54 protein-coding genes and 1 pseudogene (2 of these 55 only partly in view) are annotated in these 55,822 nt (G+C 63.7%); 27 read left to right on the forward strand and 28 right to left on the reverse strand.

Going from position 1 to position 55,822, the window contains the following annotated elements:
* From scpA to BRA1417_RS0117630, 9 genes are all read right to left on the reverse strand, one after another.
* Positions 1-1,944 carry the 5' portion of a methylmalonyl-CoA mutase gene (gene scpA, locus BRA1417_RS0117585; RefSeq protein WP_027516897.1) on the reverse strand. The gene continues 213 nt to the left of window position 1, outside the view, so 1,944 of the gene's 2,157 nt are visible here — the first part of the coding sequence; it begins with the start codon at positions 1,942-1,944; its stop codon lies beyond the left edge, outside the window.
* A gap of 23 nt (positions 1,945-1,967) precedes the next feature.
* Positions 1,968-2,432: a GFA family protein gene (locus tag BRA1417_RS0117590; RefSeq protein ID WP_027516898.1), complete on the reverse strand. Its 465-nt coding sequence runs from the start codon at positions 2,430-2,432 to the stop codon at positions 1,968-1,970.
* On the reverse strand, positions 2,429-4,300 hold the full coding sequence (locus BRA1417_RS0117595) for a methylmalonyl-CoA mutase family protein (RefSeq protein WP_027516899.1): 1,872 nt from the start codon (positions 4,298-4,300) through the stop codon (positions 2,429-2,431). The genes BRA1417_RS0117590 and BRA1417_RS0117595 overlap by 4 nt, the downstream gene beginning before the upstream one ends.
* Positions 4,301-4,381: 81 nt before the next feature.
* The gene (gene folK / locus BRA1417_RS0117600; RefSeq protein ID WP_027516900.1) at positions 4,382-4,873 is read right to left on the reverse strand and encodes a 2-amino-4-hydroxy-6-hydroxymethyldihydropteridine diphosphokinase; all 492 of its coding nucleotides are present in this window, start codon (positions 4,871-4,873) and stop codon (positions 4,382-4,384) included.
* A gap of 1 nt (position 4,874) precedes the next feature.
* Positions 4,875-5,243: a dihydroneopterin aldolase gene (gene folB, locus BRA1417_RS0117605; protein ID WP_027516901.1), complete on the reverse strand. Its 369-nt coding sequence runs from the start codon at positions 5,241-5,243 to the stop codon at positions 4,875-4,877.
* Positions 5,240-6,100: a dihydropteroate synthase gene (gene folP / locus BRA1417_RS0117610; RefSeq protein WP_027516902.1), complete on the reverse strand. Its 861-nt coding sequence runs from the start codon at positions 6,098-6,100 to the stop codon at positions 5,240-5,242. Before folP ends, folB begins: the two co-directional genes overlap by 4 nt.
* Before the next feature lie 191 nt (positions 6,101-6,291).
* A protein-coding gene (locus BRA1417_RS0117615; RefSeq protein ID WP_156948563.1) for an IS3 family transposase occupies positions 6,292-7,466 on the reverse strand; the annotation gives its coding sequence in 2 pieces (ribosomal slippage) (positions 6,292-7,157 and positions 7,157-7,466; 1,176 coding nt in all).
* A gap of 131 nt (positions 7,467-7,597) precedes the next feature.
* Positions 7,598-8,005: a DUF4332 domain-containing protein gene (locus tag BRA1417_RS0117625; protein WP_007608193.1), complete on the reverse strand. Its 408-nt coding sequence runs from the start codon at positions 8,003-8,005 to the stop codon at positions 7,598-7,600.
* A gap of 26 nt (positions 8,006-8,031) precedes the next feature.
* A complete protein-coding gene (locus tag BRA1417_RS0117630) occupies positions 8,032-8,397 on the reverse strand; it encodes a hypothetical protein (protein ID WP_027516903.1) in 366 nt (121 codons plus the stop codon).
* 346 nt (positions 8,398-8,743) lie between these two features.
* Here BRA1417_RS0117630 and BRA1417_RS0117635 point away from each other — a divergent pair, with 346 nt between their 5' ends.
* The 3 genes from BRA1417_RS0117635 (at position 8,744) to BRA1417_RS0117645 (ending at position 13,281) form a co-directional block, all read left to right on the forward strand.
* Entirely contained in the window at positions 8,744-10,372 is a 1,629-nt protein-coding gene (locus tag BRA1417_RS0117635; RefSeq protein ID WP_027516904.1) for a helicase HerA-like domain-containing protein, read from the forward strand.
* A 133-nt stretch (positions 10,373-10,505) separates the two neighbouring features.
* Entirely contained in the window at positions 10,506-11,834 is a 1,329-nt protein-coding gene (locus BRA1417_RS0117640; RefSeq protein ID WP_027516905.1) for a glycosyltransferase family 87 protein, read from the forward strand.
* Positions 11,835-11,886: 52 nt separating this feature from the next.
* The gene (locus BRA1417_RS0117645) at positions 11,887-13,281 is read left to right on the forward strand and encodes a M20/M25/M40 family metallo-hydrolase (RefSeq protein ID WP_027516906.1); all 1,395 of its coding nucleotides are present in this window, start codon (positions 11,887-11,889) and stop codon (positions 13,279-13,281) included.
* 198 nt (positions 13,282-13,479) lie between these two features.
* On the opposite strand, the gene BRA1417_RS0117650 is transcribed toward BRA1417_RS0117645, so the two are convergent.
* A complete protein-coding gene (locus tag BRA1417_RS0117650) occupies positions 13,480-14,259 on the reverse strand; it encodes a class II aldolase/adducin family protein (RefSeq protein WP_027516907.1) in 780 nt (259 codons plus the stop codon).
* 178 nt (positions 14,260-14,437) lie between these two features.
* A complete protein-coding gene (locus tag BRA1417_RS0117655) occupies positions 14,438-16,087 on the reverse strand; it encodes a glycosyltransferase family 39 protein (RefSeq protein ID WP_027516908.1) in 1,650 nt (549 codons plus the stop codon).
* Between the two features lie 311 nt (positions 16,088-16,398).
* Between BRA1417_RS0117655 and BRA1417_RS0117660 the strand changes: the two genes are divergently transcribed.
* Positions 16,399-17,271: a hypothetical protein gene (locus tag BRA1417_RS0117660; protein WP_027516909.1), complete on the forward strand. Its 873-nt coding sequence runs from the start codon at positions 16,399-16,401 to the stop codon at positions 17,269-17,271.
* A 175-nt stretch (positions 17,272-17,446) separates the two neighbouring features.
* Positions 17,447-17,863, forward strand: coding sequence for a MucR family transcriptional regulator (locus tag BRA1417_RS0117665; protein ID WP_027516910.1), 417 nt, complete (start codon positions 17,447-17,449; stop codon positions 17,861-17,863).
* A 5-nt stretch (positions 17,864-17,868) separates the two neighbouring features.
* Here the strand turns inward: BRA1417_RS0117665 and BRA1417_RS0117670 are convergent, their stop codons facing one another.
* Positions 17,869-18,300: a SufE family protein gene (locus BRA1417_RS0117670; RefSeq protein ID WP_007608201.1), complete on the reverse strand. Its 432-nt coding sequence runs from the start codon at positions 18,298-18,300 to the stop codon at positions 17,869-17,871.
* 68 nt (positions 18,301-18,368) lie between these two features.
* Positions 18,369-18,794, reverse strand: coding sequence for a DUF5330 domain-containing protein (locus tag BRA1417_RS0117675; RefSeq protein WP_027516911.1), 426 nt, complete (start codon positions 18,792-18,794; stop codon positions 18,369-18,371).
* Between the two features lie 384 nt (positions 18,795-19,178).
* Between BRA1417_RS0117675 and BRA1417_RS0117680 the strand changes: the two genes are divergently transcribed.
* From BRA1417_RS0117680 to BRA1417_RS0117690, 3 genes are all read left to right on the forward strand, one after another.
* Positions 19,179-21,110: a PAS domain-containing sensor histidine kinase gene (locus BRA1417_RS0117680; protein ID WP_156948799.1), complete on the forward strand. Its 1,932-nt coding sequence runs from the start codon at positions 19,179-19,181 to the stop codon at positions 21,108-21,110.
* A complete protein-coding gene (locus BRA1417_RS0117685; RefSeq protein WP_027516913.1) occupies positions 21,103-21,810 on the forward strand; it encodes a peptidoglycan-binding domain-containing protein in 708 nt (235 codons plus the stop codon). The genes BRA1417_RS0117680 and BRA1417_RS0117685 overlap by 8 nt, the downstream gene beginning before the upstream one ends.
* A gap of 66 nt (positions 21,811-21,876) precedes the next feature.
* Positions 21,877-22,221 (forward strand): DUF1491 family protein, encoded by a 345-nt coding sequence (locus BRA1417_RS0117690; RefSeq protein WP_027516914.1) that lies wholly within the window; start codon positions 21,877-21,879, stop codon positions 22,219-22,221.
* On the opposite strand, the gene BRA1417_RS0117695 is transcribed toward BRA1417_RS0117690, so the two are convergent.
* Positions 22,218-23,204 (reverse strand): DUF2336 domain-containing protein, encoded by a 987-nt coding sequence (locus BRA1417_RS0117695; RefSeq protein WP_027516915.1) that lies wholly within the window; start codon positions 23,202-23,204, stop codon positions 22,218-22,220. The two genes, BRA1417_RS0117690 and BRA1417_RS0117695, sit on opposite strands and share 4 nt — an antisense overlap.
* 253 nt (positions 23,205-23,457) lie before the next feature.
* On the opposite strand from BRA1417_RS0117695, the gene BRA1417_RS0117700 reads away from it, so the two are divergent.
* Together BRA1417_RS0117700 and BRA1417_RS0117705 are read left to right on the forward strand one after the other, a co-directional pair.
* Complete coding sequence (locus BRA1417_RS0117700; RefSeq protein ID WP_027516916.1) at positions 23,458-23,646, forward strand: hypothetical protein; 189 nt, start codon at positions 23,458-23,460, stop codon at positions 23,644-23,646.
* 14 nt (positions 23,647-23,660) lie between these two features.
* Positions 23,661-24,422: a hypothetical protein gene (locus BRA1417_RS0117705; RefSeq protein ID WP_027516917.1), complete on the forward strand. Its 762-nt coding sequence runs from the start codon at positions 23,661-23,663 to the stop codon at positions 24,420-24,422.
* 107 nt (positions 24,423-24,529) lie between these two features.
* On the opposite strand, the gene BRA1417_RS0117710 is transcribed toward BRA1417_RS0117705, so the two are convergent.
* The 3 genes from BRA1417_RS0117710 to BRA1417_RS0117720 all read right to left on the reverse strand — a co-directional run bounded on the left by BRA1417_RS0117710 (position 24,530) and on the right by BRA1417_RS0117720 (position 26,804).
* Positions 24,530-25,135, reverse strand: coding sequence for an amino acid synthesis family protein (locus tag BRA1417_RS0117710; RefSeq protein ID WP_198034838.1), 606 nt, complete (start codon positions 25,133-25,135; stop codon positions 24,530-24,532).
* Between the two features lie 9 nt (positions 25,136-25,144).
* Entirely contained in the window at positions 25,145-26,008 is an 864-nt protein-coding gene (locus tag BRA1417_RS0117715; RefSeq protein ID WP_027516919.1) for a fumarylacetoacetate hydrolase family protein, read from the reverse strand.
* Positions 26,009-26,102: 94 nt separating this feature from the next.
* Positions 26,103-26,804, reverse strand: coding sequence for a GntR family transcriptional regulator (locus BRA1417_RS0117720; RefSeq protein WP_027516920.1), 702 nt, complete (start codon positions 26,802-26,804; stop codon positions 26,103-26,105).
* A gap of 111 nt (positions 26,805-26,915) precedes the next feature.
* On the opposite strand from BRA1417_RS0117720, the gene BRA1417_RS0117725 reads away from it, so the two are divergent.
* The 3 genes from BRA1417_RS0117725 (at position 26,916) to BRA1417_RS0117735 (ending at position 29,883) form a co-directional block, all read left to right on the forward strand.
* Positions 26,916-27,908 carry a zinc-dependent alcohol dehydrogenase family protein gene (locus BRA1417_RS0117725; RefSeq protein ID WP_027516921.1) on the forward strand — a complete coding sequence of 331 codons (993 nt, stop codon included), beginning with the start codon at positions 26,916-26,918 and terminating at the stop codon, positions 27,906-27,908.
* A 16-nt stretch (positions 27,909-27,924) separates the two neighbouring features.
* Entirely contained in the window at positions 27,925-28,830 is a 906-nt protein-coding gene (locus BRA1417_RS0117730) for a VOC family protein (RefSeq protein WP_027516922.1), read from the forward strand.
* A 75-nt stretch (positions 28,831-28,905) separates the two neighbouring features.
* Complete coding sequence (locus BRA1417_RS0117735) at positions 28,906-29,883, forward strand: tripartite tricarboxylate transporter substrate binding protein (RefSeq protein ID WP_027516923.1); 978 nt, start codon at positions 28,906-28,908, stop codon at positions 29,881-29,883.
* Positions 29,884-29,896: 13 nt separating this feature from the next.
* Here the strand turns inward: BRA1417_RS0117735 and arsC are convergent, their stop codons facing one another.
* From arsC to BRA1417_RS0117760, 6 genes and pseudogenes are all read right to left on the reverse strand, one after another.
* Positions 29,897-30,298, reverse strand: coding sequence for an arsenate reductase (glutaredoxin) (gene arsC / locus BRA1417_RS0117740; RefSeq protein WP_027516924.1), 402 nt, complete (start codon positions 30,296-30,298; stop codon positions 29,897-29,899).
* Positions 30,295-31,350, reverse strand: a complete 1,056-nt coding sequence (gene arsB, locus BRA1417_RS0117745; protein WP_027516925.1) for an ACR3 family arsenite efflux transporter — start codon at positions 31,348-31,350, stop codon at positions 30,295-30,297. The genes arsC and arsB overlap by 4 nt, the downstream gene beginning before the upstream one ends.
* Before the next feature lie 3 nt (positions 31,351-31,353).
* Positions 31,354-31,481: pseudogene (locus tag BRA1417_RS45660) on the reverse strand (arsenate reductase ArsC); the annotation flags it as partial.
* On the reverse strand, positions 31,478-31,840 hold the full coding sequence (locus tag BRA1417_RS0117750; RefSeq protein ID WP_027516926.1) for a helix-turn-helix transcriptional regulator: 363 nt from the start codon (positions 31,838-31,840) through the stop codon (positions 31,478-31,480). The gene BRA1417_RS0117750 and the pseudogene BRA1417_RS45660, both read right to left, overlap by 4 nt.
* A gap of 89 nt (positions 31,841-31,929) precedes the next feature.
* Entirely contained in the window at positions 31,930-33,138 is a 1,209-nt protein-coding gene (locus tag BRA1417_RS0117755; protein WP_027516927.1) for an MFS transporter, read from the reverse strand.
* Positions 33,139-33,193: 55 nt separating this feature from the next.
* Positions 33,194-33,514 carry a helix-turn-helix transcriptional regulator gene (locus BRA1417_RS0117760; protein WP_027516928.1) on the reverse strand — a complete coding sequence of 107 codons (321 nt, stop codon included), beginning with the start codon at positions 33,512-33,514 and terminating at the stop codon, positions 33,194-33,196.
* A gap of 152 nt (positions 33,515-33,666) precedes the next feature.
* Between BRA1417_RS0117760 and BRA1417_RS0117765 the strand changes: the two genes are divergently transcribed.
* From BRA1417_RS0117765 to BRA1417_RS0117775, 3 genes are all read left to right on the forward strand, one after another.
* Complete coding sequence (locus BRA1417_RS0117765; protein ID WP_007593490.1) at positions 33,667-33,984, forward strand: helix-turn-helix transcriptional regulator; 318 nt, start codon at positions 33,667-33,669, stop codon at positions 33,982-33,984.
* Positions 33,985-34,035: 51 nt separating this feature from the next.
* Positions 34,036-35,403: an NAD(P)-binding domain-containing protein gene (locus BRA1417_RS0117770; protein WP_027516929.1), complete on the forward strand. Its 1,368-nt coding sequence runs from the start codon at positions 34,036-34,038 to the stop codon at positions 35,401-35,403.
* Positions 35,404-35,515: 112 nt separating this feature from the next.
* Complete coding sequence (locus BRA1417_RS0117775; protein WP_035968614.1) at positions 35,516-36,697, forward strand: MFS transporter; 1,182 nt, start codon at positions 35,516-35,518, stop codon at positions 36,695-36,697.
* Between the two features lie 12 nt (positions 36,698-36,709).
* On the opposite strand, the gene fetB is transcribed toward BRA1417_RS0117775, so the two are convergent.
* The 3 genes from fetB to BRA1417_RS0117790 are packed head-to-tail and all read right to left on the reverse strand — an operon-like array spanning position 36,710 to position 39,141.
* Positions 36,710-37,510: an iron export ABC transporter permease subunit FetB gene (gene fetB / locus BRA1417_RS0117780; RefSeq protein WP_027516931.1), complete on the reverse strand. Its 801-nt coding sequence runs from the start codon at positions 37,508-37,510 to the stop codon at positions 36,710-36,712.
* Positions 37,507-38,103, reverse strand: coding sequence for an ATP-binding cassette domain-containing protein (locus BRA1417_RS0117785; RefSeq protein WP_027516932.1), 597 nt, complete (start codon positions 38,101-38,103; stop codon positions 37,507-37,509). Before BRA1417_RS0117785 ends, fetB begins: the two co-directional genes overlap by 4 nt.
* Positions 38,104-38,106: 3 nt before the next feature.
* On the reverse strand, positions 38,107-39,141 hold the full coding sequence (locus BRA1417_RS0117790; protein WP_027516933.1) for a Cj0069 family protein: 1,035 nt from the start codon (positions 39,139-39,141) through the stop codon (positions 38,107-38,109).
* Positions 39,142-39,617: 476 nt separating this feature from the next.
* Between BRA1417_RS0117790 and BRA1417_RS0117800 the strand changes: the two genes are divergently transcribed.
* The 9 genes from BRA1417_RS0117800 (at position 39,618) to BRA1417_RS0117840 (ending at position 50,864) form a co-directional block, all read left to right on the forward strand.
* A complete protein-coding gene (locus tag BRA1417_RS0117800; RefSeq protein WP_007593473.1) occupies positions 39,618-39,851 on the forward strand; it encodes a hypothetical protein in 234 nt (77 codons plus the stop codon).
* A 17-nt stretch (positions 39,852-39,868) separates the two neighbouring features.
* Entirely contained in the window at positions 39,869-40,768 is a 900-nt protein-coding gene (locus BRA1417_RS0117805; protein WP_027516935.1) for a DUF1259 domain-containing protein, read from the forward strand.
* Positions 40,769-40,783: 15 nt separating this feature from the next.
* Entirely contained in the window at positions 40,784-41,467 is a 684-nt protein-coding gene (locus BRA1417_RS0117810) for a hypothetical protein (protein WP_245286244.1), read from the forward strand.
* A 29-nt stretch (positions 41,468-41,496) separates the two neighbouring features.
* On the forward strand, positions 41,497-41,997 hold the full coding sequence (locus tag BRA1417_RS0117815; RefSeq protein ID WP_027516937.1) for a heme-binding protein: 501 nt from the start codon (positions 41,497-41,499) through the stop codon (positions 41,995-41,997).
* Positions 41,998-42,682: 685 nt separating this feature from the next.
* Positions 42,683-45,037: a family 16 glycoside hydrolase gene (locus BRA1417_RS40555; RefSeq protein ID WP_051448351.1), complete on the forward strand. Its 2,355-nt coding sequence runs from the start codon at positions 42,683-42,685 to the stop codon at positions 45,035-45,037.
* 292 nt (positions 45,038-45,329) lie between these two features.
* Positions 45,330-45,695 carry a hypothetical protein gene (locus tag BRA1417_RS0117825; protein WP_027516938.1) on the forward strand — a complete coding sequence of 122 codons (366 nt, stop codon included), beginning with the start codon at positions 45,330-45,332 and terminating at the stop codon, positions 45,693-45,695.
* A 100-nt stretch (positions 45,696-45,795) separates the two neighbouring features.
* A complete protein-coding gene (locus tag BRA1417_RS0117830) occupies positions 45,796-46,188 on the forward strand; it encodes a FixH family protein (protein WP_027516939.1) in 393 nt (130 codons plus the stop codon).
* 84 nt (positions 46,189-46,272) lie between these two features.
* Entirely contained in the window at positions 46,273-47,697 is a 1,425-nt protein-coding gene (locus tag BRA1417_RS0117835) for an efflux RND transporter periplasmic adaptor subunit (RefSeq protein ID WP_027516940.1), read from the forward strand.
* Positions 47,694-50,864 (forward strand): efflux RND transporter permease subunit, encoded by a 3,171-nt coding sequence (locus BRA1417_RS0117840; protein ID WP_027516941.1) that lies wholly within the window; start codon positions 47,694-47,696, stop codon positions 50,862-50,864. The genes BRA1417_RS0117835 and BRA1417_RS0117840 overlap by 4 nt, the downstream gene beginning before the upstream one ends.
* A gap of 407 nt (positions 50,865-51,271) precedes the next feature.
* On the opposite strand, the gene rnk is transcribed toward BRA1417_RS0117840, so the two are convergent.
* Positions 51,272-51,685 carry a nucleoside diphosphate kinase regulator gene (rnk, locus tag BRA1417_RS0117845; RefSeq protein WP_035968618.1) on the reverse strand — a complete coding sequence of 138 codons (414 nt, stop codon included), beginning with the start codon at positions 51,683-51,685 and terminating at the stop codon, positions 51,272-51,274.
* Positions 51,686-51,694: 9 nt separating this feature from the next.
* A complete protein-coding gene (locus BRA1417_RS0117850) occupies positions 51,695-52,186 on the reverse strand; it encodes a GreA/GreB family elongation factor (protein WP_027516943.1) in 492 nt (163 codons plus the stop codon).
* 646 nt (positions 52,187-52,832) lie between these two features.
* Here BRA1417_RS0117850 and BRA1417_RS0117855 point away from each other — a divergent pair.
* Positions 52,833-55,754, forward strand: coding sequence for a monovalent cation/H+ antiporter subunit A (locus tag BRA1417_RS0117855; protein WP_027516944.1), 2,922 nt, complete (start codon positions 52,833-52,835; stop codon positions 55,752-55,754).
* Position 55,755: 1 nt separating this feature from the next.
* A protein-coding gene (locus BRA1417_RS0117860) for a Na+/H+ antiporter subunit C (RefSeq protein ID WP_027516945.1) crosses the window boundary here: on the forward strand, positions 55,756-55,822 show its start. It continues 275 nt past the right edge of the window; the window shows 67 of its 342 coding nt (coding positions 1-67); the start codon lies at positions 55,756-55,758; its stop codon lies beyond the right edge, outside the window.

The following is a 55,822-nucleotide window of genomic DNA, read 5'->3' on the forward strand; positions in this document are numbered from 1 at the left end:
AGTGAGATGGGCGGCCGCAAGCGAGGAAACGCCGAGGATGTGGACATCGTTCTCGACCGCCTGGCGCGCGGCTTCGTCGGCGGTTGCGAACAGCGGCCCGATGTCGACGTCGAAGCCGATATCGGCGAAGGCCGACGCGATCACCTTCTGGCCGCGGTCGTGACCGTCCTGACCGATTTTTGCGACCAGGATGCGCGGGCGGCGGCCCTCGGCTTCCTCGAAGGCGTCGATGAGCGCCTGAACCTTCTCGACCCGGTTACCCATGCTGGACGCCTCCCGCTTGTAGACGCCGGTGATGGATTTGATCTCGGCGCGGTGCCGGCCGAACACTTTTTCCATCGCGTTCGAGATCTCGCCGACGGTTGCCTTCGCGCGCGCGGCATCAATGGCGAGCGCGAGCAGATTGCCGTTGCCTTCGCCGGCCGAGCGCGTCAGCGCGGCGAGCGCGGCCTCGACGTCCTTCTGGTTGCGTTCGGATTTCAGCCGCGTCAGCTTGTCGATCTGGAGGCGGCGGACATTGCTATTGTCGACCTTGAGGATATCGATCGGAGCTTCGTCGGTCGGCTTGTATTTGTTGACGCCGATCACCGCCTGCTTGCCGGCGTCGATGCGGGCCTGGGTCTTGGCCGAGGCTTCCTCGATGCGCAGCTTCGGTACGCCGGCCTCGATCGCCTTGGCCATGCCGCCGAGCTCCTCGACCTCCTGGATGTGGCCCCAGGCCTTGGCGGCGAGGTCGCGGGTGAGACGCTCGACATAATACGAGCCGCCCCAGGGATCGATGATGCGGGTGGTGCCGCTCTCTTGCTGCAGGAAGAGCTGCGTGTTGCGGGCAATGCGCGCCGAAAAGTCGGTCGGCAAAGCGAGCGCCTCGTCGAGCGCGTTGGTGTGCAGCGACTGGGTATGGCCCTGCGTCGCCGCCATCGCTTCCACCGTCGTGCGCATCACGTTGTTGAAGACGTCCTGCGCGGTCAGCGACCAGCCGGATGTCTGGCAATGCGTGCGCAGTGACAGCGAGCGTGGATCCCTGGGATTGAAAGGCTTGAGCAGCTTCGCCCAGAGCAGCCGCGCGGCGCGCATCTTGGCCACTTCCATGAAGAAGTTCATCCCGGTCGCCCAGAAGAACGACAACCGCGGCGCGAAGCGGTCGACATCGAGGCCCGCCGCAAGGCCGGCGCGAAGATATTCGACGCCGTCGGCCAGCGTATAGGCGAGTTCGAGGTCCTGCGTCGCCCCGGCCTCCTGCATGTGATAGCCGGAGATCGAGATCGAATTGTATTTCGGCATTTTTTGCGAGGTATACGCAAAAATCTCCGAGATGATCCGCATCGAGGGCGCAGGCGGATAGATATAGGTGTTGCGCACCATGAACTCTTTCAGAATGTCGTTCTGAATGGTGCCTGAGAGCTTCTCCGGCGGCACACCCTGTTCCTCGGCGGCAGCAACGTAGAGCGCGAGGATCGGCAGCACTGCGCCGTTCATGGTCATGGACACGCTCATCTGGTCGAGCGGAATGCCCGCGAACAGCGTGCGCATGTCGTAGATGGAATCGATGGCAACGCCAGCCATGCCGACGTCGCCGCCGACGCGCGGATGGTCGCTGTCATAGCCGCGATGGGTGGCGAGATCGAACGCGACCGAGAGGCCCTTCTGTCCGGCCGCGAGATTACGGCGGTAGAACGCGTTGGAGTCCTCCGCCGTGGAGAAGCCGGCATATTGCCGCACAGTCCAGGGCTGGTTGACATACATGGTCGGGTAGGGGCCGCGCAGATAAGGCGCGATGCCCGGATAGGTCTCGAGGAAGTCGAGCCCGGCCAGGTCGGCTTCACCATAGGCGGGCTTCACCAGAATACCCTCGGGCGTCAGCCACGGCTCGGCGCTGCCTGATGGCGCGGCGCTCGTGGTGCGCTCGAAGGCGATGTCTGCGAAATCAGGAATGCGGCTCATGGTTTCAACCATATCATGGACGCTCAATCATGGTCCGGATGCTGATGGCTGACGATGGTCGCCATCTTCTCCGGTCCGTAATTCTGCTGCGTGGTCTGGCTTGGTAGATTGGCGATCCCGACCACCCAGCCGAGACGGGACTCGGTGCCGAACTGCCGTGTCGGCACCACGTGGTCAGGACGGTCGAACGCGCCGGTCATGATCTCGATCCGGTCGCCGTCGATGCGGCCAAAGCTCAGCGGCGTGCCGCAAGCGGCGCAATAGCCGCGCTCGGCGATGGACGAGGAGCGGAAGAACGACGGCTTGCCCTTGGTCCAGGCAAAGTCCGTCTTGTTGATGTCGGCAAAAGAGGCGAACGGCGCGCCGCTGGCCTTCTGGCACATCCGGCAGTGGCAGATCGAAACCCTGTTCGGCGCCGTCATGACTCCAAAGCGCACTGCCCCGCATTGGCAGCCGCCGGTGAGAACGGGTTTGCCTGCTTCCGTCATGGCTGCTCCATCCGTCGATAGGTGTCTTGCAGCGTGGCAAGCGCATCGGCACCGGCAAAGACGAAGCCGGTGACGCCGGCTGCACGCAGCGCCGCCTCGGCATCGGTCGGGCGGCCTGCCAGATAGATAAGTCGGGCGCCGGCGGTTTGCAGGGCCTGCGCCGCGGCTTCGGCGTGTTCCGCATAGACCTTGTCGCTGGAACAAAGACAGGCGAGCCCGGCGCCGGAGGCCTTGAAGGCTGCGGCTAACTGGGCCGGATCGGCGAAGCCCGCGCTGTCGACGGCCTGGATGCCGCCGGTCTCGAACAGGCTTTTGGCAAAGGTCGCGCGCGCCGTGAAATCGGCGGGCGTGCCGAGATTGGCCAAAAACACTTTCGGTCGCGCCCCGTGTGCCTTCAACGCCGCATCGGATTTGTCGCGCAGCGCCTCGAACGGTTCTGCAAGCCGGATCGGCGGCAGCGCGTGGAACTTGTATTTTTGCTCGCCATAAGGCGGCAGCGCGATCGGCGTCGCCTTCAGCACCGCAGTCTCGTTCTCGTGGAGGTTCGGAAACTCGGTGGCGCCGGTCAGCACGTCGCGGCGTTTTGCGATATTGGCGTCGCGGGCTTTTCGCGCGGCCACGACCTTGCTCTGGAACAGGCCCTGCTGAAGCGCAGCGAAGGCGCCGCCGGCTTTCTCGCTCTCCTGGAACAGCGCCCAGGCCGCCTCGCAGAGCTGGCCCGTCAACGTCTCGATGCCCCCTGCGCCTGCCGCGGGATCGCTGACCTTGGCGAGATTGCTCTCTTCCAGCAGCACGAGCTGCGTATTGCGCGCCACGCGCCGCGCGAACGGATCGGGCAGGCCGAGCGCCAGCGTATGCGGCAGCACGGTGATCGCGTTGGCGCCGGCGAGTCCGGCCGCAAACGTCGCCATGGTCGCGCGCAGCATGTTCACATAGGGATCGCGCTGCGTCAGCATGCGCCAGGCGGTATCGGCGGCGATGAACAGCGGTTTTGGCGTGAGCCCGCACGCCGTCTCGATACGCGCCCACAGCAGCCGCAAGGCGCGGAATTTTGCCATGGTGAGGAACTGATCTGCGTCCGCGGCAAGCCGCGCATAGACCATGCCCCGCGTCTGCTCCAGCGGAACGCCCGCGCCCTCGATCGCGCGCAAATAGGCGATGCCGCAGGCGAGCGCGAAGGCGAGCTCCTGCACCTCCGAGCCACCGGCATCGTGGATCACGCGTCCGTCGGCTGATGCGAACGGTCCCTTGAAGCCGAGCGCGGCGAGGCCCTTGATGCCGCCGGTGACGGCCGGAACGATCTCGTCCCAGGTATAAGGGCTATGGCCCCACACCGCGCCGGCCGCGAGCGGATCGAGTCCGAAGCGGATGTCGCAGGCCGCGGGATCGATGCCGTTGCTCTTCACATATTCCGCGACGTGGATCGCCGCCATCCGCGATTGCGGACCGATCTCGAGCTCGAGGCCGATGCCCGCATCGAGATGGACGTCCTTCAAGATCTTTGCGACTGCGTCCGCGGTCGGTTCCAGACCGAAACCGTGAGCGGCATTAGCGCCGGCGAACACCAGCGCAAGCCCTGTCGCGCCATTTTCGAGATCGGTCAGTGCCTGCGCATTCGCCGCATTTGCATCGGGATGGTCGATCCGCTGCATGATCTGCCAGGGCGCCGCCGCTGGCCGACCCACCACGGGCGCAACGCCTTTGGCGCGCGGATAGAGCGGATCGATCCTGATTCCGTCATAGGTCTTGGCGACCAGCTTCTCGAATGGCGCGCCCTTCAGCACGCCATCGACCAGCTTGCGCCAGTCGTCGACGGTCGCCTTGGGAAAATCCGCCGCCAGCGGCAGGTCGTCAGTCGCGGAGGTCATGCGGCGAAGGGCTCCCGAAAATCTTGTTGTTCGCAGGCGAAATTGCCACGGCCGGCCGTCCCTGCAAACGGTTGTTTTTGGTTAACCGGTATCCGGAAGCCGCTCAATGCCTTGTGTCGAGACGCTGGCGAGACCGTCACGGATACGAATGCCTGCGATCACCCGGTCGGGCGCGATCTCGGCCAGCGGCACCAGCACAAAGGCGCGCTCGAACAGGCGCGGATGCGGCAGGGTCAGGTCGGGCTTCTGCATCGACACATCGTCATAGGCGATCATGTCGAGATCGAGCGTGCGCGGGCCCCAGCGCCGCTCCTTGTCGCGCGAGCGGCCGAATTTCTGCTCGACCTTCTGCATCACGAACAGCAGCGCATGCGGATCGAGATCGGTCTCGATCTCGATGCAGGCGTTGATGAAGGGAGCCTGGTCCTCGTCGCCCCAGGGTGGCGTCGCATAGTCCGACGAGCGCGCGATCAACGCGGCCTGCGCCATGCCGCAGATATGGGCGATCGCCTTTCCGAACGTCGCGCGGACATCGCCGACATTGCCGCCGAGCGCAATCAGGACGCTCGCCATGTCAGGGGTGCCGCGAGCGCGTCAGCATGATTCCGACGTCGTCGAAGATCGCGGCGATCGGCGCATGCGGCTTGTGCACGGTGATCTTGACCGCACGGATGCGCGGAAAGTGCGACAGGATGGCATCGGCCACCGCGCCGGCCGCGCGCTCCAGCAGCTTGTAATTGGTGTTCTTGAAGGCCGCGGTGGTCGTCGCCACGACGTCGGCGTAAGACACCGTATCGGCGAGCCGATCGCTGCGCGACGGCTCCGACAGGTCGGTATAGAGCTCGAGGTCGATGACGAAACGCTGGCCGACCTCGGTCTCGTGCTCCATCACGCCGTGGCGGGCATGGATCGACAGGCCGCTTACGAAGATCGTATCGGTCATGGCTTGCTCTCGATTGCGTGCGCCACTCGCAGGGCCTGCAAGGTCTCGGCGACGTCATGGGTGCGGATGATTTTCGCGCCGCGCTGCGCGGCGATCAGATGCGCGGCGATCGAGCCGGCGAGCCGCTCTGTCGGCTCCGACGGCGACACCGACGCGATGAAGCGTTTTCGCGAGGCACCGACCAGGATCGGCAGGCCAAACATGTCGAATTCACGCAGCCGCGCCAGCGCAATCATGCTCTGTTCGGCTGTCTTGCCGAAGCCGATGCCGGGATCGAGCACGATCCTGTCGCGTGCGATGCCGGCTTTTGCCGCGATATCCAGCGAGCGCTGAAAGAACGCCTTCATGTCCGCAATGATGTCGATGCCGGGATCGACGCTGTCGCGGTTGTGCATGACGATGACGGGGACGCCCTTCGCGGCCACCGTCGGCGCCATGCCGGCGTCGCGTTGCAGGCCCCAGACGTCGTTGGCGATCGCCGCGCCCTGATCGAGCGCGAAGGCCACCACTTCCGCCTTCATGCTGTCGATCGAGACCGGCACGCCGAGCGCCACGACATCCGATAGCACCGGCCTCAGCCGCGCCAGTTCGTCTTCCGCAGTGACAGGCCGGGCGCCCTTGTAGGGCCGGGTGGACTCGGCACCGATATCGATGATGTCGACCCCGGCCTCGATCATCGCTCGTGCCCGCGCGAGCGCCTGCTCGGGCGCGATGAATTCGCCACCGTCGGAGAATGAATCCGGGGTGACGTTGAGCACGCCCATGACCGCCGCGATCGGGCGCTCCAGCAGCGTCCGCAGCACGTCAGGCTCGACTGAACCGGCCGCTGGGACGGGTGGGGAGGGCGAGGCATTCATGCGGCCCGCTTTAGCGGTCGGGGAGGGGGGATTCAAGGCGGGATTGGGGGGCGATTCAGTCGCCCAATGCACTCCGGGGCCGGTGAGGGCGCGATGCTCTTGCCCACACTCCGTCATTGCGAGCGTAGCGAAGCAATCCAGGCTGCCGCTGCGGAGAGACTCTGATCTTCCCCCAAAAAAGTGGACAGGGTTCAAGCCGATTTTAGCTCCATCTCGACCGGGCTGATATAGCCGATAGCCGAGTGCCTTCGGGTCTGATTGTAGAAGCCTTCGACGTAAGCGAAGATGTCGCGCTCGGCTTCATTGCGGGTCTCATATTGACTGTGATGGATCAGTTCGGTCTTGAGCGTGTGGAAGAAGCTTTCCATCGGGGCGTTGTCGTAGCAGTCGGCTCTGCGGCTCATCGAAGGCCGAAAGCCGGCGGCTTGCAGCGCTTGGCGGTACTCGGTTGAAGCATATTGGATGCCGCGATCGGAATGATGGATCAGGCCGGCGCCGGGCTTTTGTCCCTTGATCGCCATTCGTAATGCGGCGAGCGGCAATTCGGCGCGTAGATGGTCGTCCATTGCCCAGCCCACGATGCGGCGACTGTACAGATCCATAACGGCGGCCAGGTACAACCATCCCTGGCCGGTCCAGACATAGGTGATGTCGGCGAGCCAAACCTGATTGCGCATGGCGGCCGAGAAGTTCCGGCCGAGCAGGTTCGGCGCGATCGGGAAGCCATGCCCGCTATCGGTGGTGCGGCATCGTCGCGGCCCGGCGGAGATGGCTCGAACGCCATGACGGCGCATCTGCCGCTCGATCCGGCCACGGCTTGCATGATGTCCCTGGGCTTTGAGCTCGACATGGATGCGCGGGCTGCCATAGCGGCCATGGCTCTCGCGATGAACCCGCTTGATGCCTTCCAGCAGATCTCGATTGGCCACGGCCCGAGGGCTTTCCGGGCGCGACCTCCAAGCATAGTAGCCCGCGGGCGAGACGCCGAGCACACGGCACATGATCTTAACCGGATAGTCCGCCCGGCGATCTTCGATGAAACGGAACCTCATGTCCGGGGTCCAGCAAAGATCGCTATCGACTTTTTTAAAATGTCGCGCTCCATGCGCAGCTGTTCGTTTTCCCGCTGCAACCGTGCGACCAGGTCAGCTTGGTCCGCCGACGGCACCGCCGCTTGCGATGTGGGCGCCACGGCGCTGCCGCCGGCTGCCACCGTGCTCCGATCCTTCACCCATCGGCTCAGCACGGAGCCGTCAAGCCCGAGCTCCTTCGATACCGACTTCGCCGAGCGGCCGCTCGACAAGACCAGATCGACTGCCTGCCGCTTGTACTCGTCCGAATAGGACCGTCGCTGCCGTTTCGCCATCTGACACCTCTCGCTGCCTAAGCTATAGGTGTCCACCGATTTAGGGGAGGCTCAACTCTGGATTGCTTCGCTGCGCTCGCAGTGACGACCGGGAAGGAGCGGTGCTCTATCTGCCCAACCTTGTCCCTGGATCAATACGAAATCTTCGGTGGCAGCTTTTTCGCCTTGGCGATGATGTCGCCGACCGACTTTTCCGAGGGCAGGATGCGGAGCAGCTTTTTCTTCTCGTTGGCATCCCGCATGCTCTGGGCGAGCCTTGCCGGATTTCGGTAGGCGAGCTCGCGCACGGTGGTGACGCCGGCGGCGCGGACCAGGCCGACCTTGGCCCTGCCCATGCCGGGGATGCGCATGTAGTCGGAGACGTTGGCCCATTCCAGCAGCAACTGCTCGCTGATGCCGGTCTTGGCGGAGAGCGCCTTGCGGCCCTTCACGGTCGAAGCCGCCTCGAGCAACGCGTCGGTGGTGCGGATACCCTGCGCCTTCAACTTGTTGGCGGCAAAGGCCGACAGGCCCTCAATCTCGGAGATCGGATATGTCATGATACTCGATGTGAAATGCGCAGGCGTCAGGCGAACTGGCTGAGGCCCGGGGTCCCCGCGATGATCTTGCCCATCTGATCCGCTCCGATTTTGTCTCGGCCGAAGCGAAAAAGTTCACGGGCGATGTTCTGAATCTCGGACACGCCAAGTCCCAGGCCCATCAGGCGCGTGCCCACCGCCATCAGGCCGCCGCCCATCAGCCGCGAAAGTCCTCCGCCGCTGCGGGACGCCTCGATTGCCGCTTCTGCACCTGGAATCTGGTCGATCAGGACCTGGACGCTGTCGGAAGGACCCTCGTTGCGGAGGAAGCCCAGGATAATGCCGACGGTCTTTTCAGCGACAGCACTATCTATGCTGGCGTTTGTCGCCAGCCGCCCGATCAGCTCGTCCATATGGCCGCCCCTCAGCCGGTTCACATGCCGGAGTATTGCTTTCGAAAATGATCTTGAGCCGGTGTGATGTGAAATACAAGCGATGAACGCCATCAACGTTCCGATTCATTCTCGAACGCGCGATAAGTGTTGCAGTGATGCAAGAGCGGAGATGAAATCGGCAGAAAAATGCCGCGATGCGAACGCGTCGCTCCTACTTTCGGCGGATGCCACCTGCATGTTTCCGACGATGTCGCATGCCCGGAGCGCGTTGAATGGTTTCAATCAGCGCGCGACATGCGTTAAACTACGGAACTGGTGCATTCGAGTTTCGATATGCGAAACAGGGCAGAGAGATCAGGGAATAATGACCGCACAGGACAGCAAGCTCGGTGATACCGACGACAAGATCTTCGTCGGTAAAGGAAACGAGCAGGCATGGCTGACGCTGGCGTTCGCCAATCGCCACGGCCTCGTCACGGGTGCAACCGGAACCGGCAAGACGGTCTCGCTGCAAGTGATGGCAGAAGGATTTGCGCGCGCCGGTGTTCCAGTGTTCGCTGCCGACATCAAGGGTGACCTCTCCGGCATCTCCGAGGTCGGAGAAGCCAAAGATTTCATCGTCAAGCGCGCCACCGAGATGGGGCTGACGTTCGAGCCCGACCAGTTTTCGACGGTGTTCTGGGACGTGTTCGGCGAGCAGGGCCACCCGGTGCGGGCGACCGTCACGGAAATGGGCCCGCTGCTGCTTGCACGTATGCTCGACCTGAACGATGTGCAGGAAGGCGTGCTCAACGTCGCCTTCCGCGTCGCCGACGACAATGGGCTGACGCTGATCGACATGAAGGATCTGCGCGCGCTGCTCGATGCCATCGTGCCCGACGCCGGCAAGAGGGGGGCGGATGCCGAGGAGAGTCCGCTTGCCGAGATCAAGAAGGCGGCGCAGGGTTTTGGCAACGTCACCAAGGCCACGGTCGGCACCATCCAGCGCCAGCTTCTGGTGCTTGAGAATCAGGGCGCCACCAAATTCTTCGGTGAGCCGGCGCTGACGCTGAAAGATTTCATGAAGACCGACCGTGACGGCCGCGGCATGGTCAACATTCTCGTCGCCGACAAGCTGCTGCAGAGCCCACGGCTTTACGCGACATTCCTGCTGTGGATGCTGTCGGAGCTGTTCGAAGAGCTGCCCGAGGCCGGTGACCTGCCCAAGCCGAAGCTGGTCTTCTTCTTCGACGAGGCGCATCTGCTGTTCAACGACGCGCCCAAGGCGCTGATGGACAAGATCGAGCAGGTGGTGCGCGTGATCCGCTCCAAAGGAGTCGGCGTCTATTTCGTCACGCAAAACCCGGTCGACGTGCCCGACCGCGTGCTCGGACAATTGGGCAACCGGGTGCAGCACGCACTGCGCGCCTTCACCCCGCGCGACCAGAAGGCGGTCGCCGCCGCGGCCCAGACCTTCCGGCCCAACCCGAAGCTCGACACTGCCAAGGTGATCATGGAGCTCGGCAAGGGCGAGGCGCTGGTGTCCTTTCTCGAAGGCAACGGCACGCCGGCGATGGTCGAGCGGGTGATGATCCGGCCGCCATCGGCCCGGATCGGACCGATCACGCCGGAAGAGCGCAAGGCGATCCTGGATGCAAGCCCGGTGAAGGGCAAATACGACACCGCCGTTGATGCAGAGTCCGCCTACGAGATGATCCAGAAGCGCGTTGCTGGCACGGCTGCGACTGCCGATCCCGGCGCGGCTGGCGGCATTGGGGGCGGCGGCATCCTCGGCCAGATCGGCTCGATGGTCGGCACCATCTTCGGCACCAACGTCAAGCGCGGCCGCCTCTCGACGGGCCAGGTCATCGCCCGCGACGTGACCCGATCGGTCACCAATCAGGTGATCGGGGGGATGGCCGCGAATATCGGCAAGTCGGTCGCTGGCCAGCTTGGTGGCTCGATCGGCCGCACGCTTGTGCGTGGCGCGCTTGGCGGCTTGCTGCGCAGGTAGGCAGAAAGCCTCGTTTGAGGCAGTTCGTCCGCAGACCCGCCGCTTGTGCGCGGCGGGTACAAATTCGGGTGATCAGGACTCTCCAAGCGTCCGTTGGTCTGCTAGGTGCTATGGCCCCTGACTGGACCACACCGTGACCTCACCTGAATCTTTCGTCCGACCCGGCGCACTCCGAACCCTGTCGTTGCGTGCGCCGCTCGACCTGCTCTTCCTGCTCTGTTGCTTCATTCTGGCTGCCGATGTCCTTGGTCCCGAGATCTTCGGGCACGGCAAAACCAAGGACTACGGCCTGTGGTACTGGGCCGGGCAACAGGTCTTGAACGGTGGGCCGCTCTATCCCGGCGACATCCACGAGTACTTCGAGTTCATCTACCCACCGCTGCCGGCGATCCTGCTGGCGATCCCGAGCTGGTTCGGCAAGATCGCGCTCTACAGCGTGCTGTCGATCCTGAATATTGCGGCGTGGTGGTACACCGGGATGCTCTCCAATGCCATGACGGGTTCGGGCCGCACACCTGGCCCCTGGGTGGAGGCGCTGCCCGCTCTCGTCACCGTGACCTTCGTGTTCGACATGTTCGATCTTGGCCAGCCGAACCTCGTCCTGCTGGCGATGATGCTCTACGGCTTCTGGAGCTTGCAGCATCAGCGTTCCTGGCTCGCAGGCTTCATGTTCGCGCTCGGCACCGCCATCAAGGTGTTTCCCATTGCGGTGCTGCCCTATCTGGTCTGGCGGCGAAAGTGGGGAGCCGCCGTCGCCACGGTCGCCTTCACCGGCATGCTTCTCTATATCGTGCCGGCCCCCATTCGCGGCTTCGAGCGCAACGCCGCCGAGGTCAAGACCTGGTATCAGGGCATGGTCGGGTCGAGCTCGGAAAAAGGATTTGGCCAGCGCGACGAGCAGAACTGGTCGTGGGTGAACCAGTCACTCATTTCCGTCACGCACCGGCTGGTCCGGCCCATCAACTACAATCAGGAGGATCCCAACAAGCCGCCGCGCACGATGAATGTCATCGACGTCGATTACAGGACGGCGAACTGGATCGTGCTGGCGCTGTCGGCCTTACTCGGATTGGGCTTCGTCGCGGTCATGCCACGGCAAGCGCGGCGTACGGCGCGCTCGGACGCCGAGGAGCTCGGCATCTTGTTCTGCCTGATGACGGTGGCATCGCCCCTGGCGCGGCAATACTATTTCATGTGGCTGTTCTTCCCGATGACGGTGCTGATGCATCGCGCCGCCTTCGACGAGCGGGCGAACGTGCGCCTGGGAACCTGGCTCGCCCTTGGCGCCGCCGGCATCCTCATGCTGCTGGCGCTGCCGTGGTTTCCCAATGTCTTTCAGGCCTGGGGCAATAACCTCGTCGCCACGGCGGTCCTCGCAGCTAGTCTCGCATGGCACATCCGGCATCCGCCGGTTGCGGCTGGCCCCAACGCCGCGGCAGCGCTAAAAGCCGATAGTTCTTGAGAAGACAGCTTGAGCCCCGACGTCTTGGGATTCGAACGCAGGGAATACGACAATGGCAAATGCGCAGCTTCAATCCGTGCTCGACCACATCGACAAGGAGTTCGACAACAGCCTGGAGCGTTTGTTCTCGCTGTTGCGGATCAAGTCGATCTCCGCCGATCCGGCCTTCGCGGCCGATTGCAAGGCGGCGGCCGAGCATCTTGCCAGGGACATCGCGAGCCTCGGCGTTGCGACTGAAGTGAGGCCGACCGCCGGCCATCCCGCGGTCGTCGGCAAGAGCGTCGCGGGCGGCCGGCCGCATGTGCTGTTCTACGGCCACTATGATGTGCAGCCGGTCGATCCGATCGAGCTCTGGCACCGTCCGCCATTTGAGCCTGTTGTCACCGACCATGCCGACGGCCGCAAGATCATCGTGGCGCGCGGCGCCGAGGACGACAAGGGCCAGGTCATGACCTTCGTCGAGGCCTGCCGCGCCTGGAAGAAGGTGACGGGATCACTGCCGATCGACGTCACGTTCCTGATCGAAGGCGAGGAAGAAGTCGGCTCGAAGAACTTCGTGCCGTTCATCGAAGCCAACAAGGACGAGTTCAAGGCAGATTACGTGCTGGTCTGCGACACCGGCATGTGGGACCGCAACACGCCCGCGATCACGACCTCGCTGCGCGGTCTGCTCTATGAGGAGCTCAAGATCACCGCCGCCAATCGCGACCTGCATTCCGGCGTGTTCGGCGGCAGCGCGATGAATCCGATCCGGGTGCTGACCAAAATTCTCGGCGGGCTGTTCGACGATGACAGCCGTATCACCATTCCGGGCTTCTATGACGGGGTGAAGGACACGCCGCCGGACATTCTCGCGCAGTGGAAGAAGCTCGACTTCACGCCAGACACGTTCCTCAAGCCCGTCGGGCTATCGATACCGGCCGGCGAGAAGGGCAGGCTCCTGGTCGAGCAGGCTTCCACGCGTCCGACCTGCGACGTCAACGGCATCTGGGGCGGTTACATCGGTGAGGGCTCCAAGACGGTGATCCCGTCGCACGCCTCGGCCAAGGTCTCGTTCCGGCTGGTCGAAGGGCAGGATCCGCAAAAGATCCGCAAGGCTTTCCGTGAATACGTGACGGCGCGCATTCCGGGAGACTGCAAGGTCGAGTTCGGCGACCACTCTGCCGGGCCTGCGATTGCGCTCGACTGGAACATGAAGCCGCTCGCCGCCGCCAAGACCGCGTTGACCGAGGAATGGGGCAAGGAGACCGTGCTGATGGGCTCAGGCGCCTCGATCCCGATCGTCGCAGACTTCAAGCGCGCGCTCGGGCTCGACTCGCTGCTCGTCGGTTTCGGCCTCGACGACGACAACATCCACTCGCCGAACGAGAAGTACGACCTCCGCAGCTTCCAGAAAGGCATCCGCTCCTGGGCCCGCATCCTCGCGGCGCTGGCAGAGGTGAAGTAGCGGGCGCTCTGTCCTCGTCATTGCGAGCATAGCGAAGCAATCCAGAATCTCCCCGCGAAGACAGCCTGGATTGCTTCGTCGCTTCGCTCCTCGCAATGACGGGGGCCAAATAAAAACGCCGCCCGGAATTGGGCGGCGTTTCATTCCGAAAATGTGTAGAGGGTGTTGAGACCTACCCTACACCAAATCCCGAAAATCTCAAGAGCGGTAGCCCGGAAGCTCGCGGTCCAGCTTGCGCAGCAGCGGCGGCCACACGAGGTTAGTGGCGCGCAATTCGGCGCGGTCGCGGTTAGCGAGCAGCTCGGTGTTCTTGTCGATCGCGACATCGTCGACCGGATAGACCGGCGTGCCCAGCGCGCGCGTACGCACCTGCATCGAGCAGGCCCGCTCCAGGTGATACATGCGCTCGAAGGCCGAGGCGACCGAGCGCCCGACCGTCATCGTGCCGTGGTTGCGCAGCAGCATGTGGTTGTGATCGCCGAGGTCCTTCTGCAGCCGCGGCCGCTCGTCGTGGTCGAGCGCGATGCCTTCGTAGTCGTGATAGGCGAGGTCGTGGGTGACGAGCTGGGCGGTCTGGTTCAGCGGCAGCAGGCCTTCGGCGCTGCTCGAAACCGCGGTGCCGTCGAGGGTATGGAGATGCAGCACGCAGATGGCGTCCTCGCGCACTTCGTGGATCGCCGAGTGGATGGTGAAACCGGCGGGGTTGATGCTGTACTCGCTCTCGGAGAGCTGGTTGCCGTGCAGATCGACCTTGACCAGGCTCGACGCCCTGATCTCGTCGAACATCAGCCCGTAGGGGTTGATGAGGAAATGATGGTCGGGGCCGGGCACGCGCGCTGAGATGTGGGTGTCGACCAAATCGTCCCAGCCGTAGAGTGAGACGAGGCGATAGCAGGCGGCGAGATTGACCCGTTGCTGCCACTCGGCCTCCGTCATGTTCGACGGCACTTCCTTCAGGCGCGCTTCCGCTGGCGACATGGCTGATCTCTCCGAACATCATTGTTTCGGGGAGGGAGCGTAGTCTTGCCGCGAGCTGCCAGCAAGGCACACAAAGCGCGGCAGTCCAGCGTAGCCCGCATGAGCGAAGCGATATGCGGGGCTGCCTGATAGGCCCCGGATGTCGCTGCGCTCATCCGCTACGGTCGGGAGGAATTTGTTACGGCGCCGGGATCGACAGCAGGCTGGAAATGCTGCTGCCGCGGATATCGTAGACGCGGGCGAACACCACGTCGTCGCGCTTGATCTCGACCAGCACGGGCGCGGTGAGGCCCTTGCAGTAGAACTCACCGAGGGTCATGGCGAAATCGGCGGCATTGGAATCCCAGCCGATGGTGAAGTCGGGACCGAGCGCGACCTGGGCGGGGCGCTGCGGACCGCACACGGCGACCTTCCATTTGCGGTTGCGTGGCGGCACTTCCTGGCGTTCGACCAGCTGCTCGCGCAATTCGTCCGAGGCCTGCTTCAGCGCCAGACCCCAATAATCCAGCATGAAGCGGTCGTCGGCGCCGCGCACGGTGCCGGCGATGTGGTTGAAGTGGGTGTATTGATAGGGATGCAGCCGGATCATCTCGGCGAGCGAGAGCGCAAGGCCAAAGCAGAAGGTGGCGAGCACGACCGGTTGCCAGGTGCGGTGATTGGCGCGCAGGCGCTCCATGGCCCAGCCAAAGGCGACGCCGCCCAGCACCGCCATCGGCGGGATCACGAATACGAAATGGCGGATGCCGTTGTACAGCGCCGGCCGCTTCACCATTGCGATCGCGAGCGGCAGGGTCGCTGCGAGCGTGAGCATCAGCATGATGGTCTTGCGGCGGGCGGGAACCTGGCGACGCGGCAGCAGTGCGAAGGTGCCGATCACGGCGCCGAACATCAGCACCAGCATCACCTCGGGCAACTGAAGCGCGAACAGCGTCGGGAGGTAGGACCAGGGCATGTCGGGCACGGACACGATCGCGCCGTCGAACATCTCCTTCCAGGGTTTCTCGAAGAAGTGCGAGAAGTAGGTCAGCGCCTCGAAGGGATTGCCGGGCTCCATGATCGACCACGGCCAGATCAGCCCCATCACGAGGTAGCCAAGCACGAGGCCGGGCAGCAGCACGTAGACGACATAAGCGAAGCGTCGGACCGACTCGCGGAGGCCCTCGCTACGCAGTTCCTCCAGGAACAGCGGCATGAAGCCGATCACGGCATAGACCAGCGCCAAGCCGCCGAGGATGCGGGTGCCGAGCGAGAGGCCGGCACCAAGGCCGACGATCAGGATCGTGCGCGGCGAAGGCTGCGGATATTCCTCGGCGAGGCGGACGAGGCCCAGCATCAGGATGATCATGGCCACTGCGAAGGGCGCATCCTTCGGGTTCATGAACATGTGGCCGTAGAAGATCGGGCAGAGCGCGAGCAGCAGGAGCGAGGCAAGTCCCGCAAGGGGGCCACCGACCCGGCGGCCGAGCCGCCACGTCACCGCAAGTCCGATCACGCCGACGACGGCGCCGACCAGACGTCGCGTCTCGAACAGCTCGAGCGGAATCACCTTGTGCAGGAGCGCCGCGATCATGTCGAAGCCGCCGCCATACATATAGAGGTTGGCGAAGGAGAGTGCCGCGGTGTCCTTGAAACCGGAACCGAACATGCGCAGCAGCAGGTCGGCATATTCGGCGTGGGTGTAGTCGTCCCAGCCGAGCCCGTAGTCGCGGAAGGTCAAGCCTGCAATGACGACGACCGCAGCCAGCACCAGCATGGCGAGATCGTCGCAAGTCCGTTCAACCGAGCGCCGCAGGGGCGTGTCGATCGCCGAAGTCGTGATGGATGTCATGGCTATTGGTGACCCGGAATCCCCTCTTGGCCCTGCTGGTGCGCGCGGGCCTGCTCCCCGGAATCCCTATAGCGCAGTTCCATTAGCAAGTAATTGGGCATTATGGCTAATTCCTGATGCGACGCAGCAAATCCGGCCAACTTGAGAGCGGCCTAAAGTAGCGAGCCGTAGCTGAAGGGAATGTGAATAAGTCCCTGATTTCCTTTCCTTTAGGAACGCAGGTTATAATTCGACGTTGGCGTGGAACACCGGATGACGGTATCGTGGCGTGACGAGGGTCGCGTGTGGCTGCGCGGCTAGGGGTGAGTTCGATGGCGTTGGCATTGTTGATCGCGGGGATTTTCGCCGTTTTGGCGGGCCTCCTTGCGATCCTGTTCGGCTTCACCGTCAGGGAATTCAGTCTCGGCAGCACCCTCATAATCTCCGGCACCATCGGCGTCTGCTCCGGAATGTTACTGGCCGGCCTCTACGTCGTGGTCGCGGAATTGAAGGGCTTGGCCCGCCGGCTCGCTGGATCCATCGCGCCGTCCGACGTTCGGGTCAGGCCCGTGCTTCCGGGTCTCGGCTTGCCTGGAACGCCTGCCGCCGCCCCTGAGCCGACGGGCGCAGAGAAGATGGAGCCGGCGCCGCCATTGCCGGCCGCAGGCCCGCCGCCGTGGCAGAGCGAAGCAGCCGCGCGCGAGCGTCCGCGCGTCGAACCTCCGCCACCGCCGGAAGCTCCGAGCCCGCCTGAGGTTCCGGAACCGCCGCGCCGGCGCAACCTGTTGTTCGCCTCGACCTCCCGCAAGGAGCGAGAGCGCGCGGAGGCGAAGACTGGCGAGGGCGTGCCGCCGCTGCCGCCTGCCGAGCCGTCGGCGGAGCCTGCCCCGGAGGCGCCGCCTGCGAGCTTTGACGACGCTTGGCCGAAGCCGGACCGTATGAGGCCTGCAGAGCCGCCGGCCGCCTCGCGGCGACCGCCATCGCGCTCGCCGTCGACCTTCGCGGAGGCTGCTCCGCCACCTGCGCCGGAGCCGGCGGCCGCGGCCGAGCAGGCGCCCGTGACAGTGCTCAAATCCGGCATCGTCGACGGCATGGCCTATTCGCTCTATTCCGACGGCTCGATCGAAGCCCAGATGCCGGAGGGGATGATGCGCTTTGCCTCGATCGACGAGCTGCGCTCCCACCTCGACCAGCGGGGCGCTTGAAGAGCGGGCGCAGGCAAGTCTGGCGCAGCCAAGTAAAGCGCTGGCGTTCTTGTTGGTTCGTCAGTAAATCCGCCCATACGCCTCAGTGGTCCCATTTCAGCCAAACGTATTGTTGACACGGAATACTCTGACGTCGTCTCTCCCGTGAGACGCAAGGTGGAGAAGGGCGGGGCCGATGTCGGATGCCGGGGCGAAGAATTTCATTGAGCTGACGGCGAGCATCGTGTCGGCCTATCTCAGCAATAATCCGACGCCTGCGGCTGAGATTCCGAACCTGATCAGCCAGGTGCATGGCGCGCTGGTGCGCGTTTCGTCGGGCCGCACCGAGACGGTGCCGCTCGAGCCCGCGAAGCCGGCGGTCTCGCTGAAGAAGTCGATCGCGCCCGATTATCTGGTCTGCCTGGAAGACGGCAAGCGCTTCAAGTCGCTGAAGCGCCATCTGCGCACCCAGTACAACATGACGCCGGAGCAATATCGCGAGAAATGGGGCCTGCCGGCCGACTATCCCATGGTCGCGCCGAACTATGCGGTGGCCCGCTCGCAGCTTGCGAAGCAGATGGGACTGGGACAGCAGCAGCGGAAGCGGAAGTAGATCTTCTACGAGGCTTCCGCGAGAGCCTCTTTCGCGTCGGTCTTGATGCGCTCGACCATCGAGCGCAGGCCGTTGGAACGCTGCGGCGTCAGATGATCGCGAAAGCCGAACTCGTCGAATACGGCAATGGCGTCGGTCGCAAGAATCTCCTGCGGCGTGCGGCCTGAGTAAAGCGACAGCACGATCGCGACCAGCCCGCGCACGATATGGGCGTCACTGTCGCCGCGATATGTCAGGATTGGCGCGCCGCCATCGCGATGATCGATCAGCTTCTGAAGCCAGACCTGGCTGACACAGCCATTGACCTTGTTCTCGGCCGAATGCTCAGCCTCGGACATCGGTTCCAGGGTGCGGCCGAGCTCGATGACGTACCGATAGCGGTCGTCCCACTCGTCCAGAATCTCGAAATTATCCCTGATTTCGTCGATCGTCGTCATGCTGGCCCAAAGTTCCCGTTCAGGCCAATATAGGAACGCAAGCGCGTGAAATCGATAGGGTTTAGGCGCTAATTCGCCGGTGCGAGCGCCGGGCCGCGCCATTCCAGCGCGAGGTCGTCCTGGGACAGGGTGTCGCGCGGCGCCTCGCTCGCAGCAAGATCGCCTTCGCCGGCCATCGCGATCGAGCCGGTGTGGTCGGGCGCCTTCTTGTCGGGCTTCTCGAGCTGCTCTTTCTTGTCGTTGATGATCTGATAGATCTTCTTCGCGCCGTCCTGCGCGCGCTGGCCGATGATGGTCGCGGCCTGTCCGCCGACCTCGCAGGCCGCCGGCTGGCGCTTGCAGAACTGAGTCATGTCGGAGACGGCCGCGGTCGCAGCCTGCACCGCGTCGGCAGCGCCGATCTGCGGCAGCTTGTCCGATTCGGGCGTCTTGTCCCGCGGCAGGAGCACCAGCACCAGCCCGAGCCAGAATGTGATGCGAAGCAGAAAGCGCATCTTGCGACCTGTATGTTAGACCCCGTCGCGGCGATCTCCGCGGATGTCGGACCTAGCAACTCTCGATAAATCGCAAGTGATTGCCTTCCGCTTAATTCGCGGAAAATTGACTCAAGAATCTTTGCAATCGACGGTGTCGTAAATTTTCGATTGACGTCCGTGCCGTGAGCTCTGCCGCCACGCCCGTCCACCCTTTCGAAACCATGCGGATCACGGTGAAACCCTGTGTTCACCATCCTCGCCGATGACGTCGCCAAATCGTCTAAAAAGCCCTGCGATGACGCGGTGTCCGGCGGCGCGCCGCGCTGCCTTAGTGTTCGTTTAAGGTCGCTCTGACACGGTGGCTCAACGATAAGGAGGCGTTCCGGCGCGTCTTCCCGACGAATGAGCCGAAGCGCGAGACCCGTGACAGTTTTGAGTATCATCCGCGATTGTCTCGATGCGCTGCTGCATCCCTCCGCGCGTTACGACGCGCTGACGCGAGCGCGCCATCGTGCCTTCATGGCCCCGCGGCTGCTCGGCAGCCTGGCCGCCTTCGCCGCATTCCCGGTCTATCTCGCCATGCGCGGCGCGCCGAGCGCGATCGAGGTCGCAGCCTTCGCCTGGCTGATTGCGCCGATCCTGTTGTCCTGGTTCCTGTCGCGCACCGGCCGTTACGAAGGCGCGCATGTGCTGTCGTCGCTCGCGCTCACGGGTCTGATCATGGCCGTTGCGGTGACGACCGGCGGCATCGAATCATTCGCCGCGATCTGGCTGGTTGTGGTCCCCCTCGAAGCTGCGCTGTCGGCGTCGCGCCGCGTCGCGGCCTTTGCATCGCTGCTGGCGCTGTCCTGCGCCGGCATCCTGATTCTCTTCGGCCAGCTCGGCTGGCTGCCGATTGGCGACACCAGCGCCGCGGAACGCAGCGTGCTGATGGCGTTCGGCGTCGCCTCTGCGACGCTCTACGCCGCGGGCCTGGCTTTCGGTGCGGAATCGCTCGCGCGCACCAGCGTTGCGCTGCTGTCGCGCGAGGAAGAGCGTTACCGCCTCCTGGCGCGGAACATGAGCGACGTCATCTCGCGGCATCAGCGCAACGGCGCGGTGCAGTTCATTTCACCGGCGGTGGAAGCCATGCTCGGCGTGCCCGTCGCGCAACTGCTCGGCCACGGCCTGTTCGATCGCGTCCATGTCGCCGATCGGCCGGCGTATCTGACGGCGCTGTCCGATGCCGCGCGCGGCGACGTGCGCAGCGTCGAGTTCCGGTTGCGCCGGGAGCGGGCCGGCTCGGAGCGCGCCCAGGTTGATTTCATCTGGGTCGAGATGCGCTGCCGCCCGCTCGATCAGGATATGGGCCGTGATGCCACGCGCGAGGCCGATGTCGTCGCCGTGATGCGCGATGTCACCGACCGCAAGCTCGGAGAGCAGGCGTTCGACGAGGCACGCAGCGCTGCAGAGGCGGCGGACGCCGCCAAGACGCGCTTCCTTGCCACCATGAGCCATGAGCTGCGCACGCCGCTCAACGCCATCATCGGCTTCTCCGAGATGATCACGCAGGAGCAGACCTTGATGCTGGGCGCGGCCCAGCGGAGGGAATACGCGCAGCTCATCAACGATTCCGGCCAGCATCTGCTCTCGGTCGTCAACGGCATCCTGGACATGTCCAAGATGGAATCGGGCAATTTCGAGATGGCGTCGGAACCGTTCGCGCCGCGTGCATCATTGATGCATTGCTGCAATCTGCTGGCGCTGAAGGCGCGGGAGAACGGCGTCGATCTCGTCACCGATGCGCCGCAGGACCTGCCCGTCATGACCGGCGATCCGCGCGCCTTCAAGCAGATCGTGCTCAACCTCGTCGCCAACGCGGTCAAGTTCACCGAGCGCGGCGGTCAGGTCACCGTCACAGCCGCGGTCTCGGGTTCGCAGCTTGCGCTGCGCGTCAGCGACACCGGTATAGGCATCGCGCCTGACGATCTCAAGCGCATCGGCGCGCCGTTCTTCCAGGCCGGCAAGACCTATCAGCGCCGTCACGAAGGCACCGGCCTCGGACTTTCGATCGTGAAGAGCCTGGTGGCGTTGCATCTCGGCGAATTGACGGTACAAAGCAGGCTCGGCGAGGGCACTGCCGTCACCGTCAAGCTGCCGCTGGTCTACACGCCGCAGGCCAAGACGTCTGATATGAAGACTTCTGATGGCAAGATGTCCGACAGCAAGGCGAGCGAGAGCAAGATCGCGACCTTGACGCCGGTGCTGCGCCAGGAACTTCAGGACCACGAACTTCAGGACCACCCTCACGACCAAGTTCAGGACCAACCCGCTCTGGTGAAGAAAAGTGCCTAAGAAGTCTGCCAAGGACGAAGCCGCTCCGCGCCGCCGTGGCGCCAAGGCCGCGGTCATCGATGTCGAGACCGAGCGCAATCTCGTGCTGCGCGTGCTGCTGCATAGCCCCAAGGATACGCTGGCCGGTCTCGTCGCCGTTGCCGCCATCGGCGCGATCGTTGCCAATGCGCTGTTCCTGCAGACCGGCCGGCACCCGGCGCCGATGTTCGGTACCGTGATCAATCTTCCCGCACCGTCGTCCATGGCGCTGTCGAACCCATTGCCCCGTCCGCGTCCCGTCGGAGCCGATACCTCTCCGCTCGAGCCGAGAGCGACGGAGTTTCGTGCCGAGCCCAGACCTGCGGAGCGCGCCGCCGAGAAGTCGCCGGAGAGGCCCGTCGAGGCGACCGCATCGACGCCGCGCTCGGGCGATCCCATGACCAACCTGGTCAAGCAAACGATTTCGGCACCGCCCTCCGTCGCGCGACCGCCGGCGCCGATTCCCCTGCAGCAGAGCGCGGCCGCGCGGCGCATCGCCGGCGTGCAGCGCGCGCTCTCCGAATACGGCTACGGGAATTTGAAGATCACGGGCGCGATGGGCGCCGAGACCCAGTCCGCGATCCAGAAATTCGAACGCGAGCACAAGATGCAGGTCACCGGCCAGCTGTCCGACCGGCTGCTCCGCGAGCTCGGCGCCGCGATCGGCCACCCCGTCGAATAGTCGACGCTTCGCCGAGAGAAGCCTGAAGGCTGGTGCTCATTGCAGCACTGGCTTATCGTGCGCTCCATGCGTTTGAAATCAAACATCTGGGTCTCAGCCTATCTGCGCCGGTGCCAGACCGAGGGCGTGTACGGCGCGGTGCGCCGCCGCGGCGCGGAGGAGGCGGGTGCGGTATTCGTGAAGGTGTCGCTGCTCGACGGCAATGCGATGCTCTATGTGCCCGCGCCGCAGACCTCTTATGACGACGGTCGGCCGGTTGATCGCTTCTTCGTGCCGCTTGCGCCGCAGCCGATGCCGGAGCCCGCGGTGGAGGAGCGTCTGACCAAGGAGATCCGCTTCGACTCCGACATCTGGATCGTCGAGACCGAAGACCGCGCCGGGCGGCATTTCCTCGAGCTGGCGAAGACCTAACGATCCGATCCGTCAGTCCCCGTCCGCACCGCAGGCGCGGAGCCGGGCTGCACGCCCGGACGCGTCTGGCTTGCGCCCGCGCGTGCGCGCTGGCGCTCGCTGTCGTGCAGCGACGGCTGGTACTTGGCACGGGTGACGGCAAGCGTCGAGCCGCGCCAGGCGGCCAGCATCACCAGCGCCGCGCGGTCGCTGAGGCGATCGTAAAGCCGCGACAGCCGGTACACATCGGTCACGGAGTTGCCGATCTCGGGCTTGAAGAACAGCAGGATGCGCTGGAACACCGGGCTCGGCATGTCGAGCGCGCGCGCGGCGACCGCGAGCGCTTCGCCGCTTGCGTCGTCGACGATCTGGGCTGCGACGCGCGAGGGCAGGATCAGGCTGTCGCCGAGCTCGGAGGTGAAATTCTCGACATCGCCCGCGATCGCGGCCATCTCGAGGATCTGGATCGCGCGCTTGGCGCGCACCGTCGGAATCCGCGGCGCGGCCTTCAACGGGGTCTGCGCCAGATTGTGCAGGATCAGCGCGCGCTCGGAGGCGCCGGCGCGGAAGAACATGTCGTGGATATCGGCCGCGTCCTTTGGCTGCATCGCCATGTTCGAGGCCATGCGCAGCTCGGCGTCGGTTGGCGTGCGAACCGGCAAGGGGGCAGGAGGGGCGGCAAGGGCGGGCGCCGGGATTTCGCGCGCGAGCGGGACCCTCCGACCCTCCTGCGCGGCCGACAGTCCGAGCTTCTGCATGATCGGCGCGGGCGTCGACGGATAGATCGCAAGCCGCGCCTTGACGGCCGCGCGCGTCGCGTCGTCGACCTGGTCGATCAATCGTGTGGCGAGCTCGACGAACTGGCGCTGCTCGTCGTCGCTATGGGTGCTCGACTGGACATAGAGGTCGGTCAGCACGCGCAGCAGCGTCGGACGAACATCGACGCCTTCGCGACGGGAGAGGGTCATCAGCCCGTCGAATCCTGGAAACAACGACTTGGTCATGGAGAGATACGCGACCTGGAAGAGATACTCGCCGTCAGCCTATCGCGGGCTCCTTTAAAGGCTCGTTAAGGAAAACGAGGCGTGAAGCCGAACGGGCAATTTGAAGCGTTCTCGTGCCGCAACGGGACGGCGGGTCCCGCCCGTGCGGTTACGGTCCCGCCGGCACGTTTACATCCCGTTAACCATGAACTGATCTTAATGAATGCATGTTGCAGAGGCGCGCCGGGTCGCGCGGCAATTGAAGAGAGCTGATATGGGGACCATCATCGAATTTCCGGCCGGTCGCCGGGTGAGCGCGTCGGGGGACGTGGCTCCGCGCGCGGACATGGGCACGATTTTGATCCTTCCCGTGATCCGCATCGAGCGCGAGAGCGACGAAACCAGCGGCGATCACGGGCCGGAGCAGGGCACAGCGCCGGGGCGCCGTCGTCGTCGCCGCTAGCCTCGGCCTTTGCAATGCCGGAGAACCTCCGCCAGATCCGGCCCACCGTAACGGCCGTCACGCTCGCAGTGCTGGGCGCGGCGCTTGCCGCCTGTAGTGGCGGTGATTTCGGCCGGACCCGCGCCGACATGCGCAGCGACGACATGCATCGCTGGCTGGGCGCGGAAGTCACCTCCAGCGTCGGCCTCAAGCCATCCCAATTCCAGCTCACCGACGAGGAGCGCCAGCTTCGCGACCTCGCCTATCCCCTGATCGAGCCGCCGCTGTCGCGGCCTGCCTGGAAGAGCGTGTTCGGCGACTACAAGGCGCTGCCCTCGCCCTGGCGGCAAAAGGTCGTGTTCGACCGCACCATGTACGGTCGCACGCTGATCGACGAGCCGCACCGTTCGCATTCTTCGCGCTATACGCAGCTGATGGAGGACGTGCGCAACGACATCACCCGCTTCGAGCCGTTCTTCGCCTCCGCGATCCGCGTCATCGACCTCGACAAGAAGCGCAATGCCAGCATGGCGCGTGTCTCCTCCCTCTCGCCGCAGGAGAAGGAGGACGCGGTCCAGCGCATGCAGGAGAATTCGCTGATCATCCAGTGGGTGCAGCAGTGCCTCGAGCAGCGCGTCTCGTCCTACCGCTGGGGGCTGGAGCGGCTGGTGATCCAGGCGCCCGACGGCATGGCCGCCGATGCCGACCGTCTGATCGGCGAACTCGCCGCCCAGACCGCCAACCCGCCGGTCGCGGCCCAGCCGCCCTACGGTCGCGCGGTCGTCTCCAAAGGCTGATCGTTTCTAGGGTTGATCATTTTCGGCAGCGCGCCGGCGCTTGATTGCGTCGGTTAAGCGCTGCTTCAGCAGCTTCCCGACAAATCCTTCAGCGCATCGTGTGCTCGTCAACGCTGCCCGTCGTGCACGGAGATGGCGGATGCCGCGAGGCCCCCAATGCGCGCGTGAGGCCGGCCGCCGGTCGCCATCACCAGCCCGAAGGCAATCTCGTCGCGCCGCGGTGAATCCCATAGCGTCATCTCCGCGGTGCCGAAATGGCTGCGGACATAGGCGGCGTGAATGTGCCCGAGCGGAATCATGAGCCGCGTGCCCGGACCGCCGATGGTTTTCGCCGCCGGGACGATCGCCTTGGGCTGACCGAGCACCTCGCGCATGCCCTGGCCGCCGGCTTCGTGCCAGACCGCGCCATGCTCGAGCTCGCCGTCCTCGCCGACGATGATGCCCTTGCCATAAGCCTCGATCCGTGCGGCGCCGCCGAGCTGTGCGATCAGCCGCGTTGCGAGCTCACGCCCGAGCTCGCGCAAGGATGCCTGAAACGGCATCAGGTCAGGTTCGAAGCGGCCGGCGAACGGATTGCGGATCACCGCGACGGCCGTTCCGACCAGCAGCGGCTTCTCCAGCCGGGGACCGCGCTCGTGCCAGATGGTCTCGACGCTGAGCGCGGTCTTGCGGATGTCATAGGACACGTCTTGGGCCACCTCTTGGGACGACATGCACAGGCTCTATGCTTCGTCGACGACGGGATTGCGCAGCACGCCGATGTTCTCGATCTCGACCTCGACCACGTCGCCGGGCTTGAGGAAGACCGGCGGCTTGCGGGTGAAGCCGACGCCGGCCGGCGTGCCGGTGGCGATGACGTCGCCGGGGACGAGATCGAAGATGGTCGAGCTGTACTCGATCAGCCGCGGGATCGAGAAGATCAGCATCGAGGTGTCGGAGGATTGCACCACCGCGCCGTTGACGCGCGTCTCGAGCTTCAGCTTGGTGGGATCGCCGATTTCGTCCGGCGTCACCAGCCATGGTCCGAACGGGCCGGTGCCGACGAAGTTCTTGCCGGAGGCGATCTGCTGGGCGTGACGCTGCCAGTCGCGCACGCTGACGTCGTTGTAGATCGAATAGCCCGCCACGTGATCCCAGGCGTTGGCCTGGCTGATGTGACGGCCGCCCTTGCCGATGACGACAGCAAGCTCGCCCTCCCAGTCGAAATTGTCCGAGACTTTCGGCCGGATCACGGGCGCGTCGTGCGCGACTTGGGAGCGCCAGACCCGGAGGAAGATCGGCGGAAACTCCGTGATCTCGCGCTTCATGCCGAACGCCACGGCTTCATTGTGGTGGTCGAGATAATTGCGCACGGCGCAGACGATCTTTTCCGGACGCGGGATCACCGGAAGATATTTGACGTTGCTCAGCGCCATTGTGGGCTTGTGCCCGGCGACGATGGCCTCGCGCCGCGCATAGTCGTCGCTGCCGAGGAAGTCCGCGAGAACAGGGTACTGGGGCAGGGCGCGACCGAGATCCACGACGCCATTTTCGACAACGGCGCCCCAGCTTTCCCGATTTCCGTCCAAGAACGACAGCAGCTTCATGGTTTCGTCCCAAAGGTTGGTATTTTCGATCTTCCCTATTATTTTCGAAAATCAGGCGGGACGCAAGCCCACGGCGATAAAAAGCCGGTGCAGCCTATTCGGTATCGAGCAGGTGTGCGGCGTATGTCGCGACGTTGGAGGCGGTCGAGCGGATATGCGTCTCGATCAGCTGCACCGCGAGATCCGGATTGCGCGAGATGGCGGCCTGCATGATCGCCTGGTGCTCGCCGGCCTTGTCGCGCGGACGCGGCCGGAAATTGGCCGACAGATGCCGATAGCGCTCGGCGCGATCGAACAACTCGGCGCGAATGGCCAGGAGTGTCGCGGAGCCGCAGGCGGAGACCAGCGCCTGGTGGAATTGGCGATGGGCGATCTTCCATTCGGGATCGCGCAGCGGATGTTCGGGGTCGCGCTGCTCGATTCGCTTTAATCTATGCAGTGTCGAGATCACGGCGATTTCCCAATCGTCGTCGCCCCGCTCGATCGCGCGGCGGATCAATTCCACCTCGATCAGCACCCGCGCATCGGTGACCTCCACCAGATCCTGGCGGCTGACCGGCGCCACGCGAAACCCGCGCTGCTCCTGCGCGTCGACCAGGCCTTCGGCGGTAAGCGCCGTCAGCGCCTCGCGCAGCGTCGTGAAACTGACGCCGAATCGTTCGCGCAGGACGTCGAATCGCAGCGGCTCGCCCGGGGCCAGGCCGCAGGCGATGATCTCCTCGCGCAGCCGATGGGTGATGTCGGCGGCAACGGTCTTGCCGAATTCCTTGCGGGGGCGAATGGCGCTGTCGGACATGGTTTCTGTCATTGAATCGATATCTCAACATGGCGCGCTAACGAGCATCTTGCAATAATTTTCGTAAAGGATATGATTTTCGAAAATATGGCTTGGGAGGCGTGTGACAACATGAGAGCGGTGCTAGTGCGTCAGCCGGGTGGGCCGGACGCACTCGAAGTGGTCGAGCTTCCGATGCCTGTGCCCGGACCCGGCCAGGTGCAGATCCGCGCCGAAGCATTCGGCGTCGGGCAGCCCGATGTGCTGATCCGGCGTGGCGTCTACAAATGGATGCCGCCGCTGCCGGCCAATCCCGGCAACGACGTCGCCGGCCGCATTGCCGCGCTTGGGTCCGGCGTCGAGGGGCTTGCGATCGGCCAGAAGGTGCTGCTGAGCGCGCGCGACCTGCCGCAGCGCGGCGGCTGCTACGCCGACTATGTGGTCGCGCCCGCGGACGCCATTCACGTGCTGCCCGACAATGTCGATCTGCAAGCGGCCGTGTGCCTGTCGAACTATCAGGTCGCCTACGCGCTGCTGCACGAGTGCCGCCATCCGCGTGCACCGGCGAGCGTGCTGGTGATCGGGGCTGCCGGTGGTGTCGGCACCGCGCTGGTGCAGCTCGCCAAGCTCGCGCAGATGAATGTCATCGGCACGGTCTCCACCGACGAGAAGGCCGCATTCGCGCGCGGCAACGGCGCCGATCATGTCATCTACTACCGCCGCGAAGACGTGGTGGCGCGGACCCGCGAGCTGACCAATGGCGAGGGCGTCGGCCTCGTGCTCGATCACGTCTGTGGGCCCGAGTTCACCGGCTATCTCGGCGCGCTCGGCAAATGGGGGACGCTGCTGTCGTACAACGCCTTCGCAGGATTGCCGGAAGAAAACCTGATGGCGGCGATGCGAGACCATCTCGACATCTGCCCGGCGATACGCTGCTTCTCCTTCCACATCTACGACCACGATCGCGACGGGCGTCGCGCGCTCATGCGCAACGTGATCGACGCGCTGAGCCGCAATGCGATCAAGCCGGCCATCTCGGCGGTCCTGAAGCTCGACGAGGTCAGGCAGGCCCACACGCTGCTCGAGCAAGGCTCGGCGCTCGGCAAGATCATCATGACGCCATGAGGGGGTGGATTGCACGATGACGACACAAGCACCCATTGCACGCTTCACCCGGCTTCGTCACGCGAGCTTTGCCTCGCCCGATCCCGAGCGGTTGCTCGACTATTACCGCGCCGTGATCGGTCTTGGCCTCGTCGGCCGCGACGGCAACCGCAGCTTCCTCGCCAACGATTCCGAGCAGCTTTCGCTGGTGATCGAACCCGGCGACGTGGCGCTGACGAGCATTGCCTTCGAGATATCTCCTGATGTCCAGATCGAGGCGCTGGGCGCCGCGCTGAAGCAGGCCGATCTGCGACCCGAACTGAAAAGCGATCCCCTGCCTGGCGTTTCCAACTCGCTGTCGTTCAGCGATCCCGAAGGCACACGCTTCGAGTTGATCCAGGGCTGGAAGCCGACGCCCGCGCAGGAGCGCATCGGTGCGCTTGCCGTCAGCAAGCTCGGCCATGTCGCCCTTCGCACGCCCGATCCGCGCGCGGCCTCTGAGTTTTACGCGAACATGATGGGCCTGCGGGTCTCCGACTGGATCGAGGACCGCTTCGTCTTCATGCGCAGCGGCTATGAACATCACACGCTGAACTTCGCGCGCGCGCCCGGCCGCGGCCTGCATCATGTCGCGTTCGAGCTGCGGGGGCCGACCCACATGCAGCAGGCGTGCGATCATCTCGCCCGACATAAGCTCCCGGTGCTCTGGGGACCGGTACGTCACGGCCCCGGCCACAACACGGCGATCTATCATCGCAATCCCGACGGGCATCTGGTCGAGCTGTTCCACGACCTCGACCGCATGACCGACGAGGCGCTCGGCTATTTCGAGCCGCGTCCCTGGCATCGCGATCGACCGCAGCGGCCAAAAGTCTGGGTCGGTCTGCCGCGCGACGTCTGGGGCATGCCGCCATCGCCTGAATGCACGGAGTTCGCCCGTTAGCGGATTCAAACTCGACTTGAAGAACGCCGCCTCGTCGCGGCCAACGATAGAACAATCAAAAGGGAGGACGCATCCATGCGAAGGATGAAGCGGCTTGCTGCGGCGATTTTTCTGTTTGGCGGTTGTCTCGCAACCACTCCGGCGTCGGCCGACAATTATCCGTCGCGCCCGATCCGGCTGCTGCATGGATTTGCCGCCGGGGGCGCGGCCGACACGCTGTCGCGCATCATCGCCGACGGGCTCTCGAAAAAGCTCGGACAACCGACCATCGTCGAGGCCAAGCCCGGCGCCGGCGGCAACATCGCCGCGGATGCCATCGCGAAAGCGGCGCCCGACGGCTACACGATCGGGCTCGTCACCGGCGCTCACGCCATTTCCGCGGCGACCTACAAGAGTCTCGCATACCAGCCGGCCGAGAGTTTCGAGATGATCTCGACGCTGGTCTATTACGCGCTCGTCATCGCCGTGCGCAGCGACTACCCGGCAAAATCGCTGGGCGAGCTCGTCGCCATGGCAAAGCAGAAGCCCGGTGCGCTCTCCTTCGGATCGGTCGGTTTCGGCAGCACCCATCATCTTGCAGGCGAGCTGTTGAACGCAGCCGCCGGCGTCGAGATCGTGCACGTGCCTTATCGCGGCGATTCTCAATCGATCACCGCGCTGCTCGGCGGAGAGATTCCGGTAATCGTCGGCACGCCGGTCCTGCTCGCCCCGCAGATACAGGCGGGCGCGATCCGCGGCCTGGCGGTGACCTCGCCGACCCGCACCGCATTGTTGCCCGATGTGCCGACGGTTCAGGAAGCTGGTATCAAGGGATATGACGTGCGCACCTGGGCCGGCCTGCTGGCCCCGAAGGGAACGCCGCCCGCCATCATGGCCGCACTCAATGCGGCGACGTTGGACGCTCTTAGGGATCCCGACCTCAAGCAACGTCTGGAGACCGCCGTCGGCGGCGAGGTTCGCGGCAGCTCGCCGGAGGACATGAAGAAGCTGATCGAGACCGAGATCAGCAAATGGACCGGCGTGGTGGAGCGGGCGAAGATCCCGAAGATCTGATCCCAAATAAGCGCTATCGCGCTTCGACCACCTCGCCATCCTCCTTCACGAACCGGCCGACGGGATTATCCAGGAGATCGATCACGGCTTCCGAGGGACGGCACAGGCGTGTGCCCTTGGGCGTCACCACGATCGGACGGTTGATCAGGATGGGGTGCGCGAGCATCTGCTCGATCAGCTCGTCGTCCGACCATTTCGGGTCATCAAGGCCGAGCTCCTTGTAGGGCGTGCCTTTCTCCCGCAGCAACTCGCGAACGGAGATGCCCAGAGCCTTGACGAGCTCGACGAGCTTTTCGCGGGATGGTGGCGTCTTCAGATATTCGACGACGAGGGGTTCGACGCCGCTCTGCCGGATCATCGCCAACGTGTTGCGCGAGGTGCCGCAGGCGGGGTTGTGATAGATCGTGACGCTCATGATCGGACCTCAACCGCAGTGGCCGCCTTGCCGGCGCCTGCTTCGTACCAGCCTCTGGTCGCCTTCACGATGCGGACAACGGATAGCATCACCGGCACCTCGACAAGAACGCCGACCACAGTTGCAAGCGCTGCGCCGGAGTCCAGGCCAAACAAGCTGATCGCGGCCGCCACTGCCAACTCAAAGAAGTTGCTCGCGCCGATCAGCGCTGCTGGAGCGGCGACGCACCAGGCCACGCCAAACCTCCGGCTGAGCCAATACGCCAGGCCCGCATTGAAATAAACCTGGACCAGGATCGGCACTGCGAGGATCGCGATCACGCCCGGCTGCCTGACGATCTGCTCTCCCTGAAAGCCGAACAGGAGAACCAACGTCGCCAGCAACGCAACGAGAGAAAGAGGTTGCAGCGTTCGCAGGCTGCGGGCCAAAGCATCGCCGCCCTTTTGCAGCAGCACTCGTCGCCACACTTGCGCGACGATCACGGGGACCACGATGTATAGCAAGACTGACAGAAGCAATGTGCCCCAGGGGACGCTGATGGAGGCCACCCCGAGCAGCAGTCCCACGAGCGGTGCGAACAGGAAGACCATGATCAAATCGTTGAGCGCGACCTGGCTCAAAGTGTAGTGAGGCTCCCCTTCGCACAGGTTGGACCATACGAACACCATAGCGGTGCAAGGCGCGGCGGCCAGCAGGATCAGGCCCGCGATGTAGGACGAGATCTGGCCCGGCGGCAGCATTGGTGCGAACACATGGCCGATGAAGAAAGAGCCCAGCAGCGCCATCGAGAATGGTTTTACGGCCCAATTGATGAAAAGGGTCACGCCCACGCCGCGCCAATGCTCGCGGACCTGGGCCAACGAGCCGAAATCGATCTTCAGCAACATCGGCACGATCATGAGCCAGATCAGCGCCGCAACCGGCAGGTTGACCTTGGCAACCTCAGCGGTCGCGACCGCAGCAAAGAAGCCTGGCATGACATGTCCCAGCGCGACGCCGGCCACGATGCAAAACGCAACCCAGAGAGTAAGGTATCGTTCGAAGAATCCCATGGGCTAGGCCACATCGTTATTGCAAAGGGAGGCGCCATCGGAGCGGCCGATCTCGCGCAGCTTGGTGCCAAGGGACAGCTTGTCGATGCTCCTCAGCGGAGGTTCACAAAGGCAGCAATCCTGTTCTTCAGGCACGGCTTCGCTCCTTTCGTTTTGGCGAGCAGCAGGCCTGAAGGCTCTCGACGACCGGCTCGCAAACTTCCGGCCGCCCGCCGCAGCAATCTCGCAGCAGGAAGACCGCGACGTCGCGGAATTCGGCAAGGTTGGCGCGGTAGACGATCGAGCGGCTGTGTCGCTCGGAGGTGACAAGGCGCGCGCGTGTCAGGATCGACAGATGCGCCGACAGCGTATTCGATGGGACTTCCAGCAGGCGAGCGAGATCGCCGGCCGCAAGCCCGTCGGGCTCGTGCCTGACGAGGGTCCGGAACGCCTCCAGACGGGTCGACTGGGACAGGGCTGCGAGCGCGAGGACTGCTTCTTCGGTTTCCATATATCCAGATTGATGGAAATATAGAAGCCTTGTCAATCTGAAATCCCGATAGTCGGCCTCGCGTCACAAGGCGCTATTGGCAAGGGTCATTACCTTCCCTTTGGATTCGGCTCCGCGGCCGAGGAGGGGCGTTTGACGGCAAGTGCCCCGGCGCCGCAGACAATACACAGTGCGCAGCAGCCGATCAGGACGGCCGCATAACTTCCCGTCCAGTCGACACTAACCGCAAAAGGCAGTGGGCCGAACGCGGCGCCGGCAATCCCGAAGACGGACGACGCGCCCCTGATTGCGCCCAGATGATCTCGGCCGAAGTATTGCGCGTAGCCGGCTGCGTTTATCGCTTGTTGCGAGCCGTACGCCGCACCGATATTCAGCGCGTACAATACACTTATGGCGCTTCCGCTGCCAAACACAGGGAGGGCCGACGCCAGCGCAAGCATGGACATCGAAAGTGGCACCAGGTGCCGCGGTTCATAGCGATCCACCAGAAATCCGGTACCGAGTGTGGCAACAGCCTGAACACCGGCGAGTAGCGACAACAGGAGCAGCGCGCTGCTGTGTGCGATCCCCGCCGTCCGCATGAGTGAGAAGTGATTGAGTAGGAGAGCGGTGCCGATGGCGTTGGTCAGAAAGCCTGCCGCACAGAGCAACCAGAATACGCCCGTACGGAGCGCCTGTTCGCGCGTAAACGATGGCTCCGCCCGTGGATGTTCTGAGGCTGGCACGAGCCCGGCGTCCGTGCTGAGGCCGAATTTTTCCGGCCGATCGCGAAACAGCGCGGCAGCGACCGGCAGAATGGTAAGTGCGACAATTCCGGCAAGCGCGATGTAGGCACCTCGCCAACCGTAGTGCAAGATCAGTACATCAATGAGTCCCGGAAAGATCATGGAGCCGGCCGCGAGCCCGAGACTGGCCGCCGCAGCGGCGATCCCGCGCCGCCGCACAAACCAGAGATTGACGACCTGTTGACTGACGAGGCTCAGGCCGCCGATGGCGGCGCCGCGCAAGAGTGCGAAACCGATGAGCAGCGTCATCGTGGACTGAATAGTCGCCATCAGAGCGCAGGCTACGGCAAGACCGCCGGCGATGATGGTCGCCGTCAGGCGAGGTCCGCGGCGGTCGATCCAGCGACCGATCAGTGGGGCCGGCAGAATTCCCGCAAGCGTTCCAAATGCATAGGCCACCGAAGCCGATGTGCGTGAGATACCAAGATCGGCTGTGATGGGTTCGAAGAAGACTGAAACGCCCGCCGTTTGGCCGGGCAGCGTCATGAACGAGCCGAAGGTGCCGGCGCCCAATATGATCCAGCCGTAGTGGAGAGCCGATCTTTGGGGACTCGCCATCCGCGAGGGATCAGCTCGCTCGGCGCGTGGTCGCCAAATCACTCTCGAATCCCTCGCAGCAATGTTCGCGCAAGAATTCCACGACTCCGTCCATGCGATCGTATTGAGCGCGGCAGGTCACCGTACGCCCATTTTTTTCCTGGGCGACCAGACCTGCGCTGACCAGCCCGCGCAAATGAAAGGCGAGCGTCGATGCCGGTACCTCGAGGCGAGTTTGGATATCGGTGATGTTGAGGCCCCGCGGCCCGGCCCGTACCAGCAGCCGATAAATGTCCAGTCGGGTCAAATTGCCCAATTCGGCCAAGCAGCGCGCGGCGATCTTACGGTTCATGCCTGTCCGCATACCTTAAACTCGAACGAATTACAACTATAAAACTAGTTATGCAGATCTATCGCAATCGAATATCCCAACGCGGCCACCGTATTTCCAATATTCCAGAAATACCGTTGACTGCGGGGGTAATTGGCGTATGATGGCGCTCCATGAAGATCGACGACGCAGCAGCACGCCTGGAGGCTCTGGGAAACCGGACCCGGCTTCAGATCTATCGGGCCCTGGTCCGGGCCGGGCACTCCGGCATGCCCGTCGGTCGCTTGCAGGACAAGCTGAAGATCCCGGCCTCGACGCTGTCGCATCACATCAAGACCTTGGTCTCGGTCGGGCTCGTCAGCCAGGTTCGGGAATCGACGACACTGATCTGCCACGCGAACTTCGACGCGATGCGGGGCCTAGTCGATTTCCTGGCGGCGGAGTGCTGCGCAGACGAAGTTGGATGCAAGACGACGCAAACGGCGGCGTGATCTTTTTTGACTCGAGTTGTTCGATGATTCTAGAAGTATGGGAGAAGCCGAATGAACGCTAAGACGGTCGCCATCATCGGGGGAGGGCCTGTCGGCCTCGCAGCAGCTGCGCACGTCCTGGAGCGTGGCATGTCACCCATCGTTCTGGAAGCAGGATCCGAAGCGGGGCACGCGGTGCGCCAGTGGCAGCAGGTCCAGCTCTTCTCGCCGTGGGAGTACAATATCGACAAGGCCGCAGCGCGTCTGCTCGCGCCAACGCGATGGAATTCGCCGGACCCGAGCGCCTATCCGACCGGCGGCGAGCTGCTCGATCGATATTTGACGCCGCTTGCGACGCGAACGCCATTGCGTGAGGCGATCCGGACATCCAGCCGCGTCACGGCCATCAGCCGCGTCGGCTTCGACAAGGGGAAGACCAAAGGGCGTGAGCAGGCGCCTTTCGAAATCCGCTACCAGAACGGCAAAGGTCCTGAAATACTGCGCGCGGATGCCGTGATCGATACGTCAGGCACATGGTTCTCGCCCAATCCGGCCGGAGGTAATGGTCTGCCCGCGATCGGCGAGCGTGAATGTGCCGGCCACATTGCCTATGGCATGCCCGACGTCCGCGGTGCCGGCCGCGCCAGATATGCCGGCAAGACCGTTGCGGTGCTCGGCGCCGGCCACTCCGCGGTGGGCACCCTGATCGATCTGGTGCATCTCGCGGACGAGGTGCCGGGGACGCAAGCGATCTGGCTGTTGCGCGGCGCCGATCCCGCCAAGGCGTTTGGCGGCGGCCGGAATGACAAGCTCGCTGCACGCGGAGAGCTCGGCAGCGCGTTCGCCGCGCTCGTTGCAGCCGGGAAGATCAGGGTCGAAACGGAATTCGGCGTCACGCATCTGTCGGACTCCGATGGCCGCCTCGAGATCGCGGCCGGCTCGGGCTGCGGTGGACGGAGCGTGATCGTGGACGAGCTGATCGTCTCGACGGGCTTTCGTCCCGACTTTTCGTTCCTGTCCGAATTGCGCCTGCGGCTCGATCCCGCCATTGAGGCGCCGGTGGCCCTGGCACCGCTGATCGATCCCAACGAGCACAGCTGCGGGACGGTGCGCCCGCACGGCGCGCGCGAGCTCGCGCACGACGAGCCGGGCTTCTACATGGCGGGCATGAAGTCGTATGGCCGCGCGCCAACCTTTCTCATGATGACGGGATATGAGCAGGTGCGCTCGATTGCGGCCGATCTCGCCGGCGACAAGAAAGCCGCCGCAAGGGTGGAGCTCGTGCTGCCGGAGACCGGCGTCTGCTCGCGCGGTGGCGTGGAAGCCGCCGGAGCCGCATCAGGATGTTGCGGTGGGCCGGCGAAGCAGGAACCAACGGCGTGTTGCGCCGCCGACGAAGCGGCAAAGAAGGCCGGCGCTTCGGGCTGCGGTTGTTCATGAATTTGGGTCTTGCAGCTGAAGCCGGAGAGTTGCCCATTGTGGTGGGTGCGCCGTGTCAGGGGGGCGGGAGGACAGCATTCGTAACTTGAGCGGCCGGTCTCTGATCGCGGTGATGTGCATCGGCCAGGTCGGCAATCTGCTGCCGCATGTGACGCTGTCCGCGAATCTGGCGCAGCATCTGATGCCGGCATGGGGGCTTTCCGCGGCCGAAGGCGGCTTGATGGCGAGCGGTTACGCGTTCGGCTACATGCTCGCCGTGCCCGTGCTGACGACATTGACTGACCGTATCGACGCACGGCTCGTCCTGCTCTGGGGTTCGATCGTCAGCGGGCTGGCGACCATCGCGTTCGGACTCTTCGCGCAAGGGTTTTGGTCCGCGACCGCGATCTGGTCCCTGGCAGGACTTGGATTTGCCGGCGCCTACATGCCGGGCCTGAAGGCGCTGACGGACCGGCTTCCCGCCGGCGACACCTCGCGCGCCGTCACGCTGTATACGTCGAGCTTCTCGGTCGGCGTCGGCCTGTCGTTCCTGATCGCGCAAGTGATCGCCGACCGTTGGGGGTGGCGGGCCGCCTTTCTTGTCACCGGCTTCGGTCCGATCGCAATGGTCGTCGCGTGTCTTCTGATGCAGGCGCAGCGGCCCGCGCCGAAGGCGGGACGGCTCTTGAACTTCGCGCCCGTCTTCGCCAACCGCGAGGCGCTCGGATACATCTTCGGTTACGGCGCCCATTGCTTCGAGCTCTACGGTATCCGCACCTGGCTGGTCGGGTTCTGGACCTTCGTCGTCGCCCACCAAGGCGCGCCGTCATGGTTGAGCCCCGTCGTGCTGAGTTTCTGCTTTGCGGTGATCTCGATGCCGGCCAGCATCCTCGGCAACGAGGCCGCCCTGAAATTCGGCCGTCATCGCGCGATCACGGTCGTGATGATCACGTCGGCCTGCGTCGCGCTGGTCATCGGGCTCAACGCGACGGCCCCGGCATGGGTGCTCGCGCTGCTGCTGCTTGCCTATGGCCTGACCGTGCCGGCGGATTCGGGCGCATTGACCGCCGGCATGTCGGCGGCGGCTGTGTCCGAACATCGCGGCGCGACCCTGGCCCTGCATTCGACGGTCGGCTTCGGCCTGTCGGCGGTCGGCGCCTGGGGCACCGGCGCCGCGCTCGACGCAGCCGGCGGCCCGCAGAGCGCGACCGGCTGGCTCTTGGCATTCATCGTCCTCGCGGCTGGGATTGCGCTGGGGCCGCTGGCGCTGCTGTGGGCACGGAAGGGCCAGTCTGTTCGGGCGCAGTCGATGTGAGGTCGCGCAATTCTACTCGGCAGTGGAAATTCGATCGAGGCATAATCGATGCCGGTGATCGGTGAGAAGGCGAGCGCCTCCCATCACGGCAGCGAGCGTTCCCAATCCCGTCCCGCCGGCGATCAAGAACATGATCAAGAGTTGATACTTGACGGCGTCGATCGGTTCGACGCCTGCAAGGATTTGACCGGTCATCATCCCCGGCAAAGAGACAAGGCCGATCGCGGCCATGCTGTTCATGATTGGCGTGAAGCCGCTTCTCAATGCGTCCCGCAGGACCGGCAGCAACGCCTGATACCTGGTCCCGCCAAGAGCAAGGCAAGCTTCGACGGCTGCTCGTTCGCGCACCAGTGTATTCGTCAGCACGTCCAGGCCCAGGCTTATTCCTGTCATGGTGTTGCCCAGGATCATGCCCAACAATGGCAGCGCATAGCGCGGATGATACCACGGATCCGGACGTAGCTCCGTCAGAAGCGCGAACATCGTGACGGTGCCGGCCGCGAGCAGCATGCATCCCGCTCCCAAGCCATAGCTCCAGATACCCGGCAGGCGTCGCTTTTGCCGAGCGACGATTTCCCGTGATGCGAACAGAACCATGATGAAGGCGGCGAGGGCGGTCCAGAGCGGCGAGACCGCGGCGAACAGGAACGTCAATACGTATCCGACGAGCACCAGCTGAAGCACCATTCGCACGGTGGCGATGGCCAGCTGCTTTTCAAGCTTGAGGCGAAGAGCAAGCGAGAGAGCGCCGTCCATGACGACAAGGAGCGCGGGCAGAACCAAATCGCCGTAGGCCAAGTGAATGTAACTCACGGCCCGTTTTCCTCGATTCCGCCCTCGGCATTCATCACAAGGACCCTCGACCCGACGCGGCGGGCCTGGGCGTTGTCGTGAGTGCTCCAGACGACACTCGTTCCATTCGAAATGCGTTCCGCGATCAAGGATTCCACGGCCGCCGTCGATGCCGAATCGAGGGCCGAAGTCGGCTCGTCCAGGAGAAGAACGCGCGACCGCAGCATCAGCGCCCGCACCAGCCCCAGCCGTTGTCGCTCGCCGGTCGAAAGTCTTTGGATCGGCCAGGGACCACAACTGCGCGGTAACCCCAGTCTCGTGACCAATGGCAAGGCATCATCCCAGCCATCGAAGTGATCTTGTACGGTCTCCGACCACCAGCCCGGCTCGGCAGCGAGGTAGGTCACTCGCCTACGCCAGGCCGGGGCGGGCATGGCCTCCCTGAGCGTTCCGTCCAGTTTGACCATTCCTTCGTTGGGATCGAGATCCGCGATCGAGCGAAGCAGCTGGGTCTTGCCTACGCCGGAGGGCCCTTGCAGGGCGACGCATTCGCCGTCCTGCAAGTCGAATGAAACGGAGATGTGCAAGCGCTTGAGCGCGCGGACCGTCAGCATATGTCAAAGCTTGCGCTGGAGCCGGTCGGCAACCCGCCTCGCGATCTCCACCGGCGCCTCGTCCGGATAAGGATGCACCGAGCTGACATTGATCTCACCGAGGACATAGCTGTCGGTCCCGTCGGGAAGGACCGGGCCAAGCATGAAGTCGGCGTCCCAGATCATTGGCAGGTCATCTCGCGCGATATCTAGCAACGAGGTCAGCTCCGGCGTCCACTCATCTTCCATCAACCGACGCAGCCGCTGGAAGCGCGGGTCTGCGTTGGACGAATAGAGCCGTGGTCCGGCCTCGGCGCGTGCGGCCGGCGAGTCGATCAGGGCTTTGACCTTGTGATAGCCGAAGCCGGCGCAGCGATCGCCCGCCATGTAGCAACGTACGACGCCCTCGCTCAGGCGAGGCTGGAATGGCTGATCGACCACGCTGCCATTTTCGTAATACTCCGCGCAGCGACGGAGAAAATCATCCAGTGTCAGTTCCTCAGGCGCGTCCTTGGTCGCGTCCAGCACCTTTATCATGGAGGAGGTCGGCAGACTCTCGACCTTCCAGACGCCTTGGCCGCCATTGCCCCGGTTGCGCTTGATCACGCGCGGACCAGCGGCGAGCCGCGTCGGTAACTCGGCGCGCATCGCCGCAGCGGTTTCATATAGCGCCGTGTCGCTTCCCCAGCCCATCGAGCGGGTACGATACAGTACCTCCTTGGTGCCCATCTTGAGAATGACCTCCGGATGAGCGCTGACCCACACGCCCCGTGCGGCGACATCGCGCAGCAAGGCGTCGAGGCCAATGCGACTTCGACCGTCCTGAATGGGGTTAACCCAGACTAGCACGCCGTCCACCGCGAGCAATTGTTCACGGACCTCCTCGGCGTAGCTTTCGTCATAGATCGCCGGCCGGGCTTCAATGCCGACGGCGGCGAGCGCTTCGAAAAGGTGCGCGAAGCGGCTGTTTTGCGCCGTCACGTCCCGCCGCGCGGCAGCGTCTCCGCGTGAGAGGATGGCGACGGTGTGTTGGTGAGAAGGGTGTCGTTCGGTGTCCATGCGCAAGCTCCACAAATGGCGTGCTGCGCAGAGCTTGGACCGAGGCCTCACGGGGAGTCTGCTTTGTCCCCACGACAAGGACAGTAGCGAGCCCGTCCGCGAGTTTCAAGACGTGGCTGGCGCGGTTCCGCGGAGCGGTGAACTCTTTGTGACGGCCGCCGGCGACTTCGGTGGGCCGCCCGAAGCACGCGCCCGTTGACAGCCCCCGCCCTCGGGTTTTTACTTGGGGCTCGGGGACGTGCGATCTCCCCGTGAGGCGACATGCCCAAGCATCGCGTCCTGATCACGAAGGGCGCAGCATGTCATCATACATCCCCGATTTCATCCGTCACACTGGCTCGACTTTTCGGCGCGGCGTCCGCGCCGGTTGCATCGCTGTGCGCACCGATGCCCGCGGCCTCCGCCTTGTGGGCATCGCGTAGGGGAGGATCGCGAAACGGACTTCACCTGGGGCAGGACAAACCAGGAGAACGATCATGCGAACACGAACAATCTTCCGCACGGTCCTGTTGCTCGCGGTCGCGGGCGGGCTGTCGAGTGTGCACGCTCTGACGCAGGAGGAACTCGTCGCCAGGATCCAGGCGGCCGGTTACGCGCAGGTGAGCGATATCAAGTCGACGGCCGAAGGCATCACCGCCAAGGCGGTGAAGAACGGCAAGGCGGTGACGCTCGTCGTCGACAGCAGCGGCCAGGTCAAAGAGCGAAACTGAAGGTGAGGAGTAGGACGATGAAAAGAAACATCTGGGCCATGGTCGGCGCCTGCCTTCTTGCATTTCGTTTCGGTCCCGTCCCCGCATACGCGCAAGACGCCGAATGGCAGAAGGTGGACGAGACATTGGGGCGCAAGCCCGCCATCTCGGACGACGTCCGCCGCTACGGTTTTCCCCGTAGCGATCTCTCCGTGACTCTGGACGGGATTTCGATCAGGCCGGCGCTGGCGCTGGGCGGTTGGCTTGCGTTCAAGCCTGCGCATGGCGGTGCCATGGTCATGGGCGACCTCGTGCTGCTCGAGACCGAGATCAATCCCGTGATGGCGAAGATGATCGCGAGCGGGCTCGAGATCACCGCCGTACACAATCATCTGCTGCGTGCGAGTCCGGCCACGTTCTACATGCACATCGCCGGACACGGCGACGCCGTCAAACTGGCCTTGGCGATCCATGATGGGCTTGCCGAAAGCAAGACCCCGCTGACGGTCACGGCGCCGGCGAGCCCGCCGCCCGCCATCGACCTCGACACCGCGAAGCTCGACCAGATCATCGGAGTGAACGGGAAAGCGAACGGCGGCGTCTACCAGTTCAACGTGAAGCGGCGCGATCCGATCACGCAAGACGGCATGTTGCTGACGCCCGTCGCCGCGATGGGCGTCGCGATCGCCATCAATTTCCAGCCAACGGGCGCGGGGAGGGCGGCCATCACCGGCGACTTCGTGCTGACCAGCGACGAGGTGAACCCCGTCATCCTGGCGCTTCGGACCCACGGCATCGAGGTAACGGCGCTGCACAGCCACATGCTGGACGAACAGCCGCGGCTCTTCTTCATGCACTTCTGGGCCAATGACGATGCCGTCAAGCTCGCCGAGGGCCTCCGCGCAGCGCTCGACAAGACGGCGAGCACGAAGGGCTGATGCATGGACAAGCTCATGAACAAGCTCATGAACAAGCTCTTGGACAAGCTCATGGGCAAGCTTGCGCTGGCATGCATGCTGGCTTTGTTAATGGGAGGGAACGCCATGGCCGAGACCTTGAATTTCGACAACACTGCTGCCGGAACTTCGCCCGACGGGTGGACTTTGACGATGACCGGCAAGGGACAGCCGAAATGGACCGTGGAGGCCGAGTCCACAGCGCCAAGCAAGCGGAACGTTCTCAAGCAATCCGGCCGCGCAACTTTTCCCCTCGCTATCAAACGCGATACGTCCATCCGTGACGGCTTCGTCGAGGTGAAATTCAAGGCCGTCGCAGGCTCGGAGGACCGCGCGGCGGGAGTCATCTGGCGTGCGAAGGATGCCGACAATTACTACGTGGTCCGGGCGAACGCGCTGGAGGACAATGTCGTGCTGTACAAGACGGTCGATGGCGTTCGAACATCACTGGAGATCGTGGGTCGCAGAGGCGGCTATGGCGTCAGCGCGCCGGTGTCATCCGGGCAATGGCACCTGCTGCGCTGCGACTTCGCGGGACGTCGGTTCAAGGTGAGCTATGACGGCAAGCAATTGTTCGAGGTGGAAGACGCCACCATTGCGGACGCGGGCATGATCGGCCTGTGGACCAAGGCAGATAGCGTGACCCTGTTCGACGATCTGACATATGGTGAGATCAAATAGGCGTTTGGTCACCTATGCCGGAGATTGTCATGAACGTTCGATGCCTGTCGGTCGCGACGGCCCTGCTGATTGCGTCCATCTACCCGGTACGGGCGGAGGAAAGCTTGGTCGCCTACAAATCGCTCGGTCCCGAACTGGCGCTCGATCTTGCGCGCGCTGCGTTGGCGAACTGCCGGACCCGCGGATACCAGGTTGCAGTTGCCGTGGTCGATCGCTTTGGCGTCACGCAAGTGATGTTGCGCGACCGCTTTGCAGGCCCTCACACGCCCTCGACGGCAGCAGGCAAGGCGTGGACGGCCGCCTCGTTCAAGACCAGCACGACCGAGCTGAATGCGATCAGCCAGCCGGGCATGATGCAGGCGGGCATTCGCAACCTTCCCGGAGCGGTCGTCATCGCCGGAGGACTGATCGTCGAAGCCGGCGGCTCCCTGGTCGGAGCGGTCGGCGTGTCCGGCGCGCCGGGCGGCGACGCGGACGAAGCGTGCGCGAAAGCCGGAATTGACGCCATACGCGACAAGCTGGACTTCTGAGGCGTTGTTCGCGAGCCGGGCGGCCGTCTGATCCACAGGGATGAGCAGACGCGCCGCCTTCACGCTGAGGTGTGACCGCTCATCGACAGGATATGACAATCACCGGTCGTCGCGCCAACCTGAGAAGTAACACCGTCGAGCCTCCCCAACGATTGTTCTCGATAAGCCCATGTCAGCGAGAAGCCGGTCGTCCTGTTCGAGAAGCTCGTCGTATTGGCGTCGCCGTGTGATGCCGTCCAGCAGCGCGAGCGTGAGTTTCCAGAACCATCCAGGGTTTGGAGAAGGAACGAAGGCTGCGTTGGATGTGCAGATTGAGCCAGTGGTGCTGTCGCAAGACATGTTTCACCTCCATAAAGGAGCGAAACAACGCTTGGCTCGAAAGCTGGTCGGGCGGTTGTATTTGACCCGATAGCTCCTGCTATCATGCTCGTCTTTGCCGCACAAGTGATCGCTGAGGGCTCGCGCAGATAGGTCGGGATCAGCTGGCGATATGCACAATGGTGTCCCCGAGCGGTCTGAGGCGGGTCGCCGCGGAAATGGATGCCGTCGCTCTGCCGATTTGGGGCAGAGTTCAATGGGTGATCAAACGGGTTGCAGACCTGTTTGGTCGGATTGTGTGAAGCTCTTCATAAGCGCAGTGATTGAGGCGATGTAATCCTGTTTCGGGGACGAATAGGAGCATGCCATGCTGCCACGCCTCAATCCCGATGCGAACGTTCTCACTGATGTCCAGCAGACGGCGTTTTCGTACGACGTTCTCGGTCGCTGGTGCTGCAGCACGTGGCACGAAGTTGCGAACAATGGTGGCGATCCCTTTGATGTCGTCGTTGTTGGTGCGGGCATGTTCGGCGGTTACATTGCCGAGAAGCTCTATCGGCGCGGCGAGGGCGTTGGCCTTCGGGTGTTGTTGCTGGATCCAGGGTCGTTCCTGGTACCCACGCACGTGCAAAACCTGCCTCGCCTTGCGCTCGGCGGGCCGGCCGAGCAGGTGGTCAACAGCAATGCAAGTGACCCGGGCCCGCAAAATATCGTCTGGGGCCATCCTTGGCACAGCAGCCAGGATTTTCCGGGAATGGCCTACTGTATCGGCGGTCGATCCCTGTACTGGGGAGGCTGGTCGCCGCGCCTCACTCCCGCCGATCTCGGCGCGCGACCGGCAGATGAGGTCGCCTGGCCGGCAGATGCGGCGAGCTATCTGCTCGCCAATTACGAGGCCGTCGAAATCGAAATGGGCGTGAAGCCCACCACCGACTACATTTCAGGGTCGCTGTTCGAAAAATTGAGCGCGCGATTTGAAGGGGTCATTGGCGCCGGCCAATCCGTCGAGGAGGCCCCACTTGCCGTCCAGGGCAGATCGCCCGAGTCGGGGCTTTTCCCGTTCGACAAGTACAGTAGCGCCTATATCCTGTTCGATGCGGTCCGCGAAGACATCGGAAAGCGTTGGCGGAATAACATTGATGCTTGGCGGCATCTGATGATCTTGCCGCGAACCCAAGTGGTCAGGCTGGCCACATCCGGCAACCGGGTGACCGAAGTTGAACTGCTGGTAGATGGTCAGCAGCAGTTTCTTCGCCAGCCCCTGATTTCCCCCGACTGCATTTTCGTGCTGGCAGCCGGCACCATCGAATCAACGCGACTTGCATTGGATTCTCTGCAGGCTCCGGCATTGGGCACGAAGCGCATGGGTTCCAATCTGATGGCGCATCTGCGCAGCGACGTCACCGCCCAGATCCGTCGTTCCGCGATTCCCGGCCTGCCTGCGCACCCGACCGAGCTGGAGATGGCTGCGCTGCTCGTGCGCGGGACAACGAGTGATGGTCACGAGTATCACCTGCAGGTCACGGCAAGCGCAGGTAGCAGCTCCGACGCGAGCCTGTTTACGGCCGTTCCCGATCTGGATCTGCTGGATGCACTCCGAGCCAACCAGGACCCGGGATGGATCGCGATTACGTTGCGCGCCATCGGGCAAATGATCGGGCATCCCAGTGCCCAACCCGGTGCTAGCAAGCAGAGCTGGATCAATCTCGCTTGGCAAAACGACCCGCGGACCGGAACGGCGCGCGCATGGGTCAATCTCGATCCCTCGGATGCCGACGTGAAGGCGTGGCAGGAGATGGAGGATGCGGGCGTGGCGCTTGCAAAAGCGGTGGCGGGGAATTCTGCGGACATCCGCAACGTCAAGGTCAACCGAAACAAGATCGGCACGACGCATCATGAAGCCGGCACATTGTGGATGGGGTCGCCCGGTCAGTCCGTCACGGATTCATTCGGCAAATTTCATCACCTCACCAACGCCTACGTTGCCGGACCAGCTCTGTTTCCGGTCATCGGATCGGCAAATCCGTCACTCACGGCCACGACGCTGGCCCGGCGAACGGCAGATGCGATCGTCAGCAGCAAAACTGTTGCTCCCGACCTCGCCTTCAAGCCGCTATTCACCGGTTCGCGCCAGGGATGGCAGATGGCCGGCGGCGGTGACTTTCTTACCGTTTTTGGATCGATCCTGGAGGCGCAGCCGAACGGATTGGGCCTGCTTTGGTACACGCGGCAGGTCTTCCGCAATTTTATGCTGAAGGTCGATTGGTTGTCCTTCAATCCGACGACCAACGTCCCGGGTGGCCGTGCCGACAATTCCGGCGTGTTGATCCGTTTCCCTGCGCTGAATGCCAGCGATCCCGGCAATGACTGGAAGCTCGCATCGGACAAGGGCTACGAGATTCAGATCGACGACATGGGTTTCAACGTCGATACCGGACAAAACTTCAGCGCGCTGCATCAAACGGGTGCCGTCTATGGACTGGCCCCCTCTTCATTAATCGCCTCGAAGCCCGCAGGTCAGTGGAATACATTCGAGATCGAAGCCACCGACGCGGCGATAAGCGTCAGCCTGAACGGGCAATTGGTCTCAAGCTACGCAATTCAAGCCAACGACGGACGCCGTCGACAGGGACATATCGGATTGCAGTGCCACACCGGCAACGTGCAATTCAGGAATGTGATGATCCGCGCTTTGCCGGACACAGGCGCTCCCATCGCGTGAGGACTGCCAAGGGCTGAATCGGTCTCGATAGCCGTGCTGCTTGTGTCACCATTTCGGTTTTGGGCGTGGTCAACTTTGCGACCCGCTGCCGGGCCGCTCCGCTCGCACCCGGGATCTGTCCGCCGAGCTTTGACGGTCCGGTGCCGCTGACGCTGGTCGGACCGCCCGTCGTCCGTTGGGGCCGGACCGGCCGCCGTCCGGCCCCGGTCACGAACCCTTGACCGGGATCAATGACTGTTTTCGGTGCCCGAGTATGGTACTGAGACCGTGTTCCGCCCGAAAGCTGATATTGATGCAGTTCGTCCGTACCATCCTGGCATTCGCCATCGCCATATCCTTGGCGGTGCTGCCGGCTGGCGTGTCCGCGGCGAACCTCGCGATGTCGTCCGATGACATGGCGACCACCATGCACATGAGCGGCGCCGGGGACATGTCGATGGACGATTGCTGTCCCGACATGAAGGGAACGGGCTCCCACACTGGCGGCTCCAAGTGCGGGATGGGCTTCTGCTGCGTTGGCGGGATCATCGCGCTCGGTGATGTCAGACCGGTCGCTTTTGAATATCTCGCCGTGGCGGCCAGCAAGATGACCCTTCCAGCCGACCAGGTTGTCTGCTTCCGCGGCGCCAGTCCTCCTTTCCGACCACCTCGAATCTGATCTCGCAAAGCCCGTGACGCGAGCGGCATGCCTGCTCGCGACGATGACTGACGTGCGCGCTTTTCGCCACGGCGATAGATCAATTCATGAGGACAGGACAATGCTTTCCAGATTCAGCACCGCGGCTCTTGCCGCCACCCTTTCGCTCGCCGCTTCCGTCGCGATGGCGGGCGCCGGCGACTACGCCTTCGATCCGGTCAATCCGCAATTGAAGAAGGGCGAAGACGTCACGCTCGCCGTTCGCTTGACGAACAAGCAGACCGGCAAGCCCGTGCCGGACGCGGTCGTCTTCAAGACCCGCGTCGACATGGCGCCGGACGGGATGGCCGAAATGGAGTCGGCGGTCGCACCGCTGCCCTCCAAGGAGCCCGGTGTGTACGCCTTCAAAACGGACCTGCCGATGGCCGGCCGCTACCAGATGACGCTATCGGCGAAGGTGCAGGGCGAACCCGAGACCGTCATCGGCAAGGTGATCGTCACGGCGACGAAGTGAGCGTTCGGGCGCTGCCCCGGCGGCGCCCGACATTCCCCTTTTCATTCACATGGATGCGCGCTCCCGGGCGCGCGGATACACGACATGAAAACGCTGCGTCTCCTGACGGCTCTTGCGCTGGGCGGCGGCCTGGCCCTGGCCGGTTACTGGCATTTGAACCGTGCGCGAGGGCTCCTCGATGCCGAGATCATATCGGCCGCGGCTGCCGCCGAGCCAACTCCGCTCTATTACCGCGATCCGGGCGGTGCGCCGCTTTGGTCTGCCGGTCCGAAGAAGGACGAGCGCGGCCGGGACTACCTGCCGGTCTATGACGACGATCAGGCGGTCCAGGCCGGACCGAAGGCGCAGCAGGCGTTTTCGCGGAAAATCCTCTATTACCGCAATCCCATGGGCCTGCCAGACACCTCGCCGGTGCCGAAGAAGGATTCGATGGGGATGGATTATGTCCCCGTTTACGAAGGCGACGACACCGACGACGGCACCGTGAAGCTGTCGCCCGGCAAGATCCAGCGCACGGGCGTGAAGTCCGAGCCGGTCGAGCGGCGCTCGATGCGGGTCGCGATGAAGGCGCCCGGTACGATCCAACTCGATGAACGCCGCATATCGGTGATCGCGATGCGCGCCGAAAGCTTCGTGCAGAAGGTCGCCGACGTGACCACCGGCACGCGCGTCAAGGCGGGCCAGCCGCTGATGGAAATCTACAGTTCGGCGGTCGCCTCCGCAGCGGCGGAATATCTCGCGACGATCACCTCCAAGACGGTCGGCGGCGTCGAGACGTATGGCCGCGGCTCGCGACAGCGGCTGGTCAATCTCGATGTTCCCGATGCGGTTATCGCGGAGATGGACAGGACGCACACCTCGCCGGTCACCATACGCTGGTCTGCGCCGCGCGATGGAGTCGTGCTCGAGCGTAGCGCGATCGAAGGTATGCGGGCCAATCCCGGCGACGTGCTGTTCCGGATCGCGGACACCTCGGTTGTCTGGGCGCTGGTCGACGTGGCCGAGCGCGATCTCGGCAGCATCGCGGTGGGGCAGTCTGTCGCCGTGCGCGCACGCGGTTTCCCCGGCCGAACCTTCACCGGGACGATCGCCGTTGTCTATCCGCAGGTGAACCGCGACACGCGAACCGTTCGTGTCCGGATCGAGCTTGCCAATTTGGACGCGATGCTGCTGCCGGACATGTACGTCGATGCCGAGATCGACACGGCCGATGCCGCGCCCGTCCTGGCGATACAGGACAGTGCGGTGCTCGACACCGGCAGCCGGCAGAGCGTCCTCGTCGACACAGGGGAAGGGCGTTTCGAACCGCGCGAGGTCAAGCTTGGTCGTCGCGGCGGCGGTTACGTCGAGGTGCGGGATGGTCTCGCGGAGGGCGAGGCGGTCGTTACCTCCGCCAACTTCCTGATCGATGCGGAGAGCAACCTGAAGGCGGCGCTGAAGGGGTTTGGCGAGGCGGCGTCCCGAGCCACCGACGCCGGCCCTAACCATGCAACGGGAGATCACAAATGATCGCCCGAATCATCGCCTGGTCGGCGCGCAATCTGCTGCTCGTGCTGTTCGGTACCGGCTTCGCTGCCGCCGCCGGCCTCTATGCCCTGGTCCACCTCCCGCTGGATGCGATCCCGGACCTCTCGGACACGCAAGTCATCGTTTACACCGAGTATGCCGGGCAGGCGCCGCAGGTGATCGAGGATCAGGTCACCTATCCGCTGACGACGGCGATGCTCACCGTGCCGAAATCGAAAGTCGTGCGCGGCTTCTCGTTCTTCGGCGTCTCCTTCGTTTACGTGATCTTCGAGGACGGCACCGATATCTACTGGGCGCGCTCGCGCGTGATGGAATTCCTGAACGGCGCCTCGTCCAGACTTCCTACCGGTGTCACCCCAACCATCGGTCCCGATGCGACCGGCGTCGGCTGGGTCTACCAGTACGCCGTGATATCGAAGGAATTGAACCTGGCGGACACGCGCACGATCCAGGACTGGAATCTGAAGTTCGCGCTGGCCAAGGCCGATGGCGTCGCCGAGGTCGCCAGCATCGGCGGTTTCGTCAAGCAGTACAACGTGGTCCTCGACCCGCAGCGGATGCGCGACCGCGGCATCAGCATGCAAAAAATACGTGAGGCGATCCGCGCCAGCAACGCCGATGTCGGCGGGCGCACCGTCGAGCTCTCCGAGTTCGAATACGTCATCCGCGGCAGGGGTTACATCAAGAGCATCAACGATCTCGGCAACATCGTGCTGAAGACGAGCAACGGCACGCCGGTGTTGCTGCGGGACGTCGCCAACGTCGAGCTCGGGCCGGACGAGCGGCGAGGCATCGCCGAATTGAACGGCGAGGGCGAGGTCGCAAGCGGCATCGTGCTGCAGCGGTTCGGCGTCAACGCCCTCGACGTCATCGAAAACGTCAAGAAGCGCTTCGGGGAGATCGCCAGCAGCCTGCCGAAATCGGTCGAGATCGTACCGGTCTACGACCGGTCGAACCTGATCTATGCGGCCATCGATACCCTCAAGCACACCCTGTTCGAGGAGAGCGTCGTCGTTGGGCTCGTCTGCATCGTGTTCCTTCTGCATGTCCGCAGCGCGCTGGTCGCGATCCTGATGTTGCCGGTTGGCGTGCTGATGGCGTTCGGCGCCATGAAACTGCTCGGGCTGGGATCGAACATCATGAGCCTCGGCGGTATCGCGATCGCGATCGGCGCCATGGTGGACGCCGCCATCGTCATGATCGAGAACGCACATAAGCACCTCGAACGGGCGAGACCCCATCAGTCCCGGGTGCAGATTCTGATCGACGCAGCATCCGAGGTCGGTCCCGCGCTCTTCTTCAGCCTGTTGATCATTACCGTGTCGTTCATGCCGATCTTCACCCTGGAATCGCAGGAGGGCCGATTATTCAGCCCGCTGGCGTTCACGAAAACCTTCTCCATGGCTGCCGCGGCCTTGCTGTCCGTTACCTTGGTGCCGGCGCTGATGGTGATCTTCGTCCGCGGCAGGATTGTCCCGGAGAGCAGGAACGTCATCAATCGCTTCCTGATCTGGGTCTATCGTCCCGTGATCAAGGGGGTTCTGCGCGCCAAGACGCTGGTCATCCTGGTTTCGCTCGTCGTGCTTGCGGTGACAATCTGGCCGGCGCGCCAGCTCGGCACGGAATTCATGCCCGCGCTGAACGAGGGAACGCTGCTCTACATGCCGACGACGCTGCCCGGCATTTCGGTCACCAAGGCGGCCGAGCTGATGCAGATGCAGGACCGCATCATCAAATCGTTCCCGGAGGTCGCTTCGGTCTACGGCAAGGCGGGACGGGCCGCCACTGCGACCGATCCCGCACCGACGGAGATGTTTGAAACGATCGTCAACTTGAAGCCGAAGGAGCAGTGGCGTTCCGGCGTTACGGTCGACGGCCTTGTCGCCGAGATGGACAAGGCGTTGCAATTCCCGGGCGTCTCCAACGCCTGGACCATGCCGATCAAGGCGCGCATCGATATGCTCTCCACCGGCATCCGCACGCCGGTCGGCGTTAAGGTCATGGGCGCGGACCTCGTCGAGATCGACCGGCTCGCAAAGCAGATCGAACGCGTCGTCAAGACCGTGCCCGGCACGTCGTCGGCCTACGCCGAACGCGGCATCGGCGGCTATTATCTCGAGATCGTTCCGGATCGCGAGGCGCTCGCCCGTTACGGCATCCTGATCCAGGACGTTCAGGACACCATCGCGGCCGCGCTCGGCGGTCAGACGGTCACGACGACCGTGGAGGGCCGGCAGCGGTTCACGGTGAACATGCGCTATCCGCGTGACCTCCGCGACAATCCCAAGGCGATCGCGAGCGACATCCTGGTGCCGATGCCTTCGGGCGGCGCCGTGCCCCTCGGCGAGGTGGCCAAGGTTGAGCCGGCACGCGGGCCGACCTCGATCCGAACGGAGAACGGCCAGCTTGCGACCTACATCTACGTCGACATCCGCGATCGCGACATCGGGAGCTACGTCGCGGATGCGCAGCGCGCCGTCACCGAAAGCATCCAGTTTCCGGCCGGCTACTACGTGATATGGAGCGGCCAATACGAATATCTGCAGCGCGCCGCCGCCCGCCTGAAGATCGTCGTTCCGGTGACGCTTACGATCATCTTCCTGTTGTTGTACCTGAACTTCCGGGCGATGACCGAGACCCTCATCGTGATGCTGTCGCTGCCGTTCGCGCTGGTCGGCGGCATCTGGATGATGTGGTGGCTCGGCTTCAACCTGTCCGTTGCTGTCGCGGTCGGCTTCATCGCTCTCGCCGGCGTTGCCGCCGAGACGGGCGTCGTGATGCTGATCTACCTCGATCACGCGCTGGTCGAGACAAGAGCCAGGTGCAGCGCTGACGGCAGGGTCTTTACCCGACGAGACCTTCACGATGCCATCATGGTGGGTGCGGTCGAGCGTGTGCGGCCCAAGATGATGACGGTGGTCGCGATCATGGCCGGTCTGCTGCCGATCATGTGGAGCACCGGAGCCGGATCGGAGATCATGCAGCGCATTGCGGTGCCCATGATCGGCGGCATGACGTCATCGACAGTGCTGACGCTCGTCGTGATCCCCGCGATTTTCGGCCTGGTGAAGGGGCGGGGGCTTCCGCCGGGTGAGCGAACGGCTCCTGCCGATGAGGGGGCCATGCGCGTTCCGCAAGCTGCCGAATAGGTGAGGACGAGGTCGTCGTTCTCGGCAATGTGTCCTGCAATAAAACACCCGCGCCGGACTGCTCCGCGCGGGTTAGCTATGTCTTCGACCGCGAATTCCTGGCGCGTTCGTCGCTCTCGAACTGCCATCGGATCGACTGCGCCGGAAGCGTATCCTTTGGGAATTTTACCGGTGAACATTTGTTGATCTGCGCCGTCACCGAAGCTGCCGCGCGGGAATACTCCGCAATGTCCAAGGGATTAATGAGCATTGGCTTGCTCCGATACGTTCCGTCCCGATTGTAGTCGAGTGAGATCCAGACCGTCGGCGGGTTCGCGGGAAACGGCCAGATCCGGGCGCGACGCCTTGGGGACTTCGCGCCGACATCGCAAGACGGCAACGCTCGATCTGACTTAATGTACGGGGCCTTATTCGGACACCGCGAGAACGGTCAGGCCCCTGGTGCGCTTGTGGGGCGTCTCGAAGTCGATCCGCTGCCCCGGCGATAGGCCGATCAAGGCCGCTCCAACAGGCGTCAGGACCGAGATCCGATTGAGCTCGATGTTTGCCTCATGCGGATAGACCAGCACGATTTCTCGGCTCGCACCCGTCTCGTCATCGCGATAGGTCACTCTCGAGCCCATCCTGATCACGCCTTGCAAATTGTTCTCGTCCGTCACCGTGGCACGTTCCATTTCTCGGGCCAGAAAATGGGCCACTCGCGGAAACAGATCCATGCTCGAATTGGCCAAGGAACTGAGGCGCCGCGATTCGTCCTCAGTGATCTTGATCGGCGGCAACGCGGGCTGTTCTCGCCGGCTCTCAGCTTCGAAATTGCGCATTGGTCGCTCCTATGCTGCAGTTGGTCCGGGGTCGTCGTCGAACGGGTTGCCTGACCGCCTCGTCCCTCTCCGGAAGAGTGGGACGACCTTTGAATCCGATGGGGTCAGGCTTTGGACCCTGACGACATTCAGGCATCCGGCGATGAAGTACGGCATCTGGTCGCCGACCTGCAGTCCGATCAAAGCTGTACCCAGCGGGGTCAACACCGAAATGCAGGCGGGATCCGACCAGCACTCCTCGGGCCAGACCAGTTGCACGGTGCGACGCGGAACGCCCCAATTCGTGCAATGGGTGACCCATGATCCGATCGTCACGAAAGGACGGACCTTGTCCGCTTCGTCCGGGACGATATCGGCGCGGTTGATTTCGCCCATGAGGAATATCCCGTCCAAATCTCCTTTTTGGACGGCGAGGCGGGCGAGCTGTTCGAGCCGCGGATAGTCTGATGAGGTCAGTGCGATTTTTGGAAGAGGCAGCACGGCGCACTCCTTCTGCTTCAAGACGACCTCTCGAGTGGAGGTCACGAAAGCTGGAAAAGAGCCCGGACGGCGCGAACACCGTCCGGCTAACCGCCTGCTTGGAGGCGGCCGGCGTGAAGAGCAAAACGCGCGGTGCGCGCATCAATGTCGATGACATAAGCCATGATGCTCTGACTATAGTGGTTCATTTCCCTGGAAACATTGCGACGAAACCGCACAGCACCTGTACACGCGAAGTATCGAGAGGGACAAAGAAGCGTCTTTGAAGTGAGGGGGTCGGACAATCACGCGGTTTAATCGGCGTCGATCGCTTGCACCTGGCGATGGAACACTGAACGGGCGCCATGACATGCGATACCGCTCCGAGGTCAGCCCAGCTGAGGACACCGAGCCGGTCGAGATGAGTGGCTGGCGGTGATCGCGCTCTGCGGATTCTACGCGTTGCTCGGCGCTCTCGCGGCCCTCGTTGCCGCCGCGACTGGCACCCTTCCACACTGGATCTGAACCGCTCGATCGCGGAGCCAGTGTCTGCCCAAATGGCGGTTTCCGGGCCAAACCATCACAAGGGCGCTAAATCTAGCAGTGGAGATATCGATCCGCCTCGGCTAAGCATTTGAGGATCAGCGCAAGCATCTCTCCACCTCGCAGCCTGGGGCAATGAACGCAAATGTTCCTGCTTGCCGTTCTCGTCCTTCCTTTCGCAGGAAGCTTTATTGCGGCACTCTTGCGGGTCAATGCACGCAACGCTGAGGCGTGGCTCGCTGGAGCGGTCGCACTTACAGCTTTTTGCCTCATCGGCGCGTCTTATCCGAACGTGGCGAATGGCGGCGTTGTCGGGTGGCGGACGGACTGGGTCGCTGAACTTGGACTCGCGTTTGTGCTGAGGCTTGACGGGTTTGCATGGGCCTTCGCCATGCTGATCACCGGCATCGGCTTTCTGGTGGTGCTGTATGCCCGCTACTACATGTCACCCAGTGATCCCGTTCCGCGATTCTTCTCCCTCCTGCTCGCCTTCATGGGAGCAATGCTGGGAATCGTGCTCTCCGGCAACCTGCTCCAACTGGTTTTTTTCTGGGAGCTGACCAGTCTCTTTTCATTCCTGCTGATCAGTTACTGGCACCACAACGCGGCGGCGAGAGATGGCGCGCGGATGGCGCTGGTGATCACGTCGACGGGTGGGCTTTGCCTCTTCGCCGGCGTGCTGCTGATCGGGCACATCGTCGGCAGCTATGACCTGGAGCAGGTGCTGGCTTCCGGGAACGCGATCCGTTCGCACGCGCTTTATGTCCCCGCACTCGTTCTGATCCTTCTCGGCGCGCTCACCAAAAGCGCCCAATTCCCGTTTCATTTCTGGCTGCCGCACGCGATGGCCGCCCCAACTCCCGTTTCCGCTTATCTCCATTCGGCAACAATGGTGAAGGCTGGAGTCTTCCTTCTGGTGCGGCTCTGGCCGGCGATGGGTGGAACGAATGAATGGCTGTGGCTGGTGGGCTCGACCGGCCTGATCACGTTTTTTCTGGGCGCGTTTCTCGCCGTGTTCCAGCAGGATCTGAAGGGGCTATTGGCCTACTCGACGATCAGCCATCTCGGCCTGATCACACTTTTGACCGGACTCGATACCCCGTTCGGGCAGATCGCGGCGATTTTCCATATCATGAACCACGCGACCTTTAAGGCATCGCTGTTCATGGCGGCCGGCATCATCGATCACGAAACCGGCACGCGCGACATCCGCCGCCTTAGCGGGCTATGGGCCTTCATGCCGATTACGGCGACGCTGGCCATGGTGGCTGCCGCGGCAATGGCGGGAGTGCCGTTGCTGAACGGTTTTCTGTCGAAGGAAATGTTTTTTGCCGAGACGATCGAGGTCCATGACAACTCCCTCGTCGATCAGGCGCTGCCGTACATCGTCACTCTCGCCAGCACGTTCACGGTTGCTTATTCGCTGCGCTTCATTCGCGACGTGTTCTTCGGCCCGCCTCCAACCGGCTTGCCACGCGTTCCACATGAGCCGCCCCTGTTGATGCGACTTCCGGCCGAACTGCTCGTGCTGGCATGCCTCATCGTCGGCGTCGCGCCGGCTCTCACTGTGGCGCCGATCCTCGATACGGCTGCCCGGGCGGTTCTCGGCTCCGCGATGCCGGAGTACAGCCTTCGTCTCTGGCACGGAATTACGCCTGAACTTCTGATGAGCATCGTAGCGATGGCCGGTGGGTTGGGCGTCTACGTCATGCTGCGCTCCTACCTGCTCTCGCACGAGGGACCGCCCTTGCTCGGACGCATCAATGGCAAACGGATATTTGACTGGGCGTTGGTGACATTGTCCTGGCGGCTTGCACGATGGCTCGCCACCAATCTCGGCACGAGGCGTCTCCAACCACAATTGAGACTGTTGGCCGGCGTGGCGTTCGTCGCTGCCCTGCTGCCCCTCTACGCCCGCGGCCTCTCGCTGACGGGACCGTCAGAGAGGGAATTCGACCTCGTCTTTGGATTACTCTGGGTGGTCGGCGGTGGTTGCGCGGTGGGGACCGCGGTCCAGGCCAAATTTCATCGGGTGGTGGCGCTGATACTGCTCGGGACCGCGGGTCTCGTCACCTGCGTCAGCTTCGTCTGGTTGTCCGCTCCCGATGTCGCGCTGACGCAGATCGTCGTTGAGACGGTTACGACGGTTCTCCTGTTGCTCGGCTTGCGGTGGCTGCCGAAACGCATTGCGCGACCAGGCCCGGCCGAGGCGCCCGACAGCATTCGGTGGCAACGTGTTCGCGACTTCTCCATCGCGCTCCTCGCCGGGCTCGGTTTGGCCACCCTTGCGCTGGCAGCCATGCAGCTCCCGGACAATCACAGCATTTCGCGATACTTCGTGGAAAACGCATACACGAAGGGGGGCGGAACCAACGTGGTCAACGTCATCCTGGTGGATTTTCGCGGGTTCGATACGCTCGGCGAGATCACGGTGCTTGCGGTCGTCGCGCTGACCGTCTTTGCGCTTTTGCGCCGTTTCCGTCCGGCCCCCGAAAGCATTCCCGTTCCCGAACAGCAGCATGTCCAGGATGCCCACGACGAGGCTCATCCCGATCGACAGAAGGGCGACACTGCCAAGGACACGCTGGCTACTGCAGCATTGATGATGGGCTTGCTGTTTCCCGTGATCGGCGTCGTGGCCATCTTCCTTCTCTTGCGCGGGCACGACCTTCCGGGCGGCGGCTTCGTCGCCGGCATCGCAATGGCAACAGCGTTCATCCTGCAGTATATGGCTCGCGGCACGGTGTGGGTGGAAGCTCGTCTTCACGTCATGCCGGTGCGTTGGATGGGTTTCGGCCTCTTGCTGGCAGGGTTTGCGGGAGTTGCCGCCTGCGTTTTCGGACACCCCTTCCTGACCTCGTACTTTGCATATGCCGAACTGCCTCTGCTCGGTCGCGTCCCCGCGGCCAGCGCTCTTCTCTTCGATATCGGTGTGTTCTCGCTTGTCGTCGGCGCGACGGTCCTGATGCTCATCGCAATCGCGCATCAGTCGCTACGTCGCTATGGCGTGTCGCTCCAGGCGGGGCAACGCGCGCCCGGTGAGCGACCGAAAGAGGAGTTGGTGTAAAATGGAGCTTAGCCTGGCCTTCGGCATAGGTGCGCTTACGGCGTCCGGAGTGTGGCTGATCCTCAGGC

This window comes from Bradyrhizobium sp. WSM1417, assembly GCF_000515415.1.
In the GTDB taxonomy this organism is placed as follows: Bacteria; Pseudomonadota; Alphaproteobacteria; order Rhizobiales; family Xanthobacteraceae; genus Bradyrhizobium.

Excerpts from the sequence above, each read along its gene's own strand:
- BRA1417_RS0117590 (WP_027516898.1), bottom strand. The coding sequence starts at position 2,432 with ATGACGGAAGCAGGCAAACCCGTTCTCACCGGCGGCTGCCAATGCGGG.
- BRA1417_RS0117595 (WP_027516899.1), bottom strand. The coding sequence starts at position 4,300 with ATGACCTCCGCGACTGACGACCTGCCGCTGGCGGCGGATTTTCCCAAG.
- folK (WP_027516900.1), bottom strand. The coding sequence starts at position 4,873 with ATGGCGAGCGTCCTGATTGCGCTCGGCGGCAATGTCGGCGATGTCCGC.
- folB (WP_027516901.1), bottom strand. The coding sequence starts at position 5,243 with ATGACCGATACGATCTTCGTAAGCGGCCTGTCGATCCATGCCCGCCAC.
- folP (WP_027516902.1), bottom strand. The coding sequence starts at position 6,100 with ATGAATGCCTCGCCCTCCCCACCCGTCCCAGCGGCCGGTTCAGTCGAG.
- BRA1417_RS0117625 (WP_007608193.1), bottom strand. The coding sequence starts at position 8,005 with ATGACATATCCGATCTCCGAGATTGAGGGCCTGTCGGCCTTTGCCGCC.
- BRA1417_RS0117630 (WP_027516903.1), bottom strand. The coding sequence starts at position 8,397 with ATGGACGAGCTGATCGGGCGGCTGGCGACAAACGCCAGCATAGATAGT.
- BRA1417_RS0117635 (WP_027516904.1), top strand. The coding sequence starts at position 8,744 with ATGACCGCACAGGACAGCAAGCTCGGTGATACCGACGACAAGATCTTC.
- BRA1417_RS0117645 (WP_027516906.1), top strand. The coding sequence starts at position 11,887 with ATGGCAAATGCGCAGCTTCAATCCGTGCTCGACCACATCGACAAGGAG.
- BRA1417_RS0117650 (WP_027516907.1), bottom strand. The coding sequence starts at position 14,259 with ATGTCGCCAGCGGAAGCGCGCCTGAAGGAAGTGCCGTCGAACATGACG.
- BRA1417_RS0117655 (WP_027516908.1), bottom strand. The coding sequence starts at position 16,087 with ATGACATCCATCACGACTTCGGCGATCGACACGCCCCTGCGGCGCTCG.
- BRA1417_RS0117660 (WP_027516909.1), top strand. The coding sequence starts at position 16,399 with ATGGCGTTGGCATTGTTGATCGCGGGGATTTTCGCCGTTTTGGCGGGC.
- BRA1417_RS0117665 (WP_027516910.1), top strand. The coding sequence starts at position 17,447 with ATGTCGGATGCCGGGGCGAAGAATTTCATTGAGCTGACGGCGAGCATC.
- BRA1417_RS0117670 (WP_007608201.1), bottom strand. The coding sequence starts at position 18,300 with ATGACGACGATCGACGAAATCAGGGATAATTTCGAGATTCTGGACGAG.
- BRA1417_RS0117675 (WP_027516911.1), bottom strand. The coding sequence starts at position 18,794 with ATGCGCTTTCTGCTTCGCATCACATTCTGGCTCGGGCTGGTGCTGGTG.
- BRA1417_RS0117680 (WP_156948799.1), top strand. The coding sequence starts at position 19,179 with ATGAGCCGAAGCGCGAGACCCGTGACAGTTTTGAGTATCATCCGCGAT.
- BRA1417_RS0117690 (WP_027516914.1), top strand. The coding sequence starts at position 21,877 with ATGCGTTTGAAATCAAACATCTGGGTCTCAGCCTATCTGCGCCGGTGC.
- BRA1417_RS0117695 (WP_027516915.1), bottom strand. The coding sequence starts at position 23,204 with ATGACCAAGTCGTTGTTTCCAGGATTCGACGGGCTGATGACCCTCTCC.
- BRA1417_RS0117700 (WP_027516916.1), top strand. The coding sequence starts at position 23,458 with ATGGGGACCATCATCGAATTTCCGGCCGGTCGCCGGGTGAGCGCGTCG.
- BRA1417_RS0117705 (WP_027516917.1), top strand. The coding sequence starts at position 23,661 with ATGCCGGAGAACCTCCGCCAGATCCGGCCCACCGTAACGGCCGTCACG.
- BRA1417_RS0117710 (WP_198034838.1), bottom strand. The coding sequence starts at position 25,135 with ATGTCGTCCCAAGAGGTGGCCCAAGACGTGTCCTATGACATCCGCAAG.
- BRA1417_RS0117715 (WP_027516919.1), bottom strand. The coding sequence starts at position 26,008 with ATGAAGCTGCTGTCGTTCTTGGACGGAAATCGGGAAAGCTGGGGCGCC.
- BRA1417_RS0117720 (WP_027516920.1), bottom strand. The coding sequence starts at position 26,804 with ATGTCCGACAGCGCCATTCGCCCCCGCAAGGAATTCGGCAAGACCGTT.
- BRA1417_RS0117725 (WP_027516921.1), top strand. The coding sequence starts at position 26,916 with ATGAGAGCGGTGCTAGTGCGTCAGCCGGGTGGGCCGGACGCACTCGAA.
- BRA1417_RS0117730 (WP_027516922.1), top strand. The coding sequence starts at position 27,925 with ATGACGACACAAGCACCCATTGCACGCTTCACCCGGCTTCGTCACGCG.
- BRA1417_RS0117735 (WP_027516923.1), top strand. The coding sequence starts at position 28,906 with ATGCGAAGGATGAAGCGGCTTGCTGCGGCGATTTTTCTGTTTGGCGGT.
- arsC (WP_027516924.1), bottom strand. The coding sequence starts at position 30,298 with ATGAGCGTCACGATCTATCACAACCCCGCCTGCGGCACCTCGCGCAAC.
- arsB (WP_027516925.1), bottom strand. The coding sequence starts at position 31,350 with ATGGGATTCTTCGAACGATACCTTACTCTCTGGGTTGCGTTTTGCATC.
- BRA1417_RS0117750 (WP_027516926.1), bottom strand. The coding sequence starts at position 31,840 with ATGGAAACCGAAGAAGCAGTCCTCGCGCTCGCAGCCCTGTCCCAGTCG.
- BRA1417_RS0117760 (WP_027516928.1), bottom strand. The coding sequence starts at position 33,514 with ATGAACCGTAAGATCGCCGCGCGCTGCTTGGCCGAATTGGGCAATTTG.
- BRA1417_RS0117765 (WP_007593490.1), top strand. The coding sequence starts at position 33,667 with ATGAAGATCGACGACGCAGCAGCACGCCTGGAGGCTCTGGGAAACCGG.
- BRA1417_RS0117770 (WP_027516929.1), top strand. The coding sequence starts at position 34,036 with ATGAACGCTAAGACGGTCGCCATCATCGGGGGAGGGCCTGTCGGCCTC.
- BRA1417_RS0117775 (WP_035968614.1), top strand. The coding sequence starts at position 35,516 with ATGTGCATCGGCCAGGTCGGCAATCTGCTGCCGCATGTGACGCTGTCC.
- BRA1417_RS0117785 (WP_027516932.1), bottom strand. The coding sequence starts at position 38,103 with ATGCTGACGGTCCGCGCGCTCAAGCGCTTGCACATCTCCGTTTCATTC.
- BRA1417_RS0117790 (WP_027516933.1), bottom strand. The coding sequence starts at position 39,141 with ATGGACACCGAACGACACCCTTCTCACCAACACACCGTCGCCATCCTC.
- BRA1417_RS0117800 (WP_007593473.1), top strand. The coding sequence starts at position 39,618 with ATGCGAACACGAACAATCTTCCGCACGGTCCTGTTGCTCGCGGTCGCG.
- BRA1417_RS0117805 (WP_027516935.1), top strand. The coding sequence starts at position 39,869 with ATGAAAAGAAACATCTGGGCCATGGTCGGCGCCTGCCTTCTTGCATTT.
- BRA1417_RS0117810 (WP_245286244.1), top strand. The coding sequence starts at position 40,784 with ATGAACAAGCTCATGAACAAGCTCTTGGACAAGCTCATGGGCAAGCTT.
- BRA1417_RS0117815 (WP_027516937.1), top strand. The coding sequence starts at position 41,497 with ATGAACGTTCGATGCCTGTCGGTCGCGACGGCCCTGCTGATTGCGTCC.
- BRA1417_RS40555 (WP_051448351.1), top strand. The coding sequence starts at position 42,683 with ATGCTGCCACGCCTCAATCCCGATGCGAACGTTCTCACTGATGTCCAG.
- BRA1417_RS0117825 (WP_027516938.1), top strand. The coding sequence starts at position 45,330 with ATGCAGTTCGTCCGTACCATCCTGGCATTCGCCATCGCCATATCCTTG.
- BRA1417_RS0117830 (WP_027516939.1), top strand. The coding sequence starts at position 45,796 with ATGCTTTCCAGATTCAGCACCGCGGCTCTTGCCGCCACCCTTTCGCTC.
- BRA1417_RS0117835 (WP_027516940.1), top strand. The coding sequence starts at position 46,273 with ATGAAAACGCTGCGTCTCCTGACGGCTCTTGCGCTGGGCGGCGGCCTG.
- BRA1417_RS0117840 (WP_027516941.1), top strand. The coding sequence starts at position 47,694 with ATGATCGCCCGAATCATCGCCTGGTCGGCGCGCAATCTGCTGCTCGTG.
- rnk (WP_035968618.1), bottom strand. The coding sequence starts at position 51,685 with ATGCGCAATTTCGAAGCTGAGAGCCGGCGAGAACAGCCCGCGTTGCCG.
- BRA1417_RS0117855 (WP_027516944.1), top strand. The coding sequence starts at position 52,833 with ATGTTCCTGCTTGCCGTTCTCGTCCTTCCTTTCGCAGGAAGCTTTATT.